The following is a 56,187-nucleotide window of genomic DNA, read 5'->3' on the forward strand; positions in this document are numbered from 1 at the left end:
GCTCTCTTTGGCGGGCAGCGTTTTTTTGCCGCCCTCTGACCAGCGGTCCATATGGAAGCTTCCGCCCCAGACCTGCCACGCCAAAGGTGCGCCGGCGCCGCGTCCCCGGGTGAACAGCTTGTTCACCCGCTGGGTGCGCTTGCTGACCACCCGGCCGTTGACGACAACTTCAACATTCACGTCGTAAATCCCATACGGCAGGCCGCGGGTATCAATCTCATGGTTGCCCATCGTGAAGTTCTGCACGCTCAGCAGGCGGCCGTCGCGCGACAGATGCACTTCGCCGGCGGCGGGCAGGAACGCGATAATCGGCGTCGCCGACTGGGAGTTATCAAAGACCGTCGAGCTGGCCTGGTTTCCCCAGGAGGCACCGTAAATTTTGCCTGCCGAAATAGCGGTCATCGGGCCGAGGGACTGCAGGTTCCACGTATCGAGCATTCCGCCCGCAAAGCGGTGACCGGCGAAGTCACGCTCGTACATCGCCTTATAGATCTCGCTGTCCTGATTGCTGGTTCCGGCGCCGTACAGCGAGCCGTCGAGCACCAGATGATGCTCGCGCAGGGAGGTAACATTGTTCATCGACAGATAGCTGGAGGTGCTGTTCCCCGCGTTGCGCATCTGGTTGTTATAGACGCCGAGGTTATAGTTCAGGGTGCTGCTGAGAGCGTTAACGCTGGACTGGCCGATATCTTCGCTGCGCGATCGCAGCACGGTACCCAGGGCCTCTTTTTTCACCACCAGCTGGAGCAGAAGCTGGCGCAGGCTGAGCTGCAGCTGCGCGTCGGCGGAGATCTTAATGCGCAGGTCGCTGTCGAAGGATTCGTTCGCCAGGGAGGCGAGCGTCTGCCGGGTTTGGGCGCTCACGGTCGCATTATTATCGCTCTCCTCCAGGCGGATCTGACGCACGCGCAGCACGCCGCCATCCAGCCAGATAAAGGCGCTGCCGAGGCGCTGATCGTCCCCGTTTCCCGCACTGCCTTCCAGATGAATAAAGAGCGGGATGCTCATCCCGTCCTGCAGGGCCTGGCTAAACGCCTGGGGAATAATTACGCCGCCGATTTGCGGTATCTGCTCCGGCGCCGCGCTGACGCTGAGCGGAACAGAAAAAATAACCATACCGTAGGCCAGGAGCGCTTTCAGCTCCGGGGAAATCCGTAGTCGCGGCATAACCTTATCCCGTCAGCACAATTGTTATTTTACGGGAACAAACTGCTCGCCCTGCCAGAGCGCGACCCGTCCTTTTTTATCGGCAACGTTGACGCGCGTGAATCGGCGCTCTTTACCGGGCATGAGGTAATAATTTTCTTTGCACTCTTTGCCATCCGCCGCCTTGAGGCATGGGCCGTAGGCGAGAATGCGCAGCGTGGCGTTTCCGCTGTTCACCAGCGTGCCGTTGGCGTACTGATAGCGGTAGTTCACCTTGCGGGGCGCCACGACCAAAATGGTGCCAATACGGGCGGATGCCGTCGCCACCGCGCTGCGGGCTGCGCCATTGCGCTGGGCGTCGCTTAGCGCCTGATCGAACCAGACGATGCGGTAATAGCGCTCCTTGTCATCCGTCGGGCCTTTGTAGAAAAAGCGAATAACATCGCTGCTTTTCGCCGGCAGCAGCAGGCTGGCAGGCGTGAGCAAAACTTCGTCCTGGCTCTCCATCGCAATGACGTTACCGCCATCGAGCGGCGAGGAGAGGCGCTCCATATGGATATTGATTAGGCGTCCACTGTCGGTGGTATTTTTTATCTCTTTGCTGAGCACGCTGCTGTCGCTGTTCATAAACGAGGAGATATCGCCCACGTCCAGCGCCCGGGCCGGCATAATTGCGCAGAAACAGAGGCCAATAGCCAGAATGTGGTTTTTCATGGGAATTCAATCCGTGAAAGAAAGCAGGGGGAAGCCCCCTGCTTTGTGCTACAGGGAAATCAGCTGGTCCAGGTCGCGTCGAACTGTACGCTGACGTCGCCGCTCCAGATCCCTTCCGGCAGCGTGCTGTAATCCGTTACAGCCGTGGTACCGTCGGTAGTGCCGCTAACGATAGAGAAGTTGAAACCATCCTGAGCGGTGGTACGGCCGGTCTGGTTGTAGCCGTTAGCCAGCGCGCTGAGGTTGCCGCCCAGCTTGCCGTTGGCGGTATCGATCATGGTGGTGTCCGCAGATTTCTCTACGGACTCGCCGTTGTAATCAACGCCAACGCTCAGCGTAGAGCCGGAGGTGTCCAGCTGAGTCAGGGTATTGGTGATCAGACGGGAAGTCAGTTTAAAGGCCGTTGCGGTGGCATCGCCTTCAATCGCAACATCAAACAGGCCTTTCTGCGAGTTAAAGCCTTTGATCCCTTCAGCGTACTGGAACGCCAGGCTGCCCAGCGGAGTAACAACCAGCTTGCTGGTGGTATCTTTTTTAGCGGTTGCTGACCAGGTCGCTACTGCCTGAGCCGTAACATCAGCGGCCTGAACAGCGCCAACACAGAGAGTAGTCATCAGAGCTGCTGCCAACATTTTCAATTTCATATTTATCACCTGATAAAGATAAGAGGCTTTTTATGGCCCGTACTGTTCCATAGTTCTTTATGGAATGATCGCCCTTAAGAACCCTGCGTCCTTAAAAACAAATACCTTAATAAATCGACAGGATGCGCTACCGCGGCAGATTAAATAAGCCGCAGGCCGTTCTTTGATGCTGGCAGAATAAAACGCATCAGGGCCAGCATCGTTATATTATTGTTGTTAAGCAAACCGACCTTATTGCTGGTATTGCTTTTATGCAAACTGACCGTCTTAATGCTTAAGCCGAGTGTTTGCGAAATGTCATTAATTAAATTACCGATAATCATTAATGACATTATTTTCTCTTCGCGCGGAGTCAGGCTTCGCTTTCTTATTTTATACTTTTTAAGCTTAAACATATTCTCTACCGCCTTGACGCTGGCATTGGCCGAGAGAAAATAAATATCATTAATGTCCGATACGTCGCTAACAAATTTTGCATCCGGGGCGACAATAACTTTCGCCAGGCTGTTAGACAGATAGTATCGGTAGAAACATAATATATGATCTAAATGTGCAAAATGGATAATTACATAGTCGTCAGCGCTCAGATCCGCACACTGCCTGCGGGCCAACTCGCTATCAAAACTGCCGGCACAACCGATATAACAGAAGTCATCGGCCATATGGCTCAGGCCTTGTATAAAGAAATAATTATCAGTTACAATCAGTACAGCCATAATAACCAGCCTCTGTTCCATTGGGCCACCGGTCCGGAAAAAACACCTCCACGATGCCTTCGCTACTGATTATGACGGGTTCGTAACAACAACCTGGCACACCCCTGTCATTCATTAACATTGTTATCGCAGGACAACCACATCCTTTTATTAACCTTGTTACGTCACGGCCGCAACATTTTGTACAGCAATAATAATCGTAGTGTTCATATTTTATTACTCATAAAGTTATGAAGCGTAAAGAAATCACATTTGTTGATTTTATGTAAAAACGTAACTCACTGAAATAAATGACATAAATACATAAAAATTAACAAATAAGAGATTTTTTATAACAAACATCTTATTGGATTAAGATAATTCTTAGTTATGAATGAATGCCGGGAGTAAGCTTTAATGCTAGTATCTCAATATCAAATCTTAGACAAATTCTATTAGCGGTAACTATTCTCACGATAAGAAACGATATATGGAAACTATTTACGTTATCGAGAACACGCTCAGGTTCAATCCTACGGCGCATACTCTGCATTCTATAGAAAGCAATGAGCGTATCACTCTGGCAATACCGGCAAGCCTTTGCTTTATTTTATTAATTAAAAACCAGGGCAGAATAGTCACCCAGGCAGAGCTGTTGCATAATGCCTGGGGAGAAAGAGGGATGAACGTTACGCCAAATACCCTACACCAAAACATCTCCCTGCTGCGTAAATCATTAAATCGCCTGCACGTTAACGGCAGCATAATTCAAACAATCCCGAAACGGGGATTTATGATTGCCGATGACACCACCATTTTTGCCCTGCATATTGAAAGCGACCCGGGGTCCGAAGACGATAGTGGAACGAACATTGAGGAAAATGTTAATAACCCGCATCAACCTCCGGCAGTAGAAAGTATCGCACCGCAGCAGCCAGATCCGGAACCACCTCGGGATAACCTATCGACGTCGCCGCCGGTGAACGAAGACCAGTTCGCCCCGCGGATATTTTCCGGCATCAGGTTCTCTGACAGTCAAAAAGGAACCTGTAGAGTTGCGGGTTTCGCCAGCCTGCTGGCGATTGTTCTGTTGATCTATGTTTATTATTTCCCGCAGACCAGCACACCTTTCTCCTCTTATACCGAGCTGGCCACTCCCGGTTCCTGCAAGCTTTTTCGTAATGATGATTTAAGATTTGATGAATTTTTTATTAACTTTATGCAGGAGAAGCACATCGGCTGTTCCGATGGCCAGGCGGTATATATTACCAACCACTATCCGTCGAGCAGAACGTCGCTGATCGTTTGTCGCTATCCGATCACATCAAGCAAAAAATCATTCTGTACCTCCTCCTACTACTTAAAATAAAAGATAATATCGGCATATAAAATGAAGAAAATAATAACTCTCATCATCATTATTCTTACGATCGGCGGTGCTGTATATTACACTCACTTCCGTGAAGAGGATGATAGTATTGACTGTACGTCGGCCTTTTCGATTATCAATGATGACGAAACATTCTCGTTTTCAGTGACATTCTTCACTAAAAATGGCAATGGTCTGATGACCTTTACCGGCAATTCCGGAAATGCCCAGGACAATATCAGCATTCGCAAATTTTTCTCCTACACTAAAAACAAGAGCGATATCTTTATTTTTAAAAATAATGATTCCAACATGCGAACCAGTTCACCGGCGTTCTCCGAAAAGTTCGATGATATTCTCCCGCCGTTCTTTACTGAAATGAGCAAAGAAGATAACTTTATTATTAAAATAATAAAAATAAAGCCTGGCGCGTGGGTATTTATGTCGACAAACACGCCCTATTTTGTCTGTGAAAACACCCGTTCTTAACAGCCACTAGCTTAGCATACAGCGTGGCGGTGATAGCTGCCGGGGCATCGCTTAATGACGCAGTGCGGCTGGTAGCAGCACCCCTCCGCGGTGGTTGCGCTAAAGTCATGAGGGCAGGATGGCCGCTCTCTCAGCGACTCCCACTGCGTATCGCTGTAGGTCGCAATATTGTAAACCTTAAAGAAATGATATTTATTATTTATCAGAACTTTAGATGAATACAGCTTCATTGATTCTCCGGGAATCAACAGAATATCCGCTTCATACCAGATGATAAACTTTAAAAAACGCAGTCCGCAGATACTGGAGAATGCGACGCCAGAATGCGGGCATATGATTGTATTAAGAACCGTCCATTTCATGTTTCATCCTTGTATCCCTGGCCAGCAATCATGACTTCAGAAATAGCAAATATTATAATTAACCGCAAGTCCGCAGCGCAATAATGTGATATGGGACAGCCATCGGCCACATCCGCCATAGCTATTTAGAAGTAATCGCCATAATATTTAATACGTAGATTTCGCCCCTGAAAATACATATTTATATGTAAAGTCTGAAAAGCATAAAATAGCCCTGCATAACTTTACAAAAAAATATCGCCGTGGAATTCAGATTAAACAACGACATAACGGCAAAATAGACTATTTTGCCGTCCATGCTCACGCTTACCCCTGGCGGGCCGCTCGCCGCCGGGGGTTATGGGAGTAGAAAGGCCTCGGCGCCCACTGCGTGAATGATAGCCATCAGAGCGTCATCTCTCTCGCGGCGGCGCGGCGGTAGTAGAAAGGTTCTTTGCCCCCGCTTACCAGGTTTTGCCGATATTAAACTGGAACTGCTCGGCCTTATCGCCATCGTACTTTTTAAAGGGCTCAGCCCAGGAGAAGACCAGCGGCCCCAGCGGCGACATCCACTGTACCGCAATCCCCGCCGACATTCGGATATGCAGCGGGTCGCTATAGTCCGGGATCCCCGCCGCCAGGGTTTGGGCGTTATTCTGCCACGAGGTGCTCCATACCGTGCCCGCATCAACAAAGAGCGAGGTCCGCAAACTGTCGGCATATTTGTCGCTAATAAACGGCGTAGGAATAATAAACTCGCTGTTCAGCACCGCCATCGCATTTCCTCCAACCGCGTCGGAAGAGCTCTCCAGCGGGCAGCCGCTATAGCTGCTTTCAGAACCATTACAGCGATAGTAGGCCGCCTTCGGGCCGATAGTATTTGAGGAGAAGCCGCGCACCGATGACGATCCCCCGGCGTAGAAATTATCGTAAAAGGGCACCGTGCTCCCCTGCAGGCCGCCGGCATAGCCCGCTTTGAGATGCTCCATCCATACCCAGCTTTGGCCTTCGTTTAGCGGCACATACTGGGTGCTATCAAGGGTGAGCTTGTAATAGCGGTTATCCGATCCCGGGACGGTCACTTTGCCGCTCAGGCTGCTTTTATTGCCGGAGCGGGGGAAAAATCCGCGATCGAGATCGTTATAGCTCCATCCGAGGCTGATAAAAAAATCGTTGGCGCTGTATTCCGCCCCGCTGTCGCCATCTTTGGTCACTACCTGCGGATAAATGCCCCGCGAGTTAAGGTAATTCCAGGTCGTGAGCTCCGGATCCATATTGGTCAGGCGGTTGTGGACATAATCAACGCCCAGATTCAGCGAGTTATTTTCGCTAATCGGGAAGCCGAGATTGCTGCCAAGGCCGTAGCTTTGCTGGTTGTAGCTGCCGGAGTCGGCATCGGAGGCGTCATAGCTGTTATAGAAAATCTTGCCGCCCAGACTCACGCCGTCGACGGTGAAATAGGGGTTAGTCGCGCCGAGCTCAACGTAGGACTGATAGCTATTGCGGGTACCGTTAAAGCTGACGCTGTTGCCGGTGCCCAGCCAGTTATCCTGGGTCACTCCCAGCTGGTAGCTGACGCCGCTATCGGTACCAAAGCCCAGGCCAACGTTAAATGAGCCGGTATTGCGCTCTTTCACCTTATAGACAACGTCAACCTGGTCCTGGCTGCCGGCAACCGGGGTTATCTCTTTATCAACGCTCTCGAAATAGCCCGTGCGGTCAAGACGCTCTTTTCCCTGCTGCACCTTTTCATCGTTGAGCCACGCGCCCTCCATTTGCCGCATTTCGCGGCGTAAAACGGCATCGCGCGAGGTATCGTTGCCGATAAAACGAATCTGGCGTACGGAGTAGCGGCGCCCGGCATCGACGCTAATACGCAGCGTGACGCTTTTCTGCCGATCGTCAATGTCGGCGTGCGTCGTCACCTGCGGCCAGGCATAGCCATATTTACCGAAGCGCTTTTTAATCGTATTTTCGACGGCGGTAATCTCGGCTCCGCTATACTCCCTGCCGGACAGCGGCTGGGCCAGCGCCTCAATTTCCTGGCCATGCGTAGCCATCTCACCCGTCACCACGGTGCGGCTGACCTTGTAGCGTTCTCCCTCTGTAAGGTCGATCGTCAGATAGAGCGATTTTTTATCCGGGGTAATACTGACCTGGCTGGAATTAATGGCAAAACGCGCATAGCCGCGATCGAGATAATAGCTGCGAAGCGTTTCAAGATCCGCCGCCATTTTTTGTTTTTGATATTTTTTATCACCGATAACGTTCCACCACGGAACCCGATCGCGGAGCTGAAGCTGGTCGAGAAGCGTTTCCTCGCTAAACGCTTTATTGCCAATAATATTAATCTGGGCAATGGTTGCCGACTTCCCTTCCTGAAAGACAAATTTTAAATCCACGCGGTTGCGCGGCAGCGGCGTCACCACCGCATGGACCGTGGCGCTATATTTCCCGACGCTATAATAGAAATCCTGCAACCCCTTTTCTATTTCGCTGAGGGAGTTACGATCCAGCGCGCTACCCGCATCAACGCCGCTGGCGGTGAGGTTCTCTTTCAACATCTCGTCCTTCACCGATTTATTGCCGGCGAAGCTGATACTGGCAATGGTCGGGCGCTCTTTAACCTGCACCACCAGCGCACGGCCATCGCGCAGGATCTGCACGCTCTCAAAGTTGCCGCTGGCGTACAGGCCGCGTATCGCGTCGCTGATATCGTCGTTCGAGACCTCTTCTCCCGGATGAACGGGCATGTTCAACAGTGCCGCTCCTACGGTAACGCGCTGCAGGCCCTCAAAGCGAATATCATCAATAGTGTACGAAGTCGCGGCATAAAGCGTTAAGGGTGAAATCAATAATCCGGCAATGATATTTGTTTTCTTTAGCATGGGCGTTTTATTTAAAAGAGATTTAGAAATAGCAGGAATCTGCTGGGATTAACCTAAGCGAGGCGCAGAATTGCACTTAATTATGGTGAAAAAATGGAGAAAAAATGGATCTTAAGGAACCGTAAATAAGAAATTTATCGACGGAACTCGAGCCTGTTTTTTCGGTCTGAGAGGGTCAGGAAGTAATATATAACGTACTTTTAATTAATTAAAAAAAACAAAAAGCCCCCTTTCGCATTGGTTGAAAGGGGGAAAGATCTTGTTAGGAATGATGCTCTCTGGGGTTGACCAGGAACACGCAAAAGTTAGCTTAAAATACCGCAGATAAAATGAAGAGATATTGAAAAAATTATGCAGAGAGACCATCACGCATGCGCAAAATATATCTGCAGGGATATTAATCCAGATTCTTCATATTTTCCTCAAAATGACAGGATATGGTCGCAGAGGCTTATGGGAGCATCATCGAAAGCCGATTGCGATATCTAAAAGTAAAGTAGTGGCGCCTTACCAGGGACGGTAAGGCATTTTCCCGCGGCGGCGCTGGACACCAGGGCCCGGCAGAGAGCCATGCCGGGCGGCAACCTGACCGTGACGTCACCCTCTGCCCGCGCCATAAAGCGACGGGCAGCATCGTTCTGGAACCGGCATGAATCAGCGTAAAAATGGGATCCAACAGGCCGTGCTGCACGAACTGGTGTGCTGGATAAAAAATAATCTTGAGAAAAAACTCACCGTCAATGCGCTAAGCGTTTTTTCCGGCTATTCAGAGTGGCACCTGTTTCGCCTCTTCCAGCAATACTTCCAGATGTCGCCAATGGAATTCATCAGGCGGCAGCGGATGCTGCTGTGCCGGGATTTGCTGCAGATAAAGCCGGCCTTTCGCATCGTCGATATCTGCATTATGGCCGGCTATGAAGACATCAGCGCATTTATCCGAACCTTTAAAAAATACTATTCGGTCACGCCCTCGCAGTTTCGTAAAATTTCGGCGGTATAAAGCCGCCGTACAGGCGCCTGGCCGACACGCTAACCCGGCAGGGTTGACTAAAATAAACGGATGTCCCTGCGGAGCGCCGCGCCATGAGCATCCTCTGTTTGCCGCGATTATTTATCGTCTGGTCTACCTGCCTCCTCGCGATGCTGTTAGTTGGCTCCGTTTATGCCGCTTCCGCTGAGAAAAAACCGCCGGCGCCCGGCGCGAGGAGACGCCGTTCAAGACGGGCACGTCCCTGCAGTGCAGTAAGGCGCTGAGGTACTAAAAAACCCCGCGAAGCGGGGTTTTCGTCAGCCGGGACGGCGCGTTCCACAACGCGCGCCCTTTACCCGATCAGAAGAAGTATTTGAAACGCACCCGCGCGCCGTAGCGCTCATCGGTATTGCCGGTTTTGGCTGCCGACGAATCCAGCCACGACGCGTAGGCCCCGAGGTAGATATTAAAGTTCGGCATATCCATGATATTCGGCAGCTGCCACGAGGTATGAATGGTGTGGATGTCATAGCGTCCCGGCGCCAGAATCGCGCAGTCGCCGTCGCACTCCGCGCTCACGCCGGACAGATTGAACTGGTCGATTTTGTTGTGCGCATAGATATAGCCGAGCTCCACGCGATGCCATAGCGCATTAATACCGGCGCTAAAGTCCTTTTCGTCCGCCGCATCCAGATAGGCGCTGCTCAGATTGACCACCGCCCCATCCTGCGGGTCGGCCTTCTGCGTATTCCAGCTGAGGGTCATACCATAGCCGGTACGGCTGGACTGATCGACCCAGCGGCCCTCCTGGTTCTGGTAACCGTAGGCGTTATTCACGAGGTTGCTCTCCAGCGCCGCCGCGACCGACCAGGCGCCGGAACGCCACGCCGCCACCGGACGGACGTAAACCGCATTTTTCCGATTATCCAGCGCATTGCCGTGGTAGCTCTGGTCAACAAACAGCGAGCTGCCGTCCTCCACCAGCGTATTGACCTCAAAATACCAGTTATCAAGGTTTTTGCTGAGCAGGAAGTTGCCGCCGCTGCTGCTGCGCCCGCGCCCTTCTTTCATCATGTAGATATAGCCGTAGCCGTCGCTGTACAGGTCGTTGGCCGTGTTGCCGGAATATTCAATAAACGTATCCTGATTAAGCGGGAACATATCGTAGGCTTCGAAGCGACCAATTTTAATTTTCCAGTCATCCTCCTGACCAAAGAAGAACGCCGCGTCATCAAGATTCATTTTGCCATTCATATCCGCCAGCGGCTGCACGCTAAACCCGGCGTATTTACCGTTAGCGCCTTTCCGCAATCCATCAAAGCCCAGAAGAATACGTCCGTTAATATCCCAGCGCTCTTTATCTCCCGGAGCCCAGTTTTTATTGGCGCTGGTTTTTATCGAGGTCAGGCTGCCGGTGCGGCTGGCGCCGTCCATATTAAACTCAACGTCACCGTAGAATTTGATATCGCCATAATCATTAAGCTGTAACGCGGGTTTAGCCGGCGCGGCGCTGGCGACCGCAGCGGGCGTATCCTGACGTTTTAACTCGTCGATCTCCGCCTCCGCGCTGGCCGCCCGCTGCTCGGTCGCCTTCAGCCGTTGTTCCATTTGTGCCAGACGCTCCTCAAGGGATAACGGCGCCTGCGCATTGACCACAGGGGTAAATAAAGACGTCAAAAAACAGCCGACCCAGAATTTATTCATCGGTAGAGCCTTTTATTATTTAATTAAATAGAGTTTATTTTTAGGGTTTATGAATAAAGCATGACGATGATGACAATAATAACCCGCCCATCGTCACGGACGGGTTATTAACAACAGCAGCAATATTATTCGCGCGACCGGACGGCGGCGCCAGTACCCCACGGCGATATAATCGCAGGGCTATTCGGGCCTGCCGGTCTATTTTCTCCTGAGGATCTATCTCCGCACAGGAATATCATCAATGATTCCCCGGACGGTATATTTTATCGGCGTAGCTAGTTTATCGGCAGCGGCTGCTTCAGATTGTCCTCACTATCGTTTTCCGGACGCGCAGCCTGTCGGCGCTCCGCCAGTAACGCGCAAATCTCCGCGTGCTTATCTTCCGTGAAGGTGTAGCGTGACATACAGCCCATACGAATCAGCGAGCCAACTGCGGGCAGCAGGCAGATACCGAAGAACAGCCCGTTCAGCACGCTCTCGCTCTGGCTGGCCGCCTGCGGCACGTAGCCTATCAGCGTCAGAAATACGCCGATTAATCCGCCGCCGACGGCCACCGACATTTTGCCGGTAAACGTTTGTCCGGAGAAGGTAATCGCCGCGCAGCGCTTGTTGGTGTGATATTCGGCGTATTCAATGGTATCGGCAATCATTGACGAGGTCAGAATATTGGACATCATCACAAACAGCGTGCTTAAACCCAGCAGAATAAAGAGCAGCATCGCGTGCTGATAGCCGGCAAACCACATCACCACGCGCACCAGGATATCCAGCCCGCAAAGGATCATAAACAGCTGTCGCTTCTGCATTCTGCGCGTCAGCATCGGGGCGACGAGGCACAGCACCGCGGCGACGATCCCCATAACACCGATCGCCATCTGCAGCCCGCCGTCGCCCATATTGTAGATAAAGAAATAGATATAAATCCCGCCGGCGACGTTGTGGAATATGCAGAAAAAGAACGACAGCAGGACAATAAATAGCGGCTTATTTTGCCGCAGATTATGGAAGGTATCGCGCATGGTGACCTTTTCCGGTCCGGCCTGCACGCGCTCTTTAATCTGGAAGAAACCGTTCAGCATCAGCGGCAGGCCGACCATCATCATCACCAGCGCCGCCATAAAATAGCCCTTATCGTTGCTGTACTGAGCAAAGAAGGCCGCAAGCTTGGGGAAGAAGATGTTGGCGCAGGCGATCCCGGCATTGACGCCGAGCATTGCCGCCGTCACCGCGCGGGTGCGCTGGCCGGAGTCGTTGGTCATCACCGAGGACATCGACCAGAACGGAATATCCGATATCGCGTACAGCGTGCCCCACAGTATATAGGTCACCCCGGCGTAGATAATCATGGTGGTCATATCAGCTTCGATTTTATAAAACGCCAGCAGCGTGACCCCGGTAATTAACAGCGGCGCAATCAGCAGGAAATGACGAAACTTACCAAAGCGGCTGTTAATGGTATCCATAATGCTGGCGAACAGCGGGTCGTGAACCGCATCCCACGCGCGCGCAATAAGGAAAATCGTACTCGCCGCCAGCGCCGAGATCCCCAGCACATCGGTATAAAAATAGTTAATAAACGAGCCCACTAAACCAAAACTAAAACACTGACCTAAACCATAGCCAAAATAAGACCACAACTCCCGAGACGGTATTTTCATTGTCGTTGCCATAGTGCGTACCCTAATCCCGGCGGCGAACCGCCGGATATATTATTATTATGCCCGTGACGGCTGGGCAATGTGACGAAGCCTGCGCATAAGCGCAATCTCTTTGCGGGAGAACGGGATCCCATTCTCTTCAAAGACGTCGTGGAACCACAGCCGGCAGTAATCGCCAGACTCCTTCATCACTACCGGCCACGGCAGCCACGTCTGGGTTTTACCGCGCACCAGGCCCCACTGGTAAGGTGCGACTTTCGCTATATACATCAGCGGCAGCTGCTCTTCGATGGTGCTGCCGACGTGGCGAGCCAGCCATTCGGTGCAAAAAAGCGGCCGCTCCAGCTGCTGGAGCTGCTGGATAATCGCCGTCATGCGGGCGGTATTGGTGTAGGCGTGATAGCTGATCACGTCCGAAAGCGCCAGCGCGGCCCGATCCAGCGGGTGCTGGTAGAATGTCTCTCCTTCAACTTCCTCCGGGAGGCGCCACGCGCAGACGGTAAGCGGCTGCGTCGGGTCCTCTTCCCTCGCCCAGCGGAAGGCGAGCTCCATCAGCTCCTGGGCGTAGGTTTCCAGCTTTTCGTCGTACAACACCTCAACCGTGCCGGTGGCAAAGATGCCGCGATTGCCCGGCTCGTTATAGAGATCCCAGAGCAGAACGCGCTTATCGTCGCGGAACTGGCGGATAACGTCGCGGATATAGCATTCGATCTGCGGCCAACAGTCGCGGTCGCAAACCTTGTCCCGTCCGGGGCTCGCCGCCGCCTGGCTGTTGTGCTTGCCGGGTACCGGCGGCTTTTGCGGCCCCAGATAGGGTTCATCGCCCGAAAAACCGCAGTCGTCCATCAGCGTCAGCATGGTGCTAAAGCCGCGGCTATCGGCAATCGTCAGGAAACGCTCGATGCGCGCCATCAGGCCATCGCGATCGGCCTCCCAGACGATAAACGGCAGGTTGATGCGCAGCGTGTTGTAGCCCGCCTCTGCCGCCCAGCCCAGTTCACGTTCGATGGTTGGCGCATCGAACGTCTCCTCCTGCCAGATATCGGTCCAGTTAACCGCCGTCGAAGGCAGATAGTTAAACCCGCAAAGCCAACCCTGCTGCTGATACCACGCCTGCGCCTGCTCTTTGCTCCACTGCTGTTTCATCACTGCTCCTTACCGCTGATAATAATTAGCTAATAAATATTAGTTTTGGCATAAATGAGCAAATAGCGGCATGCAGAAAAGAGATAATTCTCACAAACCTGGCGCGCTGACATCGATGAAACGTGATCGACTGCGCAGAAGACGCTGGCCGGATAAGAAGGCTGTTTCGCAAGACGGTGGGCAGAGGACGGGAAAGAGGCTGAACGAAAGATAAACGGTTAATCCATTGTTTATTAAACTAATTTATTTAAATCTGGCGTCAGGCGCGGCGGTCTGTTCAGTCCGGATATGAGAGCAGGAAGCAGAGGAAGAGGAAACGGGAAACGGGAAACGGAGAGCAGGAAGGCGACAGGCGGGCCACGCCAGGACAAAAAAAACCCTGCCGAAGCAGGGTTTATTATTCCGAGACTACCGTTCTCAATACGTACTGATTAGAACGGGATGTCGTCGTCGAAATCCATCGGCGGTTCATTAGAAGGTGCTGCCGGAGCCTGCTGCTGCGGACGAGACTGCGCGCCGCCGCTGAACTGGTTGCCACCCTGCGGCTGCTGCTGTGGCTGCTGAGGCTGACCCCAACCGCCCTGCTGCTGGCCGCCGCCTGCCGGAGCGCCGCCGCCCTGACGGCCACCCAGCATCTGCATGGTGCCGCCAACGTTGACCACGATCTCAGTGGTGTACTTCTCAGTACCGGACTGATCGGTCCATTTGCGGGTACGCAGCTGGCCTTCGATATAAACCTGCGAACCTTTACGCAGGTATTCGCCGGCCACTTCAGCCAGCTTGCCGAACAGCACTACGCGGTGCCATTCGGTCTGTTCTTTCATTTCGCCGGTCTGCTTATCGCGCCAGGATTCGGAAGTCGCCAGCGTGAAGTTGGCGACGGCGCCGCCACTTGGCATGTAGCGTACTTCCGGGTCCTGCCCCAGATTACCGACGAGAATCACCTTGTTTACGCCTCTGCTGGCCATGATCGAATCTCCTGAATACGTTTCTTAATAAGTGTAAACCGGTAATTCTAACACCACAAAGGCCCTTTTAGATAGCTGGGACGTCGATTCCAGTAAACATCTTATCGCTATACAATTTTTCACCATCAACCCCCGCTGCCATTCCAATACTGTATATTCAAACAGGTCGGATTGTGCCATAATTAGCCGTTTCCGCCGTTTGTTCTTCATACAAACCAGGCAATCCGTATATCTACCTACCGGGAAAGGTGAATGGATAAGATCGAAGTTCGGGGCGCCCGCACCCATAATCTCAAAAACATCAACCTCGTTATCCCCCGCGACAAGCTAATTGTCGTCACCGGGCTTTCAGGGTCAGGCAAATCCTCACTGGCTTTCGACACGCTGTATGCCGAAGGGCAGCGCCGCTACGTTGAATCGCTCTCCGCCTACGCGCGCCAGTTCCTGTCGCTGATGGAGAAGCCGGATGTCGACCATATCGAAGGGCTGTCGCCGGCGATTTCCATCGAGCAGAAATCAACGTCCCATAACCCCCGCTCTACGGTAGGCACCATTACCGAAATTCACGACTATCTGCGTCTGCTGTACGCCCGCGTCGGCGAACCGCGCTGCCCGGACCACAACGTCCCGCTGGCGGCGCAAACCGTCAGCCAGATGGTCGATAACGTGCTTTCCCAGCCGGAAGGCCAGCGCCTGATGCTGCTGGCGCCGATTATCAAAGAGCGTAAAGGCGAGCATACCAAGACCCTGGAAAACCTGGCGAGCCAGGGCTATATCCGCGCGAGGATCGACGGTGAAGTTTGCGATCTCTCCGATCCGCCAAAGCTTGAGCTGCAGAAGAAACACACCATTGAAGTGGTTATCGATCGCTTCAAGGTGCGTGACGATCTCGCCCAGCGGCTGGCCGAATCGTTTGAAACGGCGCTGGATCTCTCCGGCGGCACCGCCGTTGTTGCCAATATGGACGACCCGAAAGCGGATGAGCTGCTGTTCTCCGCCAACTTCGCCTGTCCGATTTGCGGCTACAGCATGCGCGAGCTGGAACCTCGCCTGTTCTCCTTCAACAACCCGGCCGGCGCCTGCCCCACCTGCGACGGCCTTGGCGTGCAGCAGTATTTCGATCCCGAACGCGTGATCCAAAACCCGGAGCTGTCGCTGGCGGGCGGGGCGATCCGCGGCTGGGATCGGCGTAACTTCTACTATTTCCAGATGCTGAAGTCGCTGGCCGAGCATTACCAGTTCGATATCGAAGCGCCCTGGGGCACCCTCAATGCCGACGTGCAGAAAGTCATTCTGTCCGGCTCCGGCAAAGAGAACATTGAATTCAAGTACATGAACGATCGCGGCGACACCTCCGTGCGCCGCCATCCGTTCGAAGGCGTTCTGCACAATATGGAACGCCGCTACAAAGAGACCGAATCCAGCGCGGTGCGCGAAGAGCTGGCGAAGTTTATCAGCAACCGCTCCTGTACCAGCTGTGATGGCACCCGTCTGCGCCGCGAAGCGCGCCACGTCTTCGTCGAAAATACGCCGCTGCCGACAATCTCCGATATGAGCATTGGCCATGCGATGGACTTCTTCACCAACCTGAAGCTCTCCGGGCAGCGGGCACAAATCGCTGAAAAGGTGCTGAAGGAGATCGGCGATCGCCTGAAGTTCCTCGTTAACGTCGGCCTGAACTACCTGACGCTCTCGCGTTCGGCAGAGACGCTGTCCGGCGGCGAAGCCCAGCGTATTCGTCTGGCCAGCCAGATCGGCGCCGGGCTGGTCGGCGTCATGTACGTGCTCGACGAGCCGTCCATCGGCCTGCATCAGCGCGACAACGAACGCCTGCTCGGAACGCTGGTTCACCTGCGTAACCTGGGCAATACGGTCATTGTCGTTGAGCATGATGAGGACGCGATTCGCGCCGCTGACCACGTGATCGATATCGGCCCCGGCGCTGGCGTACACGGCGGACAGGTGGTGGCCGAGGGCACGCTGCAGGATATTATGGCGGTGCCTGAATCCCTGACCGGGCAGTACATGAGCGGCAAGCGCAAGATTGCGGTGCCTGAGCAGCGCGTAGCCGCCGACCCGCAGAAGGTGCTGAAGCTGACCGGCGCGCGCGGTAACAACCTGAAGGACGTTACGCTGACGCTGCCGGTGGGCCTGTTTACCTGCATTACCGGCGTCTCCGGTTCCGGTAAATCAACGCTGATTAACGATACGCTGTTCCCGATAGCCCAGCGCCAGCTCAACGGCGCGACTATCGCCGAACCGGCGCCCTATCGCGACGTGCAGGGGCTGGAGCATTTCGATAAGGTTATCGATATCGACCAGAGCCCCATTGGCCGTACGCCGCGCTCTAACCCGGCAACCTATACCGGCGTGTTTACGCCGGTACGCGAACTGTTCGCCGGCGTGCCGGAATCACGTTCACGCGGCTACACGCCGGGGCGCTTTAGCTTTAACGTTCGCGGCGGCCGCTGCGAAGCCTGCCAGGGCGATGGCGTTATCAAGGTCGAGATGCACTTCCTGCCGGATATCTACGTGCCGTGCGACCAGTGCAAGGGCAAGCGCTATAACCGCGAAACGCTGGAGATTAAGTACAAAGGTAAGACTATCCATGAAGTGCTGGATATGACTATCGAAGAGGCGCGCGAGTTCTTTGACGCCGTCCCTGCGCTGGCGCGTAAGCTGCAAACCCTGATGGACGTAGGCCTGACCTATATCCGCCTGGGCCAGTCGGCGACCACGCTCTCCGGCGGCGAGGCTCAGCGCGTGAAGCTGGCGCGCGAGCTGTCGAAGCGCGGAACCGGCCAGACGCTGTATATTCTCGATGAGCCGACCACCGGTCTGCACTTCGCCGATATCCAGCAGCTGCTGGACGTTCTGCATCAGCTGCGCGATCAGGGCAACACCATCGTGGTTATTGAGCACAACCTGGACGTCATCAAAACCGCGGACTGGATTGTGGACCTCGGCCCGGAAGGCGGCAGCGGCGGCGGGGAAATTCTCGTCTCCGGGACCCCAGAGACGGTTGCCGAGTGCGAAGCCTCGCACACCGCGCATTTCCTCAAGCCGCTGCTGGGCTAATCACTGTGAAAGCTGCTGTCGGGTCGGCTCCGACAGCAGCCTAATCGCCTGCTGATAAGAGGCGTCGACCAGGTAGTAAATCTGCGAATCGGGTAGCGAACCGTCAAGGAATACCGTACTCCAGTGGGCCTTGTTCAAGTGCCGGCTAGGGCGCACGTCTACGTGCTGCTCCCGCAGAAGCTCGGCAAGTTCCGGGCTGGCCTTCAGCGACACCGCGGGGCGCTTATCCTCCACCTCCTTGACCATCGCAAACAGCACGTCCGACACTTTAATCTGCGTCGCCTTCCAGTCGCTGTGTACGCTTTGCTCCGCGCCAGGCTTGGCCATGCAGTAGAGCAATAACTCCGAAATTGTCATCTAATATTCCCCCATGAGCGTCCCGACGCGATGGCGCGAACCGCCGTGAATGCGATATTCCGCGAGCCGCATCGCGGCCCGGCTGTCGATGTCAGATAAGCGATTCATGCTGCGAATGAATCTTTCTAAGTGTGCAGCAATAAGCGAAAAGGTAAAACCTTCCGGAGCGGATTTTGTACAAAAAAACGGCAGCCCACCGGCTGCCGCTGTTGCTGGCTGCTATTTCGCCCGCAGGCTATCAGTAATCGGAGTTCACAATAACCTCTTCTCCCTGGGCCCCGGCCATCGGTAAAGGCTTGTAGGAGGAGTTGGAGGCGCGCAGAATGCGAATGCCTCGCGCGCCCGCTTCACGGGCGGCGCCAATATCGTTATCCGAGTCGCCGTAGAAGACCTTGATGTTTTTCTCCTGCAGCCACTGGGTTTTCGTGTTCTGTCCCGGCTTATCGCCGGCAAAAATGACCGGGTTCATGTTTGCTGCGGGGATCAGGAAATCATCCTGCAGGGTTTTCGAGACCGTTTCGGTTTTGGTCTGACTGCGGCCGGTCACAAAATAGATGCTATCGCCGCGCTTAACGTGCATCGCAATCAGCTGACGCGCGACCTCTTTCGGCATGCTGAAATCATCCCAGCCGTTGTTCATTTTTTCCCAAAACTCGGGGTTTTTCAGGTAAGCATCGCTGCCGGGAGAGAATGTTTTCTGACCGCGCCAGAATCCAGGGCTGGAAAACAGCACGGTATCGTCAATATCAAAGCCCACCGCAATCGGCTGGCGCCCCAGCAGGCTATTTTCAATCTGCGCCACCGAGACCCAGTGAATCGGCGCCTGTTCAGCGAGCTTAGCGACGTTGGTTCCCGTCGAGAGGGGCTGCGGCGTCGAGGCGCGGGCAACGACGGCGCTATTAAGCGTGAACAGCAGGCAGACGGCCCCGAAGGCCAGGGTGATTTTGCGCATATTTATCCCTATAAACGTCATCATTCAAACGGCCTCTTTGACGGCTACGGTTAGCCGAACGCTCCCTGGGGCTGAGACGCATTTTGCATGATTGCGAGTGTAAATAACCGAATCATTATAATTTTCAATAATGTGGGTGCTTATAAATTCACCATGACCTTAACCCCGGCATCCGGCGATGAAAAGAGGTTTCTGCTCGAATGTCATAGAAAAAGAGAATGATCACACTTCAGGAAGGGAATTGCCCTCTCCTTTATACGTCGGAAAGGGCCAGATATTGCCGGGGGGTTATATCACTGCAGAAAATGCCTGCGCGACGCGCTGAACGTTGCCCGAGTTAAGGCCCGCCATGCACATTCTTCCGCTGGAAATCAGATAGACGCCAAACTCTTCACGCAGGCGATCGACCTGAGCGGCGCTCAATCCCGTGTAGCTAAACATACCGCGCTGCTTGAGCAGGTAGTCAAAGTTAACGCCGGGGACCGCCTCTTTCAGGACGTTCACCAGCTCCTGACGCATCGCCAGAATGCGGGTGCGCATCTCTTCGACTTCCGCCAGCCATGAGGCCTTCAGCTCCACGTCGTTCAGCACGGTGGCAACCACCTGCGCCCCGAAGTTCGGCGGGCTGGAGTAGTTACGGCGTACGGTCGCCTTCAGCTGGCCGAGCACGCGTCCCGCCGTTTCGCTATCTTCGCAAACCACCGACAGGCCGCCGACGCGCTCGCCGTACAGGGAGAAGATTTTCGAGAAGGAGTTGCTGACCAGCATCGGCATGCCGGCGCTGGCAATCGTGCGGATTGCCCAGGCGTCATCTTCCATGCCCGCGCCATAACCCTGGTAGGCGATGTCGAGGAAAGGGATCAGGCTGCGCGCTTTCAGCACTTTTGCCACTTCATCCCACTGATCATGGCTCAGATCGGCGCCGGTTGGGTTATGGCAGCACGGATGCAGCAGCACGATATCGCCTTCAGGCAGGGTGCGCAGCGTCTCGAGCAGCGCCTCAAAGCGCACGCCGTTGGTCTCATTATCAAACCAGGGGTAAGTACTTACTTCGAAGCCAGCCCCTTCAAAGATGGCGATGTGGTTTTCCCAGGTCGGATCGCTGACCCATACGCGCGCCTGCGGGAAGTAGCGCTTGAGGAAATCCGCCCCCACCTTCAGCGCGCCGGAACCGCCCAGCGTCTGAATGGAAGCCACGCGCTGCTGCTGCAGTACCGGGTGATCGGCGCCAAACAGCAGCGGCGCAATGGCGCTACGGTAGGCATTCAGACCTTCCATCGGCAGATACAGCGAGGCGCCGTGCGGCTGCGCGTTAAGGCGCGCTTCCGCTTCCGCCACCGCCTTCAGCTGCGGGATAATTCCGTCTTCGTTATAGTACAAACCGATGCTGAGGTTTACTTTGTCACTGCGAGGATCTTCTTTGAAACGCTCCATTAAGGAGAGAATGGGGTCGCCAGCGTAGGCGTCAACTTTCTGAAACACGCGATGTTTCTCCAGGTTTACAAAAGGCAGGTCATAACACAATAAACCGGAAGCCGTGGCAGGTCGAGAGGATGTTAGCGGATTGCCGATGACGATCGCCCGCCAGGGCGCCGGCGGGGCTTTTCCCGGCCGCAGCGCTGGCGCCGTAGCCGGGCTGTTGGGTAGCGCCCTGACCCCGGCAGCCGTGATGCAGCCGGGGAATATTGCGGTAAATCGGGGCTAATCGACGTACTTCATCGAAACGCGTGAAGTCAGGCGCGTGATAAGTTCGTAAGCACTTACTTTCGTAATTTCTGCAATCCGTTCAACGGGTAAACCTTCTCCCCACAGCACCACCGGATCGCCGGACCTCTCCTGCGCCTCGGGGCCGAGGTCGACGCAGATCATATCCATCGCCACGCGACCGACAATCGGCACTTCCCGACCGTTAACCAGCACCGGCGTACCGGACGGCGCGGCGCGCGGATAGCCATCGCCGTAGCCCATCGCCACTACCCCGAGACGGGTATGGCGTTCGCTAATCCAGGTCCCGCCGTAGCCCACCGGCTCGCCCGCTTTATGCTCGCGAACGGCAATCAGGCTCGAGGTCAGCGACATCACCGGCTGGCAGCCAAAGTCGGCGCCGGTGGATTGATTCTCTAACGGCGACACGCCGTAGAGAATAATGCCCGGACGCACCCAGTCAAAATGCGACTGCGGCCACAGCAAAATCCCGCCGGAGGCGGCGATAGAGCGCAGGCCAGGCTTGCCATCGGTAAAGGTGGTGAAGATATCCAGCTGCCGCTCGGTGGCCCCGCACTCCGGCTCATCCGCGCGGGCAAAGTGGCTGACGACGTTCACCGGCTGGCGGACGTTTTTACAGCGGCTCAGGCGCTGATAGAAAGCCTCCGCCTCTTCCGGCAGCACGCCCAGCCGGTGCATGCCGGTATCGAGCTTCATCCAGACGCTGACCGGTTCGCTCAGCTCGGCGCTTTCCAGCGCGGCCAGCTGTTCGGGGCTATGCACCGCCGTTTGCAGGCGCTCGGCGGCAATCACCGGCAGATCGCTGGCCTCAAAAAAGCCTTCCAGCAGCAGGATCGGCTGCGTGATGCCGCCCGCCCGCAGGCGCAGGGCTTCTTCAAGCCGGGCGACGCCAAAGGCGTCGGCATCAGGGAGCGTTCGCGCGGTCTCGATAAGACCGTGTCCGTAAGCGTTCGCTTTCACGACTGCAACCAGCTTGCTGGCAGGCGCCAGTTCACGCAGACGTTGCAGGTTGTGTCGCAGAGCGCGGCGGTTAATGACTACAGTTGCCGCTTGCATTTAAGTTCCTTAATAAAAGAGTCGCCGGTATCCATCGTGCAGCGGGAAGGCGACAGGTCCGGGCGCCCCGGGGGCTTAACAGGCTAAGTGACCGAGGCGGGCGGGCGAGTCAACGTACCAGCGGCGTGAAGGACCTGGGAGATTTACTCATCATCATACTGAGGGCCGGCATAATTATCGAAGCGCGACCATTGCCCGTTAAACGTCAGACGTACCGTACCAATGGGGCCGTTACGCTGCTTACCAATAATAATTTCGGCGATGCCTTTCAGGTCGCTGTTCTCGTGATAAACCTCATCACGATAGATAAACATGATTAAGTCGGCATCCTGTTCAATAGAGCCTGATTCACGGAGATCGGAGTTTACCGGGCGCTTATCGGCGCGCTGCTCCAGGGAGCGGTTAAGCTGCGACAGGGCCACCACCGGCACCTGCAGCTCTTTGGCCAGCGCCTTCAGCGAGCGGGAGATTTCGGCGATCTCCAAGGTACGGTTATCGGAGAGCGACGGCACGCGCATCAGCTGCAGGTAGTCGATCATAATCAGGCCAATGCCGCCGTGCTCGCGGGCGATACGGCGGGCGCGGGAGCGCACTTCCGTCGGCGTCAGGCCGGAGGAGTCATCGATATAGATATTGCGTTTTTCCAGCAGAATGCCCATGGTGCCCGAAATTCGCGCCCAGTCTTCGTCATCCAGCTGGCCGGTACGGATACGCGTCTGGTCGACGCGCGACAGCGAGGCCAGGGTACGCATCATAATCTGCTCAGAGGGCATCTCGAGGCTGAAAATCAGCACCGGCTTATCCTGCAGCATCGCCGCATTTTCGACGATGTTCATCGCAAACGTCGTTTTACCCATCGACGGACGCGCCGCGACGATGATCAAATCCGATGGCTGCAGACCCGCGGTCTTTTTATTCAGGTCGTCATAGCCGGTATTCACGCCGGTGACGCCGTCGTGTGGCTGCTGGAACAGCTGCTCGATACGCGCAACGGTCGCATCCAGCACTTCGGCGATATTTCTCGGACCTTCGTCTTTATTCGCGCGGCTCTCGGCGATCTTAAAGACCCGGGACTCCGCCAGATCGAGCAGGTCTTCGCTGGTGCGACCCTGGGGGTCGAAGCCCGCTTCGGCAATTTCGTTCGCCACCGAGATCATTTCGCGAACAACGGCTCGCTCGCGCACGATGTCGGCATAAGCGCTGATGTTCGCCGCGCTTGGCGTATTTTTGGAGAGTTCAGCCAGATAGGCGAAACCGCCTACGCTGTCCAGCTGCCCCTGGCGCTCAAGCGATTCCGCGAGCGTAATAAGGTCAATCGGGCTGCCGGTTTCCTGCAGGCGGGCCATTTCAATAAAGATATGACGGTGCGGACGCGTGTAAAAGTCTTCTGCAACAACGCGCTCGGCGACGTCGTCCCAGCGCTCGTTGTCCAGCATTAAACCGCCCAACACCGACTGTTCCGCTTCAATCGAGTGCGGCGGTACTTTCAACCCGGCGACCTGCGGATCGCGAACTCGGGGTTCAGTCTGGGGTTTGTTGAAGGGTTTATTTCCTGCCATATTGAATGGAATTCCCGGAATAGAAATTGGCTCGAAAGGTTACCACATAGTTCAGGAGGAAGCATGGCAACACGTATTGAATTTCACAAGCACGGTGGCCCCGAAGTTCTGCAGGTGGTGGAGTTTGTGGCAGAGGATCCGGCAGAGCACGAGATACAGGTAGAGAACAAAGCTATTGGTATCAACTACATCGATACCTATATTCGCAGCGGCCTCTATCCGCCCCCTTCGCTTCCGAGCGGATTAGGTACCGAAGCCGCCGGCGTGGTGACAAAGGTCGGGCGCGGCGTCACCCATATTAAAGCCGGCGATCGCGTCGTCTACGCCCAGTCGGCGCTGGGCGCCTACAGCTCGGTGCATAACGTCCCCGCCGATAAGGCCGCGATTTTGCCTGCGGCCATCTCCTTCGAGCAGGCGGCGGCCTCCTTCCTTAAGGGACTGACGGTCTATTATCTGCTGCGTAAAACCTACGAAATCAAAGCCGGTGAGACGTTCCTGTTCCACGCCGCGGCCGGTGGCGTCGGGCTGATAGCCTGCCAGTGGGCGAAGGCGCTGGGCGCCAGGCTCATCGGCACCGTCGGCAGCGCGCAAAAGGCGCAGCGCGCGAAGCAGGCCGGAGCCTGGGAGACGATCAACTATCGTGAAGAGAATATCGCCGAGCGGCTAAAAGAGATTACCGAGGGTAAGAAGGTGCACGTGGTCTATGATTCCGTGGGCAAAGACACCTGGGAGGCCTCGCTTGACTGTCTGCAGCGGCGAGGGCTGATGGTCAGCTTCGGCAACTCCTCCGGCCCGGTTACCGGCGTTAATCTGGGGATCCTCAACCAGAAAGGTTCGCTGTACGTGACCCGCCCTTCTCTGCAGGGCTATATCACCAACCGCGAAGAGCTGGTAGAAGCCAGTAACGAGCTCTTTTCGCTGATCGCCAGCGGGGTGATAAACGTCGACGTTGCCGAGAGTCAAAAATATCCGCTGGCCGACGCCCGACGCGCGCACGAGGTGCTCGAAAGCCGCGCCACCGAAGGCTCAAGCCTGCTGCTGCCGTAACGGGTAAATCGAGGCAAGGTTAACGCAGCCAACGCTTATGTAGTTCGAAGTATGACGGGAAACCTCCCTAAATAATTCGGGCTACAGGAAGGCGGCAAGATAGCGAATCCCCGGGAGCTTACTCCGGTAAGTGACCGGGGTGAGTTAACGCAGCCAACGCACCTGTAGTCTGAAGTATGACGGGAGGGGGAAAAGTTTAGGGCTTCCAAATGGAAGCCCTTACTTTTTTTAGTTCGGCTGTATGTAGGGTACAGCGCGATGAATTCGTTAACGCGCTAATAGTGACAGATTTAATAAGCAAAACCTACGCCGTTTTATGCAAAATTCCTCAGGTTGTGACCTACCACTCACTCCCTTAATAACGCCAGCGGTTGTTGCTACGGTAGCGGGTGATTTTAGGCTTATTTATCGCCCGAATCACCCATACCACCGCAACGGCCAACAGCAGCCACGGCAGCAGTTTAATCATCATCGCAAACAGGCCGCCGACGAACATCAGCGCCGTCGCCGCAACAATCGCGGCAATAATGCCCAGCAGCGACACGCCGGTCACCAGCAGCATCACAAAAAAACCAATAATAAATAGCAGTTCCAGCATCGTCTTCTCTCCCCCGGCAATAGCCTTCTGTACTCAGGCATTACAAGAAGCGTGCCAATTATAATTTATTGAATTTAAAGCAAAACGCCCTGAAGTTAACTTCAGGGCGTGGCGTATTTGACTAAATTTTAGCGAAACGTTAACGCTTATCGGCTACCAGCTTCAGCGCGTGTTCCAGGACGTTAATATCCGCCCCGGCCTTGTGCGCGTTTTCACTCAGGTAGCGACGCCACTGGCGGGCGCCGGGGATCCCCTGGAACAGGCCCAGCATATGGCGGGTTACATGGCCAAGGTAGGTCCCGTTGCTCAGCTCACGCTCAATATACGGATACATGGCTCGCACCACGGCAACCGGGTCAGCATCCGCGCCACTGGCGGCAAAAATCTCCCGGTCAACCGCGGTCAGCATGCCTGGGTTCTGGTACGCCTCGCGCCCCACCATCACGCCGTCCATATGCTCAAGGTGCAGCTTCGCCTCTTCCAGCGACCTGATCCCACCGTTGATCGCCATCGTCAGATGCGGAAAATCACGCTTTAGCTGATAGACGCGCGGGTAGTCCAGAGGCGGGATCTCGCGGTTCTCTTTCGGGCTCAGGCCGGAAAGCCAGGCTTTGCGGGCGTGGATGATGAACATATCGCATTCGCCTTTCCCGGATACGGTATCAATGAAATCACACAGGAACGCATAGCTATCCTGGTCATCAATGCCAATGCGCGTTTTTACCGTTACCGGAATCGAGACCACGTCGCGCATCGCCTTAATGCAGTCGGCAACCAGCTGCGCATTGCCCATCAGGCAGGCGCCGAACATCCCGTTCTGCACGCGGTCAGACGGGCAGCCGACGTTGAGGTTGATCTCATCGTAGCCGCGCGCTTGCGCCAGCTTCGCACACTGCGCCAGCGCAGCCGGATCGCTACCGCCCAGCTGTAGCGCAACGGGATGCTCCTCTTCGCTGTAGGCCAGATAGTCCCCTTTACCGTGAATAATCGCCCCGGTGGTCACCATTTCGGTATACAGCAGCGTATGGCGCGACAGCTGGCGCAGGAAGTAGCGGCAGTGCCTGTCGGTCCAGTCGAGCATCGGTGCGATGGAAAAACGGTGGGCAGCAAAAGCGGTCGAAGTTGATTCTGGCATCATGGCGAATAAACAGGCATCCGGGTAAAAAGGGGCGCTACTATAGCACAAAGATAAACCACAGGCGCATAGCGCCAATGGTCATATCCTGGGGTGGAAAAAACGCTATTTCCTGCGCGGCTTGCCGTCGTGAGGGCCGAAGAACTGCGGCGGATGGTCAACCCAGCGATCCTGGCGCGTCGCGGCGTAGCTGGGGTTAAGCGGATAGTAGATCCGGTTAAATTTTTTATTCGCTTCGCCGACCACCAGCAGGCACACCTCCTCCTCGGTGTTGTTCAGGAAGGTATGGCATACCCCGGTACCGGCGGGAAAACCAACGCTATCCCCGGGCTCCAGCTTCCACAGATAGCCGTTTATCCACACTTCCGGATACCCTTCCAGCACGTAGATAAACTCTTCTTCATCGCTTTCCGCATGCGGATAAGAAGTGCGACGCCCCGGCAGCAGACGTTCATGATGGATCCCCAGCCGGTTTAGCCGTAAACCTCGGGCCAGCGGCGCGCCGATGGAAAAGAGCTCGTTGCTGTCAGGGTAGGTGGCATCATCCGGCCCCTCCAGCTCGCGCCAATGTCGAATGCAATCAGGTCGTTTCATCGTTTTCTCCCGAAAATGAGATGCATCAGGTATAGCACAAACCGTGGGTTCTCGGCGTTTTGCCTGGATCGTGATAAAGTAACAACTTCATCGTTACACAACCAGAGGATGCTCATGGATAAGTCCACTTCGCAAGACATGTTAGCGCATGCTGAAAAGCTCTGCGCGCAGCGGGGCGTGCGCCTGACTCCGCAGCGCCTGGAAGTGTTGCGCCTGATGAGTTTGCAGCAGGGGGCGATCAGCGCCTACGATTTGCTCGATCTGCTGCGCGGTAAAGAGCCGCAGGCCAAGCCGCCAACGGTCTACCGGGCGCTGGAGTTTCTGCTCGAGCAGGGTTTCGTGCACAAGGTGGAATCAACCAACAGCTACGTGCTGTGCCATCTGTTCGATCAGCCAACCCATAGCTCAGCGATGTTTATCTGCGATCGCTGCGGCGTGGTGAAAGAAGAGTGTGCGGAAGGCGTAGAGGACATCATGCATACGCTGGCGGCAAAAATGGGCTTCGCCCTGCGCCATAACGTGATTGAAGCGCACGGGCTGTGCGCGGGCTGCGTCGAAGTAGAAGCCTGCAACACGCCGGGGCACTGCCACCACGACCATACCATTCAGATTAAAAAGAAAGCCCGCTGAGGCGTTAGCCGCAGCGGGAATCAGGGGATTTTCGTACATCCTTGTACCCTTCGGGCAGGCAATAACAATGCTTTAAAACAAAGGGTTAACGCTTTATGTCCGATCGCTACCAGCGATAGTCATTTTTGGTTTCCCAGTCAGACACTTCTTTCTCTGCCTGATCTTTCGCGTAGCCGTAACGCTCCTGGATTCTACCGACCAGCTGGTCGCGCTTGCCCTCGATGACGGTCATATCATCGTCGGTAAGCTTGCCCCATTGCTCTTTGGCCTTACCTTTTAACTGTTTCCAGTTACCGCCGATTTCGTCTTTATTCATAATTCAGTCCTCATCGTTCGGTGAGTGAACAGCCCGCTGTGTGCCGGACGTATGATTAACTATAGATGAGAATTCTGGGTTAATTTTATTATTCGGAATCTTTAACCATCTTTACGACAAAACGCGTTATGAAAACCAGGTTCCGCGCTGCCAGTGCCGCCGCCAGATCAGCGCCAGCGACAGGCCCCGCAGCGCCAGGAACACCGCCAGCGCCAACCACAGGCCGTGGTTACCGAGCACCGGTAGCGTCAGCAGAGTTAAGGCAAAGCCCACGGCGGCTACCGCCATGCTGTTACGCATTTCGCTGCCGCGCGTCGCGCCGATAAACATCCCGTCCAGCAGATAGCACCAGACGCCGATCGTCGGCAGAATCATCTGCCACCACAGATAGCGGTCGGCGAGCTGCTGGAGCGAGGGTATCGAGGTCAGCAGAGCGATAATCTGCTCGCCCGCCACGCTGTAGACCAGCGCAAACGCCAGCGCGACCATGCCGGACTGTCGACAGGCCGCCCGCCATACCTCCAGCAGCTTGCTGCCGTCGCGCGCGCCGTAAGCCTGCCCGGAGTGGGCCTCCACGGCGTAGGCAAAGCCATCCAGCGCGTAGGCGGTGAAGGTTAGCATGGTCATCAGAATGGCGTTCACCGCCACGATATCGCCTCCCAGACGCGCGCCGCAAACGGTCACCGCGCCAAAGCAGAGCTGCAGCAGCAGCGAACGCAGCATGATGTCGCGGTTGAGGGCCAGCAGCCGCCGGATGTCGCCGCGCCAGGCGCCCTTAAGCATAGCGAACGACACGCCGCGCAGCTTCAGCACGCGTTTCGCCATCAGCAGGCCAATGATAAAGGTGGCGTATTCGGCGCTCACCGTCGCCAGCGCCGCGCCCTGCACGTTCATATGCAGACCCATCACCAGCCACAGATCGAGGACAATATTCAGCAGGTTGCCGACAATCAGCAGGATCACCGGCGCGCGGGCATACTGGACGCCCAGCAGCCAGCCCAGCAGCACCAGGTTAGCTAACGATGCCGGAGCGCTCAGCCAGCGGATCTCGAGGAATCGCCGGGCCTGCTCCAGCACCGCTTCGCTGCCGCCGACGATATGCAGCGCGAGGTTAATCAGCGGAATACGAAACATAACGATCAGCAGACCGGCGGCCAGCGCCAGACCAAGCGGCTGCACCAGCGCGCGCGCCAGGCGAACGGGATCCTTTGCGCCAAACGCCTGCGCCGTCAGGCCGGTGGTACTCATTCGCAGAAAGAGCAGCAGCATGAACAGGAAGCTGGTAGCCGTCGCCCCGACCGCCACGCCGCCGAGGTAAACCGGGCTATCAAGATGGCCGATGACCGCCGTATCCACCAGCCCCAGCAGCGGGACGGTGATATTGGAGAAAATCATCGGTAGCGCCAGGCGCCACAGGGCCTTATCAGCAGCATTAAAAAGCATGGGGGAGAGCCTGAGCGAAGAGAGATAGCGCAGCATCATGCATCAGACGATGCTGCGTTAGAGAAGGCGCTTACAGCCACTCGCCGTTACGGATGACGCCGACGGCCAGACCTTCAATGGTAAAGCTTTGCTCGCGTAGGTTCACCACGATCGGTGAAAACTCGCTGTTTTCCGGCAGAAGTTCGACGACGTTACCCTGCCTTTTAAGGCGTTTAACCGTCACTTCTTCATCGATGCGTGCGACCACAACCTGCCCGTTGCGCACGTCCTGCGTTTTGTGTACCGCCAGCAGATCGCCGTCCAGAATACCAATGTCTTTCATCGACATACCGCTGACGCGCAGCAGGAAGTCGGCGCTCGGCTTGAACATTGCCGGGTCGACCTGGAAGTGGCCTTCGATGTGCTGCTGCGCCAGCAGCGGCTCACCGGCAGCGACGCGGCCAATCAGCGGCAGGCCGGGCTCTTCTTCAGTCAGCAGACGAATACCGCGGGAGGCACCGGAAACGATCTCGATTGCGCCTTTACGCGCCAGCGCTTTCAGATGTTCTTCCGCCGCGTTTGGGGAACGGAACCCCAAGCGCTGAGCAATTTCCGCACGCGTCGGCGGCATGCCCGTCTGGCTGATATGATCCCTGATGAGATCAAACACCTCTTGCTGCCTGGTCGTTAACGCTTTCATTCCGCCCCCTGGGTGTATATACAGTTATGCTGTGAGTATATACAGCTAACGGTGATTTTGGAATCAAATTTCACACATAAATCAGGAGATTCTTTTGATTTGATGCCCGCCGGAGCCGGTTAACGCAGAGGGGATAGTGGTGAGGCGCTGCGGCTCCACGCGGGACAAAAAAACGCGTGGAGGGAGGCTCGCCGGCCGCCGGCCCGTGGACGCGAAACCGGGGCGGTGGACGGCAAAGCAAATAGCCTGATGCTACTGACGCCTAGCGATAGTGCGACCACAGCAGCGTAACCCAGACGATCAGCGCGATGGCGATCGCCAGAAATACCGCCGCAGAGCCCATATCCTTCGCCCGTCCAGAAAGCTCATGGTGCTCGGAGCCAATTCGGTCCACCACCGCCTCAATCGCGCTATTAAGAATTTCGACTATCATCACTAACAGGACCGAGCCTATCAGCAGCACGCGCGTAACGGCGTCAACATCCAACCAGCAGGCGATCGCAATGGCAATAACGGTGGCGATACCTTCCTGACGAAAGGCGGCCTCATTTATCCATGCCGCACGAAAACCTTTCCAGGAATACCCTGCCGCTTTAATGATTCGGGTTAACCCGGTGGTATTATTGGCCATCAAAAGAACCTTTTTATGTAAATGACGTCAATGAGTGTACGCGTTTGCCGCGTGGCGACGGAAATTTTGCGTACTTTCTGTTATTCTTGCCGCGCATTTGCATGATTAACCAGAGGCTTCACATCGTTTATGTCCGGCTGGCAACGAATTTACTATAAATTACTTAATTTACCATTACGGCTGCTGGTAAAAAGCAAGTCTATTCCCGCAGAGCCTGCGCAGGAATTAGGACTGGATACCTCGCGTCCGATTATGTACGTTCTGCCCTATAACTCGAAGGCAGACCTGCTGACGCTGCGCGCGCAGTGCCTGGAGCATGATTTAGCCGATCCGCTCGAGCCGCTCGAAATCGATGGCACCCTGCTGCCCCGCTACGTCTTTATCCACGGCGGCCCGCGCGTATTTACCTACTACACGCCGAAAGAAGAGTCCATCAAGCTGTTCCACGACTACCTGGATCTGCACCGCAACCACCCTGACCTCGATGTGCAAATGGTGCCGGTGTCGGTGATGTTTGGCCGTGCGCCCGGGCGCGAAAAGGGCGAGCTCAATCCGCCACTGCGCATGCTTAATGGTATTCAGAAATTCTTCGCCGTGCTGTGGCTGGGCCGCGACAGCTTCGTGCGCTTCTCGCCGCCGGTGTCGCTACGCCGAATGGCGTCCGAGCACGGGACCGACAAAACCATCGCCCAGAAGCTGGCCCGCGTGGCGCGTATGCACTTCGCCCGCCAGCGCCTGGCCGCCGTCGGCCCGCGCCTGCCCGCCCGTCAGGATCTGTTCAACAAGCTGCTGGCGTCAAAAGCCATCGCCCGCGCGGTGGAAGACGAAGCCCGCAGCAAGAAAATCTCCCACGAGAAGGCGCAGCAAAACGCCATCGCGCTGATGGAAGAGATCGCCGCCAACTTCTCCTACGAGATGATTCGCCTGACCGACCGCGTGCTGGGCTTTACCTGGAACCGTCTGTATCAGGGCATTAACGTTCACAACGCCGAGCGCGTGCGGCAGCTGGCGCACGAAGGGCACGAGATCGTCTACGTTCCGTGCCACCGTAGCCATATGGACTACCTGCTGCTCTCTTACGTGCTCTACCATCAGGGGCTGGTGCCGCCGCATATCGCCGCCGGCATCAACCTCAACTTCTGGCCGGCAGGGCCGATTTTCCGCCGCGGCGGCGCGTTCTTTATTCGCCGTACGTTTAAGGGCAACAAGCTCTACTCAACGGTATTCCGCGAATATCTTGGCGAGCTGTTCAGCCGCGGCTATTCGGTGGAGTACTTCGTCGAGGGCGGACGCTCCCGTACCGGACGCCTGCTGGACCCGAAAACCGGCACCCTGTCGATGACTATTCAGGCGATGCTGCGCGGCGGTACCCGGCCAATCACGCTGGTTCCTATCTACATCGGCTACGAGCACGTGATGGAAGTCGGAACCTACGCCAAAGAGCTGCGCGGCGCGACGAAAGAGAAAGAGAGCCTGCCGCAGATGCTGCGCGGCCTGAGCAAGCTGCGTAACCTCGGCCAGGGGTACGTTAACTTCGGCGAACCGCTGCCGCTGATGACTTATCTCAACCAGCACGTGCCGGAGTGGCGCGAATCTATCGATCCTATCGAAGCCATTCGTCCGTCCTGGCTGACGCCGACGGTAAACAGCATCGCCGCCGATCTGATGGTCCGCATCAACAATGCCGGCGCGGCAAACGCCATGAACCTGTGCTGTACCGCGCTGCTGGCATCGCGCCAGCGTTCGCTGACCCGCGAGCAGCTGACCCAGCAGCTGGAGTGCTACCTCGATCTGCTGCGTAACGTGCCCTACTCTCCGGACGCGACCACGCCGCCGGCTTCCGCCAGCGAGCTAATTGACCACGCGCTGAAGATGAATAAGTTCGAGGTCGAGAAGGACACCATCGGCGACATCATTATTCTGCCGCGCGAGCAGGCGGTGCTGATGACCTACTACCGCAACAACATCGCTCATATGCTGATGATGCCTTCGCTGCTGGCGGCGATTGTGACCCAGCATCGGCGGATCACCCGCGCGGAGGTGCTGCGTCACGTCGAGATGTTCTATCCGCTGCTGAAGGCCGAGCTGTTCCTGCGCTGGGAAAAAGAGGAGCTGGCGAGCGTTATCGATGCGCTGACCGCTGAGATGCAGCGCCAGGGCCTGCTGGTACTGAGCGATGATGAGATAAGCATCAACCCGTCGCACTCCCGCCTGCTGCAGCTGCTGGCCGCCGGCGCGCGCGAAACGCTCCAGCGCTACGCCATCACCTTCTGGCTGCTGAGCGCGAATCCTTCGATTAACCGCAGTTCGCTGGAAAAAGAGAGTCGCACGATGGCCCAGCGCCTGTCGGTTCTGCACGGGATCAACGCGCCGGAGTTCTTCGATAAGGCGGTATTCAGTACTCTGGTACTGACGCTGCGCGACGAAGGCTACATTAGCGATACCGGCGACGCCGAGCCGGAAGAGACGCTGAAGGTTTACCAGATGCTGGCGAACCTGATTACGTCGGATGTGCGTCTGACGATTGAAAGCGCCGCGCAGGATGAAGCGTAGCGCCTGAGACCTTCCCCGGCCTGCGCATCGCTGGCCGGGGAGTCATAACGAAGAGTGGGGAAACTACGCCATGTAGCCCATCGCCAGGCCGAGGAACAGCACCAGCCCAACGTAGTTATTGTTTAAAAACGCTTTGAAGCAGTCGTCGCGTTCACGACGGAAAATCAGCTTCTGCTGCCAGAAAAACAGCCCCGCCGCGATAAACAGCGACCAGTAATATTCCCAGCCCAGGCCGTTCAGCCAGCCTACCGCTCCCATCAGCGCCAGCACCGCGATCTGCAGCATGCCGATAATCAGACGATCGTTTTCACCAAACAAAATCGCCGTTGATTTGATGCCGATTTTAAGGTCATCGTCCCGGTCCACCATCGCATACTGGGTATCGTAGGCCACCGCCCACAGAATGTTGGCAAGGAACATCAGCCAGCAGCTCAGCGGCAGCGATTCGCTCACCGCGGAAAAGGCCATCGGAATCGACCAGCCAAACGCCGCGCCGAGCACCACCTGCGGCAGATGGGTGTAGCGCTTCATAAATGGATAGACCCACGCCAGCGCCAGCGCCGCCACCGACAGCAGAATGGTCATGGTGTTGAGGGTCAGCACCAGCAGGAACGAGAGCAGCACCAGCACGATAAACAGCACCCGGGCCTCTTTCTCCGTCACGTCGCCGCTGGGCAGCGGACGGCGCGCGGTACGTTTAACGTGACCGTCAAATTTACGGTCGGCATAGTCATTGACCACGCAGCCGGCGGCGCGCATCAGCCACACCCCGGCGACAAAGACGGCCAGAATCCACAGCGGCGGGATACCCGGCGTCGCCACCCATAGCGCCCACAGCGTCGGCCACAGCAGCAGCAGCGCGCCGATCGGTTTGTCAGTACGCATCAGGCGATGAAACGCCAACAGCTTATTCTGCGTCAGACTCCACTCCATTTTCTCTTCCTCTTAATACAGCGGCGATGCCGGCAGAAACAGTTCTGTCAGCAGCAGCGGTTTACCGCTCAGCCGAAGGCGGGAACGACGCCCCCAGAGCTCCGCATAGCGCCCAATTTCAATAAAATCACGGGTTAACGTCGAAGACGTGAACAAATAGCGGCCCAGCGGCGTCTGTCCAAGCTGCTGCAGCGCCAGTTCGGGACCGCTCAGCGTCGATTCCGGAACGACGGTGCGCCCGGCCAGCCAGGGTTCGTTATCGGCGCAGAGAATAATTTCCCGCAGCCAGTAACGCGCTTCATCCGGCAGCAGCGCTTCTTCGCCGACCAGCGCCTCGCGCCCGACGAACGCTTCGTTGACCAGCATAACGCTAACCTTTTTCCCCTGCTGCTCAAAGCGTTTGGTCATTGAGTCTTCCAGCAGCAGCCAGTCGCGCAGCGAGGGCTCCAGCGGGGGCATAGCGGCAAAATAGCGCAGCGCACGCAGTTGCGTAAGCGCAGGATGTGACATGCCTGATTCTCCGATACATAACGTGAAGGCATTGTATCGCAGAATAGGCCGATCGGGGCGGGCAAACATCAAGATACGATCTTCCGCGCAACAGCCATGCAACAGAAGCCGCGCGCGAGAAAAAAAGGTGCGTCCAGGCGGACGCACCTAAAGGCTGTGCCTAAACATCAGCATTGTGGGGAGACGATCACCCCTTGCCTTTTACACTGCTGATAAAGGTGGAACGGGCAGATTTCGAGCCGAGGCGCTCGGCTTCGTTCATCAATTTGAGGGCTTTGTCGATATCTCCTTTCGCAACCGCCTGCTTGATGCCGTTGTTAAAGTAGGTTTCCGTATCGTCCAGCATCGGCTCGCTCTTCGCCGCCGGCGCGGCGACCGGAGCCACGGCCGGAGCGGCGGCCGGCGCGCTGTATACCGGCGCGGCCGTATTGCCGACGGTGACCGGACCCGGTCCGGAGGAGCCAAACAGCGGGCCAACCAGCACGCTGGAGCCGGAAGAGGTTTTCACCTTCAGACCCAGGGTACCTTCGGTGGTATGTTTAGCAATCGGGTCCGGAATATCCGGTACCGCGTTACCCGTACCTTTGGCGTAGGCCTTCGCCGGATCGATTAATTTGGTGGTCTGCTGCAGATCCTGCGGCGTGGTAAAGACCAGGACGTAAATCTTTTGCTGGCCCAGCGCCGGCGTCAGACGCATCACCCCTTCGAGGCGATCCGAGCTCATTACGCCCGGCTCGAGGTAGGTAAAGTAGCTGCTGGGGAAGTAGGCAGATGGCGTCATGTTCTGGTCAAGGATCAGCACGTTCGGTGCAAAAACGCTGGTTTGCTTGTTCACTTCACTGGTCAGCGTAATGGTCAGCTCACCGATGTTCGCCGGGACGCTATAGGCGGCGACCGGCCCGGTGATGCCGGGAATATTCAGCGACTGTCCTGCCGTCGCGAGGTTGGTGACCTGAGATTTTGACTGATCGACCGGCGTCCAGGTTAACTGCTGCAGCGCGGAGACGGGGATCGTCGGTGCGGCAGAGGTGTTCTGCGGCACAAAGTTCACATCGGCAAAACTGACTGCGGGTACGCTGGCCAACAGGCCGGCGGACAGGCAGAGGGCAACGAGACTTTTATTCATTTTCATTGTTATCACCTCAATTCCGATGGCCGAGCGGTAGCCAGGCAATAGCTCGCAGGGCCTAAGATAGAGAGGGGCTTGCGCCCCTCTTTTGGTCATGACAGGTCAGGCAGGATTACCACCAGATTTCCATCTGGGCACCGAAGGTCCACTCGTCGTTATCGCCACGGCTGAAGGTCTTCGCAGAGGTGTCGTTATACGCCACGCCGGAGGTGTAGCCAGTACCGGAGTCGCCGTTCGCATAGCCCCATTTCTCATCCCACTTGGCGTAGGTTGCGAATACGCGGATTGCCGGACGCGACCAGATGCTGTCGCCAGCCTGCCACTGCTGTGCCAGGGTAATTTTGTACTGGTTGTTGTTGTCGCCGGTTTTCTGCGATTCTACGTTGTCGTAGCCAACTTCCAGCAGGGTGCTCATGATCGGCGTCCATTTGTACATTGGACGTACGCCGACGGTCCACCATTTGGTGCCGTTGTTGTTGTCGAGGTTGATATCCTGGTACATACCGACGTACATCAGATCCCAGCTATCGCCCAGCGAGATCGCACCGTGGTCAAGCACGCGCCACAGGGAGCCGTCGTTGTTAATGCTGCCGCCCTGCGGAAGGCCTTTACCGTTGGAGGTCATCGCGTCGGTTGCGTACTGCAGCACGAACTTGTTGTAGCCCTTCAGCATGCTCTGGGTGTGTTCAGCGGTCAGCATCCAGCCGTCTTTAGAGGCGTCCGGCTGCAGGTAGTAGTTATCCGGAACGTTGGTGTGACCGTAGTCGACGCCGAGCTCCAGGGTACCGCCTGGGTTGATTTCCATCTGCGCTAAACGCACGTCGAAGACGTCGTTCGGCACGATGTTGTCATAAATACGGTTGCCCAGCGCATCGCGGTCAGCGAAGGTGGCGGAACCGCCGGACTCAGAAGAACGGGTTGCCGCCAGAGACAGCTTACCGAAGCCCAGATCGATGTTTTCGATACCCGCACCAGGACCTGAAATATCCCAGTAGTAGAAGTCGATCATGTGAACGTCATGACGCTGGTAGAAACGCTTACCGGCCCAGATGGTGGAACCTGGCAGCCAGTCGATCAGGTTTTTACCCTGCACGTTGGCTTCACGGAATGCCGGGCTGGTTGATTCCCAGTCATTCTGCTGCGATACGGAGTAGGCGACGTTGGTATCGAAGTAGAAGCTCTTATCACCTTCTTTCCATACTTCCTGGCCCAGTTTTAATTCCGCATAGGTTTCACATTCGTTACCAAGACGGTATTTACTTTGAGCACCGGTTGCCTGGAAGCACTGCTGTTCACCGCCGCTGCCGGTCCAGCCGATGCCGGAACGAGCATAGCCGTGGAAATCGACGGCCATCGCCTGAGCAGACATAACGCCTGCCGCGACGGCGACCGCCAGTGGAAGTTTGCGCAGAGTAATCATCATTCTATCTCCTGAGATCATTGCTTTTCTTTGAACACTTCGCCCGTCGTTCTGCCTGCTGCAGCGCTAAGGGGTTCGCGTTTTTTTTTAATGGGAAGCCTTACACGCCCGGCTCTTGATGCAACCGACGACACGCCGTGCCATCCTCACGGAATAAATGGCAACGTTCCGGTGGCAAACCGATAGCGAATGTGGCTCCCTCTTTTACCAACACCACGTCGTTCTGGCGGTAGACCAGGTTCTGACGGATGGCTGGGATCTGGATATGAATTTGCGTTTCGTGACCAAGCTGCTCAACCACCTGCACTTCCCCTTCGAGGGTCACGTCGGCGATATCGCTGGGCAGTAGATGTTCCGGGCGGATGCCTAAGGACATGTTGGCGCCAACCTGAACGCGGGCGCTGTCCACCGGCAACCAAATTTGCTGGCGGTTTGGCAGCTCTACCTGAACCTGCTCAATGGCGGTTGCGGTGACTTTTACCGGCAGGAAGTTCATCTTTGGCGAGCCAATAAAGCCCGCAACAAAGCGATCGGCCGGGTAGTGATACAGCTCAAGCGGTTTCCCTACCTGCGCGACGCGACCTGCATCCAGCACCACAATCTTGTCGGCCAGGGTCATCGCTTCAACCTGATCGTGGGTCACGTAAATCATCGTGCGTCCCAGCCGCTTGTGCAGGCGGGAGATTTCGATACGCATCTGCACGCGCAGCGCGGCATCGAGGTTTGAGAGCGGTTCATCCAGCAGGAAGACGCGAGGCTCCGCCACCAGGGTACGACCGATGGCCACGCGCTGACGCTGGCCGCCGGAAAGAGCCTTTGGCTTACGCTCAAGCAGGTGCGCCAGCTGCAGCACTTCCGCCACCTGAGTGACGCGCTGGTTGATCACATCTTTTTTGGCGCCGGCCAGCTTCAGGCCGAAAGACATATTTTCCGCGACGGAGAGATGAGGGTAGAGCGCGTAAGACTGGAAGACCATGCCGATGCCGCGTTCTGCGGGTGGGATGTCGTTCATCCGGGTTTCGCCGATAAACAAATCACCGCTGGTTATGGTTTCCAGCCCGGCGATCATACGCAGCAGGGTAGATTTGCCGCAGCCCGATGGCCCGACAAACACCACGAACTCCCCTTCCTGGATGTCGAGATTGATATCTTTCGATACCACCACGTCTCCCCAGGCTTTCGTTATATTTCGCAGCTGTACGCTCGCCATGCCCATCTCCCTTCGTTACAACCTGTCACTTAAAGACACATTCAAGATGGGCTGACTATGCGGCATTCATTAACCTGGTAAATCCTCCACCCCCGGCTTTTTTATGGGGGAGGAGACGGGAGGATGAGAGATTGCCTCTCACTGCGGGGGACGGCGCGCCAAAGTCAATTTCGTGACACGGGTTGCAAAAATAGCCGCCTTTTTATGTGCTCCACGCCCCAATACCGGCATTTCTGCAAGCCAGATCACACAAACCACGGGTGGGGCGTAGACATGGGGAGGATGGAAAGGGGTTGTTAAAAAAGGAAACTCATCACCGTTAAGCCACCTAAGTGTATCCACGAGCACATCACCAAAAAGGACTGGTATATGAAAATCAAAACCGGCGCCCGCATCCTCGCGCTGTCAGCACTGACCACGATGATGTTTTCCGCCTCTGCCCTCGCCAAAATTGAAGAAGGTAAGCTGGTAATCTGGATTAACGGCGACAAGGGCTATAACGGCCTCGCTGAAGTGGGCAAAAAGTTTGAAAAAGACACCGGGATTAAGGTCTCCATCGAGCACCCGGATAAGCTGGAAGAGAAATTCCCGCAGGTAGCGGCAACCGGCGATGGCCCGGATATTATCTTCTGGGCGCACGACCGCTTCGGCGGCTACGCGCAGTCCGGCCTGCTGGCCGAGATCTCCCCGGACAAAGCTTTCCAGGACAAACTCTATCCGTTCACCTGGGACGCGGTACGCTATAACGGCAAGCTGATCGCTTACCCAATCGCGGTGGAAGCGCTGTCGCTGATTTACAACAAAGACCTGGTTCCGAATCCGCCGAAAACCTGGGAAGAGATCCCGGCGCTGGATAAAACGCTGAAGGCGAAAGGTAAGAGCGCGCTGATGTTCAACCTGCAGGAACCGTACTTCACCTGGCCGCTGATCGCCGCCGACGGTGGCTACGCGTTCAAGCTTGAAAACGGCAAATATGATGTGAAAGACGTCGGCGTGGACAGCGCTGGCGCGAAAGCGGGTCTGACCTTCCTGGTCGATCTGATCAAGAACAAACACATGAATGCTGATACCGATTACTCCATCGCTGAAGCGGCGTTCAACAAGGGCGATACCGCGATGACCATCAACGGTCCGTGGGCGTGGGCCAACATCGATAAGAGCAAAATCAACTACGGCGTAACGCTGCTGCCAACCTTCAAAGGTCAAGCGTCTAAACCGTTCGTTGGCGTTCTGAGCGCCGGTATCAACGCCGCCAGCCCGAACAAAGAGCTGGCGAAAGAGTTCCTCGAAAACTACCTGCTGACCGATCAGGGTCTGGATGAAGTGAACAAGGATAAACCGCTGGGCGCCGTGGCGCTGAAATCCTTCCAGGAGAAACTGGAAAAAGATCCGCGTATCGCCGCCACCATGGCGAACGCCCAGAAAGGCGAAATCATGCCGAACGTTCCGCAGATGTCCGCCTTCTGGTATGCCGTACGCACCGCGGTTATCAACGCAGCTAGCGGTCGTCAGACCGTCGATGCCGCGCTGAAAGACGCACAGGCTCGTATCACTAAGTAACCTGCTAGTCCCCTCCCCCTTCTCGGGAGCGGGTCAGGATCCCGGCCGGCAGCCGCCGTCCGATCCGGGCCCTCTCTCCTGAGGGGAGAGGGAGAACAAAATACGTTGTAGAGGATGATCCCCATGGATGTCGTTAAAAAGAAACACTGGTGGCAAAGCCCGCAGCTGACATGGTCTGTGATTGGCTTGCTGTGCCTGCTGGTGGGTTACCTTGTTGTTTTGATGTACGCCCAGGGGGAGTACCTGTTTGCCATCCTGACGCTGATTTTAAGCTCGGCTGGCCTGTATATCTTTTCCAACCGCAAGGCCTATGCCTGGCGCTATGTCTATCCGGGTCTCGCCGGGATGGGGCTGTTCGTCCTGTTTCCGCTGATCTGCACCATTGCTATCGCCTTCACCAACTACAGCAGCACCAACCAGCTGACCTTCGAGCGCGCTCAGGAAGTGCTGATGGACCGCTCCTTCCAGGCCGGCAAAGCCTACAACTTCTCGCTGTACCCGGCGGGAGATGAGTGGAAGCTGACGCTGACCGACGGCGACAGCGGCAAAAATTACGTTTCCGACGCCTTTAAGCTCGGCGGCGAGCAGAAGCTGGCCCTGAAAGAGGCCGATGCGCAGCCGGAAGGCGAGCGCGCCAACCTGCGCGCGATCACCCAGAACCGTACCGCGCTGAACCAGCTGACCGCCGTGCTGCCTGACGACAGCAAGGTCATCATGAGCTCGCTGCGTCAGTTCTCCGGCACCCAGCCGCTGTATACGCTGGCGGCCGACGGCGAGCTGACCAACAACCAGAGCGGCGTCAAATACCGGCCGAATAATAAAGTCGGCTTCTATCAGTCCATCAACGCCGACGGCAGCTGGAGCAGCGAGAAGCTCAGCCCGGGCTACACCGTGAGCATTGGCTGGGATAACTTCACCCGCGTCTTTACCGATGAAGGGATCCAGAAGCCGTTCTTCGCCATCTTCGTCTGGACGGTGGTCTTCTCGGTACTGACCGTGATTCTGACCGTCGCGGTGGGCATGATCCTCGCCTGCCTCGTGCAGTGGGAGTCCCTGAAAGGGAAAGCGATTTACCGCGTCCTGCTGATTCTGCCCTACGCCGTACCGTCGTTTATCTCGATTCTGATTTTCAAAGGGCTGTTCAACCAGAGCTTCGGTGAGATCAACATGATGCTCAGCGCGCTGTTCGGCATCAAGCCGGCTTGGTTTAGCGACCCGACCACCGCGCGTTCGATGATCGTTATCGTCAACACCTGGCTGGGCTACCCGTACATGATGATTCTGTGCATGGGCCTGCTGAAAGCCATTCCTGACGACCTGTACGAAGCGTCGGCAATGGACGGCGCCGGTCCGTTCCAGAACTTCTTTAAAATTACGCTGCCGCTGCTGATCAAGCCGCTTACGCCGCTGATGATCGCCAGCTTCGCCTTTAACTTTAACAACTTCGTGCTGATTCAGCTGTTAACCAACGGCGGTCCGGATCGCCTCGGCACCACCACGCCGGCCGGCTATACCGACCTGCTGGTGAGCTACACCTACCGCATCGCCTTCGAAGGCGGCGGCGGTCAGGACTTCGGCCTCGCGGCGGCTATCGCTACGCTGATCTTCCTGCTGGTGGGCGTGCTGGCGATTGTTAACCTGAAAGCTACACGAATGAAATTCGACTAACTGGAATGGCCAGGCGTCATTGACGCAGCCAGTTTGGTCCCGGCCAGCGCGCAAGAACCGGAGCGTACGCGTAGTACGTGAGGATTATGAGCACTGCCCGGGTTCAAAATGGCAAGTGAGATAGCCTGGAGCGGTATCAAGGGGAATAAAAATATTATGGCTATGGTACAACCCAAATCTCAGAAGCTGCGTCTGCTCACCACGCACCTCCTGCTGCTCATTTTTATCGCGGCGATTATGTTCCCGCTGCTGATGGTTATCGCCATCTCCCTGCGCGAAGGTAACTTCGCCACCGGCAGCCTGATCCCGGATCAGATCTCCTGGGAACACTGGCGTCTGGCGCTCGGCTTTAGCGTTGAGCATGCGGACGGCCGCGTCACCCCGCCGCCGTTCCCGGTTCTGTTGTGGCTGTGGAACTCGGTGAAGGTTGCCGGGATCACCGCCATCGGTATCGTGGCGCTCTCCACTACCTGCGCCTACGCTTTCGCCCGCATGCGCTTCCCGGGCAAGGCTACCCTGTTGAAAGGGATGCTGATTTTCCAGATGTTCCCGGCGGTGCTGTCGCTGGTTGCCCTGTACGCCCTGTTTGACCGCCTCGGCCAGTATCTGCCGTTTGTCGGCCTCAACACCCACGGCGGCGTTATCTTCGCCTATATGGGCGGCATCGCGCTGCACGTCTGGACCATTAAAGGCTACTTCGAAACCATCGACGGTTCGCTGGAAGAAGCGGCCGCGCTGGACGGCGCGACGCCGTGGCAGGCCTTCCGTCTGGTTCTGCTGCCGCTGTCGGTGCCGATTCTGGCGGTGGTCTTTATTCTGTCGTTTATCGCCGCAATTACCGAAGTCCCGGTTGCGTCCCTGCTGCTGCGCGATGTGAACAGCTATACCCTGGCGGTTGGCATGCAGCAGTACCTCAACCCGCAGAACTACCTGTGGGGCGACTTTGCCGCGGCGGCGGTGCTCTCAGCTATCCCGATTACCGTGGTCTTCCTGCTGGCGCAGCGCTGGCTGGTGAACGGCCTGACGGCGGGCGGCGTGAAAGGTTAAGTTTCATTGTTATACCCGCCCCAAATTTCAGAGGAGGGACGGTGGCTTAGTTGCTGTACACGAACCCCAACCGGGTACGGCAACTACCGCCCTCAGCTGAAAAAGTAAGGCAAATGCCACTGCTATCCTCAACTGGACCCTACATAAATTAAATTTGTGACTGTTGGTCAGCGGCCCTGGAGGCCGCTTTTTTTTATTCGCGCTTCAGACGGTTGGAGTTACACAGCCACAGCGTAATCACCAGCAGCAGGATCGCCGCGGAGTAGATCAGCACCGCCATCGGCGAGTCGTGGTCGACGATAATCAGGCGCACAATCGCGGTAATACCGATGTAGACGAAATAGCGCAGCGGGAAGTGAAAGCCCGACTCAAAGTACTTCACAATCAGCGCGATAAACTCGAAATAGAGAAAATAGACCACCAGCCCTTCTACCAGCTTGTACTTGCTCACCGGCTCCGGGGTAAACAGCACGTGCGCCAGATGGAAGGTCTCCTTGCCGAGAAAGACCACCAGAATCACGCCCAGGCACAGCAGCGCCAGATTCAGAACGGCCTGCATGGCCTTCGCAACAAAATTCACCAGCGGACGATAGACCGACGGCATATTCATACCTCTTATATTCATTGTTCCTGGCGATCTGTATAACGCAAAAACGTGATCCAGATCGATATTATTCGTTAACTTTTTGCGTCCGTTGCGCCAAATGTAACAATCACTTGCCACACTGGCGGGTTAAAAAGGAGACAGCCATGCTGACAATACGTACGGCGCTGCGGGAGGACGCAACCCTGCTCGGTGAAATGGGCTACGCCAGCTATCGCCACCACTTCACCCACCTCTGGCACAGCGCCAGCGAGCTGGAGCACTTTCTCCAGCAGGAGTACGCCACCGAAGCCCTGCAGCGCAGCCTGGCCGAGGCAAACTGCCGCTGGCTGATTGCCGAAGCGCAGCGCCCGGTAGGATTCGCCAAATACGCGCATCGCCAGCAGATTGAGCCCGATGGCCCGCAGGGCACGCTGCTGCATAAGCTCTATCTGCTGCCCGGTGAAACGGGGCATCGCTACGGCGAACGGCTTTTTAGCGCCGTCGAAGCGCGGGCCAAAGCCGAGGGCGAACGCTGGCTGTGGCTGGAGGTGCTGGCCGCCAATAGCGGCGCCCGGCGCTTCTATGAGCGCCAGGGCATGCGACATCTTAAAGACACCGTCTTTCGCTCCGCTACCCAGCAGAGCACCATTCATATTCTGGCTAAACGAATCGGAGAGGAATGATGCACACTCTGCGTGATACCGGCGTTCGCAACGTCGAAAGCGGTGAAAATGTGGTGATCTACCAGCCCGCTAACCTGTACGACTGTCGCCTCGGCGATAACGTCTTCGTCGGCCCTTTCGTCGAGATTCAGGGCAATACGTCGGTTGGCGCGGACACCAAAATCCAGTCCCATACCTTTATCTGCGAGTACGTGACCCTCGGCGAGCGCTGTTTTATCGGCCACGGGGTGATGTTTGCCAACGATATGTTTCGCGACGGTAAGCCCAACGCCGATCGCGAGAGCTGGGGAAGAATCGTGGTGGGCAACGACGTCTCTATCGGCAGCGGGGCCACCATTTTGGCGGTCAGCATCTGCGACGGCGCGGTGATTGGCGCGGGCAGCGTGGTCACCCGGTCGATTAGCGAGAAAGGCGTGTGGGCGGGGAACCCGGCGAAACTATTGCGCCGTCTGCCATAAAAAATGCCGGCCCTGAGGCCGGCATTGAAGCGGATTAACGCTGATTACGCGCGCCAGGATTTATAGCGGTTAATCAGACCGTTGGTCGAGCTATCGTGGCTGCTGACATCCGCGCCATCTTTCAGCTCCGGCAGAATGCGGTTAGCCAGCTGTTTACCCAGCTCAACGCCCCACTGGTCGAAGGTGAAGATGTTGAGGATCGCGCCCTGGGTGAAGATCTTATGTTCATACAGCGCAATCAGCGCGCCGAGGCTGAACGGGGTGATTTCACGCAGCAGGATCGAGTTAGTCGGGCGGTTACCTTCGAAGACTTTGAACGGCACCACGTGATCCAGGGTTGCCGGATCTTTACCCTGATCGCGATACTCCTGCTCAACCACGTCGCGAGATTTGCCGAACGCCAGCGCTTCGGTCTGCGCGAAGAAGTTGGACAGCAGCTTCGGATGGTGGTCAGAGAGCGGGTTGTGCGTTACCGCAGGCGCGATGAAATCGCACGGCACCATTTTGGTTCCCTGGTGGATCAGCTGGTAGAACGCATGCTGGCCGTTGGTACCCGGCTCGCCCCAGATAATCGGGCCAGTCTGGTAGTCTACGGCGTTACCGCTGCGGTCAACGTATTTGCCGTTAGATTCCATGTTGCCCTGCTGGAAGTAGGCAGCAAAGCGGTGCATATACTGGTCGTACGGCAGAATTGCTTCGGTTTCTGCGCCGAAGAAGTTGTTGTACCAGATCCCGATCAGCGCCAGCAGCACCGGCAGGTTTTGCTCCGCCGGCGTGGTGGAGAAGTGTTTATCCATCGCGTGCGCGCCGGACAGCAGCTCAACGAAATTGTCAAAACCAACGGAGAGGATGATCGACAGGCCGATCGCTGACCACAGAGAGTAGCGGCCGCCAACCCAATCCCAGAATTCAAACATGTTGGCGGTGTCGATACCAAACTCGCCCACCGCTTTGCCGTTGGTGGAGAGCGCCGCGAAGTGTTTCGCCACGTGTTTGTCATCGCCAGCCGTTGCCAGGAACCAGTCGCGTGCGCTGTGGGCGTTGGTCATCGTTTCCTGGGTGGTAAAGGTTTTTGATGCCACCAGGAACAGCGTCGTTTCCGGGTTCACGCCTTTCAGCACTTCCGCAATGTGGGTGCCGTCGACGTTGGAAACAAAGTGCATATTGAGGTGGTTTTTGTACGGACGCAGCGCTTCGGTGACCATAAACGGACCGAGGTCGGAGCCGCCGATACCGATGTTAACCACGTCGGTAATCGCCTTGCCGGTATAGCCTTTCCAGCTGCCGGAGATGATGGCTTCAGAGAAGGTTTTCATCTTCTCCAGCACCGCGTTGACTTCCGGCATCACATCTTTGCCGTCAACGATGATTGGGGTATTGCTCCGGTTGCGCAGCGCGACGTGCAGCACGGCACGGTCTTCGGTACGGTTGATTTTCTCGCCGGAGAACATCGATTTGATGGCGCCTGCCAGATCGGTCTCTTTGGCCAGATCCTGCAGTTTCGCCAGCGTCTCTTCGGTAATGCGGTTTTTGGAGAAATCCACCAGCATCAGATCGTCGAAGGTTGCGGAAAACTTAGTAAAACGATCGCTATCGTTAGCGAAAAGCTCGCTGATAGTGACGTCTTTCATTTCATCAAAGTGTTTCTGTAGCGCCTGCCAGGCAGATGTCTGCGTTGGGTTGATGTTTTTCATGAGCAATACTCTTCTGATTTGAGAATTGTGACTGCGGTCGATTGTAGCGCCGGAGGCAAAAAATTGTGATGATTTTTGTGTTATGCCGTTGACGCGCGTCAGGAACAGGGTCAGATCAGGGTAAAAAACCACTACCAGTATAGACATAAACGCGGGCAAAACGTCCCGCGACAGCGCGCGCGGGGATCCGGCCACGGGCGGCGGCCCGCCGGAGTGCGGCCGGGCTCATCATAAGGCTTTTTGCTGTTAATCGCCCGCGCATGAAAAATCCGCATAACCGCAGCGTTGACATACCCCCTCCGAAGCCTTTATATAGCTGCACTGCCTGCGTATTACCAGGTATGTATTGCTCGCGCATTTCACGCTACAGCGAAAGGGTATTGCAGGGGGTATCGTGACCAGCACCCCAGGCAAAGTGAAAGACGTCGGTAATTGCCAGAAGAGGTGCGTTGCCCAGGTAACCGTATTGGAGGAACCAGTCCGGGGAAAATACGTGAGGGGGAGCAACGCCGAGGTGAAAGAGCGTCTGGTACGTTCATCACCGGCCACAGGGGCTGAATCCCCTGGGTTGTCACCAGAAACGTTCGCAGTCGGGCGTTTCATACTCAGGAACTGACGCAAAGGTCGGGGAACGGGTCTACAAGGTGGAGCACTTCTGGGTGACATCGTAGCTGTTTATCCCTCTGCGCCCACCCTGTTTTTCGCTCTTCCCTTGTGCCATGGCTGAATAATTTGGCCTGGCTTATTAAGACATTTTATGACTGTTAGGCTGGTCCAGCCCAAACCCAATCAGGAATCGTTTTAATAAGTCAGGCCCCCCTGACACGAGGTTGTTATGACAGATTTAGTTGTAGCCAAATTCGGCGGCACCAGCGTTGCCGATTTCGATGCCATGAACCGCAGCGTTGACGTTGCGCTGATTGATGAAAATACCCGTGTAGTGGTGCTGTCTGCCTCTGCGGGTGTAACCAATCTTCTGGTTGCGTTAGCCGACGGGCTGGAGCCCACCGAGCGTTTCGATAAGCTTGAGGCGCTACGCCAGATTCAGTTCAATATTCTCGAACGCCTGCGCTATCCCAACGTGATTCGTGAAGAGATCGAGCGTCTGCTGGAGAACATCACCACCCTGGCGGAAGCCGCGGCGCTGGCAAGCTCGACGGCGCTGACCGATGAGCTGGTCAGCCACGGCGAACTGATGTCTACCCTGCTGTTTGTCGAAATCCTGCGCGAGCGCGGCATTGCCGCCCAGTGGTTTGACGTGCGTAAAGTGATGCGCACCAGCGATCGCTTCGGCCGCGCCGAGCCCGATATCGCCGCCCTGGCTGAGCTAACCCAGCTGCAGCTGACGCCGCGCCTTACCGAAGGTCTGGTCGTTACCCAGGGCTTTATCGGTAGCGAAGCCAAAGGCCGCACCACCACCCTCGGCCGCGGAGGCAGTGATTACACCGCCGCCCTGCTGGGTGAAGCCCTTAACGCCAGCCGCGTCGATATCTGGACCGACGTCCCGGGCATCTACACCACCGACCCGCGCGTTGCCCCGGCGGCAAAACGGATCGACGTTATCGCCTTTGCCGAAGCAGCCGAAATGGCGACGTTTGGCGCCAAGGTGCTGCACCCGGCGACGCTGCTTCCCGCGGTACGTAGCGATATTCCGGTCTTCGTGGGCTCCAGCAAAGAGCCGAAAGCCGGCGGCACCCTGGTGTGTAATAAAACCGAACACCCGCCGCTGTTCCGCGCGCTGGCGCTGCGCCGCCGCCAGACCCTGCTGACCCTGCACAGCCTGAATATGCTGCACTCCCGCGGCTTCCTCGCCGAAGTGTTCGGTATTCTGGCGCGCCATAATATCTCCGTGGATCTGATCACCACCTCAGAAGTCAGCATTGCCCTGACCATGGATACCACCGGCTCAACCTCCGCCACCGATACCCTGCTCACCCAGGCGCTGCTCACCGAGCTCTCCTCCCTGTGCCGCGTAGAGGTGGAGCAGGATCTGGCGCTGGTCGCCCTGATCGGCAACGATCTTTCGCGCGCCTGCGGCGTCGGCAAAGAGGTCTTCGGCGTGCTGGAGCCGTTCAACATTCGCATGATCTGCTACGGTGCATCCAGCCATAACCTCTGCTTCCTGGTGCCGGGCGCCGATGCTGAGAAGGTCGTGCAGAAGCTGCATCATAATTTGTTTGAATAATATTCCTCCACGCGATAAATATTACCTATAGCCGGGCTCGAACCCGGCTTTTTTATAACTATATCAACACAACCTACTCGCCATCGTTCGGGCAGCGGGCGCACAGCCGGCCTGGAAGATGACGAGCCAATGGCAAGGAAAACAACATGCTCGCTATGCTGACACGGCTGTTCCCGCTCTGGGCGCTGCTGCTCTCCGTTCTGGCCTATTACACGCCGGCCACCTTTACCCCCATCGGCCCCTGGGTCACCACCCTGCTGATGCTCATCATGTTCGGGATGGGCGTCCACCTGAAGCTGGACGACTTTAAGCGCGTGCTGTCGCGCCCGGCGCCGGTTGCGGCGGGGATTTTTCTGCACTACCTGGTGATGCCGCTCGCCGCCTGGGCGCTGGCGCTGCTGTTCCGCATGCCGCCGGAGCTGTCGGCCGGGATGGTGCTGGTGGGCAGCGTTGCCAGCGGAACGGCGTCTAACGTGATGATCTACCTGGCGAAAGGCGATGTGGCGCTCTCGGTCACCATCTCTTCCGTCTCCACGCTGGTTGGCGTGGTGGCAACGCCGCTGCTGACGCGCCTGTACGTCGATGCGCATATTCAGGTCGACGTGGCGGGTATGCTGCTCAGCATCCTGCAAATCGTGGTTATCCCGATTGCGCTGGGGCTGATTATTCACCACCTGCTGCCGAAGGTGGTCAGGGCGGTCGAGCCGTTCCTGCCCGCGTTTTCCATGCTCTGCATTCTGGCGATCATCAGCGCCGTCGTCGCCGGCTCCGCTTCGCACATCGCCTCCGTAGGCCTGGTGGTGATTGTCGCGGTGATCCTGCATAACGCCATCGGGCTGCTCGGCGGCTACTGGGGCGGGCGTCTGTTTGGCTTTGATGAGTCGACCTGCCGCACGCTGGCCATTGAGGTGGGGATGCAAAACTCAGGACTGGCGGCGGCGCTGGGGAAAATCTACTTCGGTCCTCTTGCCGCCCTGCCCGGCGCGCTGTTCTCGGTCTGGCACAACCTTTCCGGGTCGCTGCTGGCCGGCTACTGGTCCGCTAAGCCTACCGGGAAGAAAGAGAAGTAACGCCCTGCCTTCACCGCCCGGACAGGCCGCTCTCCGCGCCTGTCCGGGCGTTTTCCCGTCCTCACGGTATCCAGACTGTCAGTCAACCCGGTATTGCCGTACACTGAATTATCGGCTGACTGAGGGTTCTACTATGGCACTTCCCCGCATTACGCAACAAGATATGACCGAACGCGAGCAGCGCGAGCTGAAAACGCTGCTTGACCGGGCGAGAATCGCGCACGGCCGTCTGCTGACTAACGCAGAAACCAACGCCGTAAAAAAAGAGTACATTGATAAGCTGATGATGCTGCGCGAAGCTGAGGCAAAAAAGGCCCGCCAGTTAAAGAAAAAGCAGGCCTATAAACCCGACAGCGACGCGTCATTCTCCTGGTCGGCGAGCACGCCGACGCGCGGCAGGCGCTAACGCCCCTTCTTTTTACGTCCCGGCTGGTTAAAACGTTTGCCGTTTGCCGCCGGGCGTCCTTTCTCGCTGCTCTTTTCCACGTTCACCACCGGGCGCTTGATGCCCGCCGTTTTCGGCTTCGCTTTCGCCTTCGGTTTGGCCTCAGAGGAGGAGTTCTCAATCAACTTAAACAGCGCAACCAGCTCATCATCCGTCAGGTCGCGCCACTCGCCGAGGGGTAATCCCGACAGGCCGATATTCATAATTCGCGTGCGCTCAAGCTTCATGACCTCGTAGCCAAAGTGTTCGCACATCCGGCGAATCTGCCGGTTAAGCCCCTGAACCAGGGTAATGCGGAAGACGAACGGCGCTTCTTTTCTCACCTTGCACTTCTTCGTCACCGTGCCGAGAATCGGTACGCCCGCCCCCAGTCCGCGCACGAACTCGTCGGTCACCGGCTTATCGACGGTCACCAGGTACTCTTTTTCGTGGTCGTTACCGGCACGCAGGATTTTATTCACCAGATCGCCATGGTTGGTCAGGAAGATCAGCCCCTGAGAGTCCTTATCCAGTCGGCCGATCGGGAAAACGCGCTTGCTGTGGTTCACAAAATCGACGATGTTGTCTCGCTCGCTGTCCTCGGTGGTGCTGACGATCCCCACCGGTTTATTCAGCGCGATAAACACCAGATCTTCCGCCTCACGCGGCTCAATCAGCTGGCCGTTAACCTTCACGACATCGCCCGGGGCAACCTGATCGCCAATGGTCGCACGCTTGCCGTTGATGAAAACGTTGCCTTGTTCAATGTAGCGATCCGCCTCGCGACGCGAGCAAATGCCGCTTTCACTGATGTATTTATTGAGTCGGGTTGATGAGTCGGGCAGCATAACGTCTCCTAAAAACACTTCATCCTTCAAGTTGTCTCCGTATTGGCCACGCTCACGCATCCCGACCGCATAGATTGCTATGCTGCCGACGCTCGCTCTCCTGCCGCCTCGATAAAACTTGAATGCTTTTATGTGTAAAACGAGAAATATACCTCAGCCGGCGGGCAATCGAAAATAATCGCGCGCCGGCACCCGGACGCTAAGTGTGATCTGCCGCGTCTTTCGACACAAAAGTGTCCAGCGAAACCCTCTGCAACTTTGTCCGGCGAAAATAAACAGAATCAAGCGATTAGATAATCTGGCACAAAGGTGCCGTCAGCCGGCGGGCTGACAATCAAATGTGCAATATAAACGCCCGGCATAGCGCAATGAAATGGGGGAAAATTGCTTTGTAGTCGGCCGCTGATGGGGTTATATCAGATCAAGGCAGCAACAACGTGATTTGCACAAATGTGCAGGAGCCCGCAGATGACCAGCGAAAATAGCGACGATATCCGCTTAATCGTGAAAATTGCCCAGCTCTACTACGAGCAGGACATGACCCAGGCGCAGATCGCCCGCGAGCTGGGTATTTACCGCACCACGATCAGCCGTCTGCTAAAACGCGGCCGCGAGCAGGGTATCGTCACTATCGCCATCAACTATGACTACAACGAAAACCTGTGGCTGGAGCAGCAGCTGAAGCAAAAATTTGCCCTCAAGGAAGCGGTGGTGGCTTCCTGCAGCTCGGCGCAGGAGGAGGACCAGCTCAATACCATCGGTCAGCACGGCGCTCAGCTGGTCGATCGGCTGCTGGAGCCCGGCGATATCATCGGCTTTTCCTGGGGACGCGCGGTGCGGGCGCTGGTCGAAACCCTGCCGCAGGCCAGCCAGTCGCGCCAGGCGATCTGCGTGCCGATTATCGGCGGCCCCTCCGGTAAGCTGGAGAGCCGCTACCACGTCAATACCCTGACCTATAGCGCGGCGGCGAAGCTGAAGGCCGAGTCGCACCTCGCCGACTTCCCGGCGCTGCTGGAAAATACCCTGATCCGCAACGGCATCATGCAGTCCAGGCACTTTCAGACCATCTCATCCTACTGGGACAATCTGGATGTTGCGCTGGTCGGGATCGGCTCACCGGCAATCCGCGACGGCGCGAACTGGCACGCATTTTACGGCAGCGAAGAGAGCGACGATCTCAACGCCCGCCACGTCGCCGGCGATATTTGCTCGCGCTTTTACGATATTAACGGCGGGATCGTTGAAACTAATATGAACGAAAAAACGCTCTCTATTGATATCGCCAGGCTCAAGCACGCGCGCTATTCGGTGGGCATCGCCATCGGCGAAGAAAAATATAGCGGGATCCTCGGCGCCCTGAACGGTGGATATATTAATTGTCTGGTGACTAACCGAGAAACGGCTGAGCTATTGCTGAAATAAAATAAGAATATCCATTCCCGCAGCTCGCGCTGCGCGGACTCCCTTTATCTAAAAAACGAGAAGACGATAATGAAAACATGGCTAAACCTCAAAGATAAAATAATTATTGTCACCGGCGGCGCCTCCGGAATCGGCCTGGCCATCGTCGATGAATTAATTGAGCAAGGCGCTAACGTGCAAATGACGGATATTCACGGCGGCGACAAATATCGTAACGGTGAGAACTATAGGTTCTGGCCCACCGATATTTCCCGCGCCGACGAGGTGAACCACAGCGTCGAGCAAATTATTCAGCGCTGCGGACGTATTGACGGCCTGGTGAATAACGCCGGGGTTAATTTCCCCCGCCTGTTAGTGGATGAAAAGGCGCCCGCCGGCCGCTATGAGCTGAACGAAGCGGCCTTTGAGAAAATGGTCAACATTAACCAAAAAGGCGTCTTTTTAATGTCCCAGGCGGTCGCCCGGCAGATGGTGAAGCAGCGCGAAGGGGCGATCGTTAACGTTTCGTCAGAAAGCGGGCTGGAAGGCTCGGAGGGCCAGAGCTGCTATGCGGCCACCAAGGCGGCGCTGAATAGCTTCACCCGCTCATGGTCGAAGGAGCTGGGCAAACACGGTATCCGCGTGGTGGGCGTCGCGCCGGGCATTCTGGAAAAAACCGGACTGCGCACGCCGGAGTATGAAGAAGCGCTGGCCTGGACCCGCGGCATCAGCGTTGAACAGCTGCGCGAGGGCTATAGCAAAAACGCCATTCCCATCGGCCGCTCCGGGCGCCTGAGCGAGGTTGCAGACTACGTTTGCTACCTGCTGTCAGAGCGCGCGAGCTATATAACCGGAGTAACCACTAACATCGCTGGCGGTAAAACCCGCGGTTAAGGAGATCCTATGGTCAACGCTATTTTTTGCGCTCACGGCCAGCTTGCCTGCGCCATGCTGGACTCCGTTCGTATGGTCTATGGCGACGTCAACGTCAGCGCCGTGGAGTTTGTCCCGGGAGAAAATGCCGGCGACATCGCCGCTAAGCTGGAAGAGTTAGTAAGCACTCACAGCAATGATGAGTGGCTGATTGCCGTCGATTTACAGTGCGGCAGCCCGTGGAATGCCGCCGCAGGGCTGGCGATGAAAAATCCGCTGCTGCGGGTGATCAGCGGCCTCTCTTTGCCGCTGGCGCTGGAACTGGTGGATAACCAGCAGGCCATGACCGCCGACGCCCTGTGCGACCATTTGACCGCGATTGCCAGCCAGTGCTGCGTGGTCTGGCGGCTCCCGCAAACCGTTGAGGAGGATTTCTGATGAACATTACGCTCGCCCGCATCGATGACCGGCTTATCCATGGCCAGGTGACCACCGTCTGGTCCAAAGTGGCCAACGCTCAGCGCATTATTATCTGCAACGACGATGTTTATAACGACGAAGTGCGCCGGACCCTGCTTCGCCAGGCCGCACCGCCGGGGATGAAGGTCAACGTCGTGAATATCGAAAAAGCGGTTGCCGTTTATCATAATCCACAATATCAAAATGAATCCGTTTTTTATTTATTTACCAATCCACAAGATGTTTTAACGATGGTGCAGCAGGGGGTCAAAATAGCCACGCTAAATATCGGCGGCATGGCCTGGCGACCGGGCAAGAAACAGCTCACCAAAGCCGTTTCATTAGATCAAACGGATATTGATGCATTTCGCCAGCTGGACCAGCTCGGCGTTATTCTGGACTTACGCGTGGTGGCCTCCGATCCATCCATTAATATTCTCGACAAGCTCGCTCAGCAGTCCGTTACAGAATAAAAAACGCCTGTTTACTGCCCGTCCGTGGCGCAGGCATTGCGGCGAAAATAAATAAATCACCGTCAGCATAAATAACCACGTGACTGGTATATGTGCCGTAACCGGCAGGGTTCCCTACACTTTAAAGGTTATAATTATGGAAATTAGTACCCTACAAATAATAGCCATATTTATTTTTTCCTGTATTGCCGGAATGGGCAGCGTGCTGGATGAATTCCAGACCCACCGCCCGTTAATCGCCTGTACGGTGATTGGTCTGATTCTCGGTGATTTAAAAATCGGAATTATGCTCGGCGGCACGCTGGAGCTGATTGCCCTCGGCTGGATGAACGTCGGCGCGGCGCAGTCTCCGGATTCAGCCCTGGCCAGCATCATTTCGGCCATTTTAGTCATCGTCGGCCAGCAAAGCATCGCCACCGGTATCGCCATCGCTCTGCCGGTTGCCGCAGCCGGACAGGTGCTGACCGTCTTTGCCCGCACCATCACGGTGGTCTTCCAGCACGCGGCGGATAAAGCCGCCGAAGAGGCCCGCTTTCGCACCATCGATCTGCTGCACGTCTCGGCGCTCGGCGTTCAGGCACTGCGCGTCGCCATCCCGGCGCTGGTGGTGTCGCTGTTCGTCAGCGCCGATATGGTCAGCAGCATGCTGAATGCGATCCCGGAATTCGTGACCCGCGGCCTGCAAATTGCCGGCGGTTTCATCGTCGTGGTCGGCTACGCCATGGTCCTGCGCATGATGGGCGTGAAATATCTGATGCCCTTCTTTTTCCTTGGTTTTCTTGCCGGCGGTTACCTCAACTTTAGCCTGCTGGCCTTCGGCGGCGTGGGGGTCATCATCGCGCTGATCTATATCCAGCTCAATCCGCAGTGGCGCAAGCCTGAACCCCAGGCTAGCGCCGCCTCTTCCACCGCCCTTGACCAACTTGACGACTAATGGAGCCGACCATGGAACAGAAAAAACTCACGCAAGGCGACCTGGTTAGCATGTTTCTGCGCTCCAACCTGCAGCAGGCCTCTTTTAACTTCGAACGTATTCATGGCCTGGGATTTTGCTACGACATGATCCCGGCGATCAAACGCCTCTACCCGCTGAAGGAGGATCAGGTTGCGGCCCTCAAGCGCCACCTGGTGTTCTTCAATACCACCCCCGCGGTTTGCGGCCCGGTGCTGGGCGTCACCGCCGCGATGGAAGAGGCGCGCGCCAACGGCGCGGCGATTGACGACGGCGCGATTAACGGCATCAAGGTCGGGCTGATGGGACCGCTGGCGGGGGTCGGCGACCCGCTGGTCTGGGGAACCCTGCGCCCGATTACCGCCGCGCTCGGCGCCTCGCTGGCGCTCTCCGGAAATATTCTTGGCCCGCTGCTGTTCTTCTTTATTTTCAACGCGGTACGTCTGGCCATGAAGTGGTACGGGCTGCAGCTTGGCTTTCGCAAAGGGGTCAATATCGTCAGCGATATGGGCGGCAACCTGCTGCAAAAGCTCACCGAAGGCGCCTCAATCCTCGGCCTGTTTGTGATGGGCGTGCTGGTGACGAAGTGGACCACCATCAACGTACCGCTGGTGGTCTCCCAAACTCCGGGCGCTGACGGCGCCACCGTCACCATGACCGTGCAGAACATCCTCGACCAGCTTTGCCCTGGCCTGCTGGCCCTGGGGCTGACGCTGCTGATGGTGCGCCTGCTCAATAAGAAGGTGAACCCGGTCTGGCTCATTTTCGCCCTGTTCGGCCTCGGGATTATCGGTAACGCGCTGGGCTTCCTGTCCTGATCTTTCGCCCCGGCGCTACCGTCGGGGCGGCTTCAATAAACTAACCCCGCAAGAGTAAGGGGATGAGGTGGTAAACATGAAAACTACGGCTCTACGTCTGTATGGCAAACGCGATCTGCGCCTGGAAACTTTCGAACTCCCGCCGATGGGGGATGATGAAATTCTCGCCCGGGTGGTCACCGACAGCCTGTGCCTCTCCTCATGGAAAGAGGCCAATCAGGGCGAAGATCACAAAAAGGTCCCGGACGACGTTGCGCTCAATCCGATCGTCATCGGGCATGAGTTTTGCGGCGAAATCCTCGCGGTCGGCAAAAAGTGGCAGCACAAATTCCACCCCGGCCAGCGCTACGTGATTCAGGCCAACCTGCAGCTGCCGGATCGCCCGGATTGTCCCGGCTACTCCTTCCAGTGGATCGGCGGCGAAGCCACCCACGTGGTGATCCCCGACGAGGTGATGACCCAGGACTGCCTGCTCCCCTGGGAGGGCGATACCTGGTTTGAAGGCTCGCTGGTTGAGCCGCTCTCCTGCGTTATTGGCGCCTTCAACGCCAACTATCACCTGCAGGAAGGCACCTATAACCATACGATGGGCATCCGGCCGCAGGGGCGCACCCTGATCCTCGGCGGCACCGGCCCGATGGGCCTGCTGGCCATTGACTATGCCCTGCACGGCCCGATCAACCCCTCTCTGCTGGTGGTCA

53 protein-coding genes and 1 riboswitch (1 of these 54 only partly in view) are annotated in these 56,187 nt (G+C 56.5%); of the genes, 23 read left to right on the forward strand and 30 right to left on the reverse strand.

Translation table 11 applies throughout. The annotated features are described in order from the left end of the window. The 4 genes from PFH44_RS03850 to PFH44_RS03865 form a co-directional block, all read right to left on the reverse strand. A partial coding sequence (locus PFH44_RS03850; protein ID WP_283824340.1) for a TcfC E-set like domain-containing protein occupies positions 1 to 1,167 on the reverse strand: 1,167 nt, incomplete at its 3' end. Between the two features lie 24 nt (positions 1,168 to 1,191). Continuing rightward, positions 1,192 to 1,860 (reverse strand): EcpB family pilus assembly chaperone, encoded by a 669-nt coding sequence (locus tag PFH44_RS03855; RefSeq protein WP_041143617.1) that lies wholly within the window; start codon positions 1,858 to 1,860, stop codon positions 1,192 to 1,194. Between the two features lie 59 nt (positions 1,861 to 1,919). After that, entirely contained in the window at positions 1,920 to 2,504 is a 585-nt protein-coding gene (gene ecpA, locus PFH44_RS03860) for a common pilus major fimbrillin subunit EcpA (RefSeq protein WP_045853440.1), read from the reverse strand. Between the two features lie 140 nt (positions 2,505 to 2,644). Continuing rightward, complete coding sequence (locus PFH44_RS03865) at positions 2,645 to 3,220, reverse strand: helix-turn-helix domain-containing protein (RefSeq protein WP_283824341.1); 576 nt, start codon at positions 3,218 to 3,220, stop codon at positions 2,645 to 2,647. Between the two features lie 469 nt (positions 3,221 to 3,689). On the opposite strand from PFH44_RS03865, the gene PFH44_RS03870 reads away from it, so the two are divergent. Together PFH44_RS03870 and PFH44_RS03875 are read left to right on the forward strand one after the other, a co-directional pair. Next, a complete protein-coding gene (locus tag PFH44_RS03870; protein WP_283824342.1) occupies positions 3,690 to 4,568 on the forward strand; it encodes a winged helix-turn-helix domain-containing protein in 879 nt (292 codons plus the stop codon). A 21-nt stretch (positions 4,569 to 4,589) separates the two neighbouring features. Further along, positions 4,590 to 5,057, forward strand: coding sequence for a hypothetical protein (locus PFH44_RS03875; RefSeq protein ID WP_283824343.1), 468 nt, complete (start codon positions 4,590 to 4,592; stop codon positions 5,055 to 5,057). A gap of 11 nt (positions 5,058 to 5,068) precedes the next feature. On the opposite strand, the gene iraM is transcribed toward PFH44_RS03875, so the two are convergent. Together iraM and bamA are read right to left on the reverse strand one after the other, a co-directional pair. After that, entirely contained in the window at positions 5,069 to 5,419 is a 351-nt protein-coding gene (gene iraM / locus PFH44_RS03880) for an anti-adapter protein IraM (RefSeq protein ID WP_045853443.1), read from the reverse strand. Positions 5,420 to 5,862: 443 nt separating this feature from the next. Beyond that, on the reverse strand, positions 5,863 to 8,286 hold the full coding sequence (gene bamA, locus PFH44_RS03885) for an outer membrane protein assembly factor BamA (protein WP_283824344.1): 2,424 nt from the start codon (positions 8,284 to 8,286) through the stop codon (positions 5,863 to 5,865). 649 nt (positions 8,287 to 8,935) lie between these two features. On the opposite strand from bamA, the gene PFH44_RS03890 reads away from it, so the two are divergent. Then, positions 8,936 to 9,286 (forward strand): helix-turn-helix transcriptional regulator, encoded by a 351-nt coding sequence (locus PFH44_RS03890; protein WP_283824345.1) that lies wholly within the window; start codon positions 8,936 to 8,938, stop codon positions 9,284 to 9,286. A gap of 330 nt (positions 9,287 to 9,616) precedes the next feature. Here PFH44_RS03890 and PFH44_RS03895 read toward each other — a convergent pair whose 3' ends face one another. From PFH44_RS03895 to ssb1, 4 genes are all read right to left on the reverse strand, one after another. After that, on the reverse strand, positions 9,617 to 10,960 hold the full coding sequence (locus PFH44_RS03895; RefSeq protein ID WP_283824346.1) for a carbohydrate porin: 1,344 nt from the start codon (positions 10,958 to 10,960) through the stop codon (positions 9,617 to 9,619). A 275-nt stretch (positions 10,961 to 11,235) separates the two neighbouring features. Next, positions 11,236 to 12,630: an MFS transporter gene (locus PFH44_RS03900; protein ID WP_045853447.1), complete on the reverse strand. Its 1,395-nt coding sequence runs from the start codon at positions 12,628 to 12,630 to the stop codon at positions 11,236 to 11,238. Between the two features lie 45 nt (positions 12,631 to 12,675). Beyond that, positions 12,676 to 13,764: a cellulase family glycosylhydrolase gene (locus PFH44_RS03905; RefSeq protein ID WP_283824347.1), complete on the reverse strand. Its 1,089-nt coding sequence runs from the start codon at positions 13,762 to 13,764 to the stop codon at positions 12,676 to 12,678. Between the two features lie 431 nt (positions 13,765 to 14,195). Further along, the gene (gene ssb1 / locus PFH44_RS03910; RefSeq protein WP_123709998.1) at positions 14,196 to 14,732 is read right to left on the reverse strand and encodes a single-stranded DNA-binding protein SSB1; all 537 of its coding nucleotides are present in this window, start codon (positions 14,730 to 14,732) and stop codon (positions 14,196 to 14,198) included. A 252-nt stretch (positions 14,733 to 14,984) separates the two neighbouring features. Between ssb1 and uvrA the strand changes: the two genes are divergently transcribed. Next, positions 14,985 to 17,810, forward strand: a complete 2,826-nt coding sequence (gene uvrA, locus PFH44_RS03915; protein WP_283824348.1) for an excinuclease ABC subunit UvrA — start codon at positions 14,985 to 14,987, stop codon at positions 17,808 to 17,810. Here uvrA and PFH44_RS03920 read toward each other — a convergent pair whose 3' ends face one another. The 3 genes from PFH44_RS03920 to tyrB form a co-directional block, all read right to left on the reverse strand. Next, the gene (locus PFH44_RS03920) at positions 17,811 to 18,167 is read right to left on the reverse strand and encodes an MmcQ/YjbR family DNA-binding protein (RefSeq protein WP_045853451.1); all 357 of its coding nucleotides are present in this window, start codon (positions 18,165 to 18,167) and stop codon (positions 17,811 to 17,813) included. It abuts the gene before it with no gap. 238 nt (positions 18,168 to 18,405) lie between these two features. Next, positions 18,406 to 19,119, reverse strand: a complete 714-nt coding sequence (aphA, locus tag PFH44_RS03925; protein ID WP_283824349.1) for an acid phosphatase AphA — start codon at positions 19,117 to 19,119, stop codon at positions 18,406 to 18,408. Between the two features lie 288 nt (positions 19,120 to 19,407). Then, entirely contained in the window at positions 19,408 to 20,601 is a 1,194-nt protein-coding gene (gene tyrB, locus PFH44_RS03930) for an aromatic amino acid transaminase (RefSeq protein ID WP_283824350.1), read from the reverse strand. A gap of 88 nt (positions 20,602 to 20,689) precedes the next feature. Here tyrB and PFH44_RS03935 point away from each other — a divergent pair, with 88 nt between their 5' ends. Further along, positions 20,690 to 20,824 carry a hypothetical protein gene (locus PFH44_RS03935; protein ID WP_283824351.1) on the forward strand — a complete coding sequence of 45 codons (135 nt, stop codon included), beginning with the start codon at positions 20,690 to 20,692 and terminating at the stop codon, positions 20,822 to 20,824. Here the strand turns inward: PFH44_RS03935 and alr are convergent. Both alr and dnaB read right to left on the reverse strand, forming a co-directional pair. Further along, a complete protein-coding gene (alr, locus tag PFH44_RS03940) occupies positions 20,821 to 21,900 on the reverse strand; it encodes an alanine racemase (RefSeq protein WP_133601248.1) in 1,080 nt (359 codons plus the stop codon). The genes PFH44_RS03935 and alr overlap by 4 nt on opposite strands. 143 nt (positions 21,901 to 22,043) lie before the next feature. Further along, entirely contained in the window at positions 22,044 to 23,459 is a 1,416-nt protein-coding gene (gene dnaB, locus PFH44_RS03945; protein WP_045853454.1) for a replicative DNA helicase, read from the reverse strand. A 63-nt stretch (positions 23,460 to 23,522) separates the two neighbouring features. Here dnaB and PFH44_RS03950 point away from each other — a divergent pair, with 63 nt between their 5' ends. After that, positions 23,523 to 24,506, forward strand: a complete 984-nt coding sequence (locus PFH44_RS03950) for a quinone oxidoreductase (RefSeq protein ID WP_283824352.1) — start codon at positions 23,523 to 23,525, stop codon at positions 24,504 to 24,506. A 355-nt stretch (positions 24,507 to 24,861) separates the two neighbouring features. On the opposite strand, the gene pspG is transcribed toward PFH44_RS03950, so the two are convergent. The 3 genes from pspG to PFH44_RS03965 all read right to left on the reverse strand — a co-directional run bounded on the left by pspG (position 24,862) and on the right by PFH44_RS03965 (position 26,833). Then, positions 24,862 to 25,104 carry an envelope stress response protein PspG gene (gene pspG, locus PFH44_RS03955; RefSeq protein ID WP_041143599.1) on the reverse strand — a complete coding sequence of 81 codons (243 nt, stop codon included), beginning with the start codon at positions 25,102 to 25,104 and terminating at the stop codon, positions 24,862 to 24,864. Positions 25,105 to 25,243: 139 nt separating this feature from the next. After that, entirely contained in the window at positions 25,244 to 26,242 is a 999-nt protein-coding gene (gene dusA / locus PFH44_RS03960; protein WP_115193785.1) for a tRNA dihydrouridine(20/20a) synthase DusA, read from the reverse strand. Positions 26,243 to 26,344: 102 nt separating this feature from the next. Then, on the reverse strand, positions 26,345 to 26,833 hold the full coding sequence (locus PFH44_RS03965; RefSeq protein ID WP_045853456.1) for a cupin domain-containing protein: 489 nt from the start codon (positions 26,831 to 26,833) through the stop codon (positions 26,345 to 26,347). 114 nt (positions 26,834 to 26,947) lie between these two features. On the opposite strand from PFH44_RS03965, the gene zur reads away from it, so the two are divergent. Then, on the forward strand, positions 26,948 to 27,463 hold the full coding sequence (zur, locus tag PFH44_RS03970) for a zinc uptake transcriptional repressor Zur (protein ID WP_045853457.1): 516 nt from the start codon (positions 26,948 to 26,950) through the stop codon (positions 27,461 to 27,463). Positions 27,464 to 27,569: 106 nt separating this feature from the next. On the opposite strand, the gene PFH44_RS03975 is transcribed toward zur, so the two are convergent. From PFH44_RS03975 to PFH44_RS03990, 4 genes are all read right to left on the reverse strand, one after another. Beyond that, a complete protein-coding gene (locus PFH44_RS03975) occupies positions 27,570 to 27,779 on the reverse strand; it encodes a CsbD family protein (RefSeq protein WP_041143596.1) in 210 nt (69 codons plus the stop codon). A 126-nt stretch (positions 27,780 to 27,905) separates the two neighbouring features. Beyond that, the gene (gene dinF / locus PFH44_RS03980) at positions 27,906 to 29,222 is read right to left on the reverse strand and encodes an MATE family efflux transporter DinF (RefSeq protein WP_283824353.1); all 1,317 of its coding nucleotides are present in this window, start codon (positions 29,220 to 29,222) and stop codon (positions 27,906 to 27,908) included. Between the two features lie 70 nt (positions 29,223 to 29,292). Beyond that, positions 29,293 to 29,901, reverse strand: coding sequence for a transcriptional repressor LexA (gene lexA / locus PFH44_RS03985; RefSeq protein WP_283824354.1), 609 nt, complete (start codon positions 29,899 to 29,901; stop codon positions 29,293 to 29,295). Between the two features lie 262 nt (positions 29,902 to 30,163). Continuing rightward, positions 30,164 to 30,532 carry a diacylglycerol kinase gene (locus PFH44_RS03990; RefSeq protein WP_135185338.1) on the reverse strand — a complete coding sequence of 123 codons (369 nt, stop codon included), beginning with the start codon at positions 30,530 to 30,532 and terminating at the stop codon, positions 30,164 to 30,166. Between the two features lie 129 nt (positions 30,533 to 30,661). On the opposite strand from PFH44_RS03990, the gene plsB reads away from it, so the two are divergent. Next, positions 30,662 to 33,085, forward strand: coding sequence for a glycerol-3-phosphate 1-O-acyltransferase PlsB (gene plsB / locus PFH44_RS03995; RefSeq protein WP_283824355.1), 2,424 nt, complete (start codon positions 30,662 to 30,664; stop codon positions 33,083 to 33,085). 63 nt (positions 33,086 to 33,148) lie between these two features. On the opposite strand, the gene ubiA is transcribed toward plsB, so the two are convergent. The 5 genes from ubiA to malK form a co-directional block, all read right to left on the reverse strand. Continuing rightward, positions 33,149 to 34,018, reverse strand: a complete 870-nt coding sequence (ubiA, locus tag PFH44_RS04000; protein WP_283824356.1) for a 4-hydroxybenzoate octaprenyltransferase — start codon at positions 34,016 to 34,018, stop codon at positions 33,149 to 33,151. Between the two features lie 12 nt (positions 34,019 to 34,030). Further along, positions 34,031 to 34,528, reverse strand: coding sequence for a chorismate lyase (ubiC, locus tag PFH44_RS04005; RefSeq protein ID WP_045853463.1), 498 nt, complete (start codon positions 34,526 to 34,528; stop codon positions 34,031 to 34,033). Between the two features lie 187 nt (positions 34,529 to 34,715). Beyond that, positions 34,716 to 35,660 (reverse strand): maltose operon protein MalM, encoded by a 945-nt coding sequence (gene malM / locus PFH44_RS04010; RefSeq protein ID WP_283824357.1) that lies wholly within the window; start codon positions 35,658 to 35,660, stop codon positions 34,716 to 34,718. Positions 35,661 to 35,769: 109 nt separating this feature from the next. After that, positions 35,770 to 37,080, reverse strand: coding sequence for a maltoporin (locus PFH44_RS04015; RefSeq protein ID WP_283824358.1), 1,311 nt, complete (start codon positions 37,078 to 37,080; stop codon positions 35,770 to 35,772). A gap of 97 nt (positions 37,081 to 37,177) precedes the next feature. Then, the gene (gene malK, locus PFH44_RS04020) at positions 37,178 to 38,287 is read right to left on the reverse strand and encodes a maltose/maltodextrin ABC transporter ATP-binding protein MalK (protein ID WP_041143587.1); all 1,110 of its coding nucleotides are present in this window, start codon (positions 38,285 to 38,287) and stop codon (positions 37,178 to 37,180) included. A gap of 369 nt (positions 38,288 to 38,656) precedes the next feature. Here malK and malE point away from each other — a divergent pair, with 369 nt between their 5' ends. From malE to malG, 3 genes are all read left to right on the forward strand, one after another. Further along, positions 38,657 to 39,847, forward strand: a complete 1,191-nt coding sequence (malE, locus tag PFH44_RS04025) for a maltose/maltodextrin ABC transporter substrate-binding protein MalE (RefSeq protein WP_045853466.1) — start codon at positions 38,657 to 38,659, stop codon at positions 39,845 to 39,847. Between the two features lie 123 nt (positions 39,848 to 39,970). Beyond that, complete coding sequence (gene malF, locus PFH44_RS04030; protein ID WP_283824359.1) at positions 39,971 to 41,515, forward strand: maltose ABC transporter permease MalF; 1,545 nt, start codon at positions 39,971 to 39,973, stop codon at positions 41,513 to 41,515. 156 nt (positions 41,516 to 41,671) lie between these two features. After that, positions 41,672 to 42,562 carry a maltose ABC transporter permease MalG gene (gene malG / locus PFH44_RS04035; protein WP_045853513.1) on the forward strand — a complete coding sequence of 297 codons (891 nt, stop codon included), beginning with the start codon at positions 41,672 to 41,674 and terminating at the stop codon, positions 42,560 to 42,562. Between the two features lie 193 nt (positions 42,563 to 42,755). Here malG and psiE read toward each other — a convergent pair whose 3' ends face one another. Beyond that, complete coding sequence (gene psiE / locus PFH44_RS04040; protein ID WP_283824369.1) at positions 42,756 to 43,166, reverse strand: phosphate-starvation-inducible protein PsiE; 411 nt, start codon at positions 43,164 to 43,166, stop codon at positions 42,756 to 42,758. Between the two features lie 146 nt (positions 43,167 to 43,312). On the opposite strand from psiE, the gene PFH44_RS04045 reads away from it, so the two are divergent. Both PFH44_RS04045 and PFH44_RS04050 read left to right on the forward strand, forming a co-directional pair. Then, positions 43,313 to 43,831: a GNAT family N-acetyltransferase gene (locus tag PFH44_RS04045; protein ID WP_283824360.1), complete on the forward strand. Its 519-nt coding sequence runs from the start codon at positions 43,313 to 43,315 to the stop codon at positions 43,829 to 43,831. After that, positions 43,831 to 44,289 (forward strand): acyltransferase, encoded by a 459-nt coding sequence (locus tag PFH44_RS04050; protein WP_283824361.1) that lies wholly within the window; start codon positions 43,831 to 43,833, stop codon positions 44,287 to 44,289. The genes PFH44_RS04045 and PFH44_RS04050 overlap by 1 nt, the downstream gene beginning before the upstream one ends. A 44-nt stretch (positions 44,290 to 44,333) precedes the next feature. Here PFH44_RS04050 and pgi read toward each other — a convergent pair whose 3' ends face one another. Then, positions 44,334 to 45,983 (reverse strand): glucose-6-phosphate isomerase, encoded by a 1,650-nt coding sequence (pgi, locus tag PFH44_RS04055; protein ID WP_045853470.1) that lies wholly within the window; start codon positions 45,981 to 45,983, stop codon positions 44,334 to 44,336. A gap of 431 nt (positions 45,984 to 46,414) precedes the next feature. Further along, positions 46,415 to 46,646, forward strand: a riboswitch (Lysine riboswitch). Positions 46,647 to 46,818: 172 nt separating this feature from the next. Between pgi and lysC the strand changes: the two genes are divergently transcribed. The 3 genes from lysC to PFH44_RS04070 all read left to right on the forward strand — a co-directional run bounded on the left by lysC (position 46,819) and on the right by PFH44_RS04070 (position 49,644). Then, positions 46,819 to 48,168, forward strand: a complete 1,350-nt coding sequence (gene lysC / locus PFH44_RS04060; RefSeq protein WP_045853471.1) for a lysine-sensitive aspartokinase 3 — start codon at positions 46,819 to 46,821, stop codon at positions 48,166 to 48,168. Between the two features lie 146 nt (positions 48,169 to 48,314). Next, positions 48,315 to 49,238: a ketopantoate/pantoate/pantothenate transporter PanS gene (gene panS / locus PFH44_RS04065; protein ID WP_283824362.1), complete on the forward strand. Its 924-nt coding sequence runs from the start codon at positions 48,315 to 48,317 to the stop codon at positions 49,236 to 49,238. Between the two features lie 133 nt (positions 49,239 to 49,371). Then, the gene (locus PFH44_RS04070; RefSeq protein WP_283824363.1) at positions 49,372 to 49,644 is read left to right on the forward strand and encodes a YjbD family protein; all 273 of its coding nucleotides are present in this window, start codon (positions 49,372 to 49,374) and stop codon (positions 49,642 to 49,644) included. On the opposite strand, the gene rluF is transcribed toward PFH44_RS04070, so the two are convergent. Continuing rightward, positions 49,641 to 50,510 carry a 23S rRNA pseudouridine(2604) synthase RluF gene (rluF, locus tag PFH44_RS04075; protein WP_041143577.1) on the reverse strand — a complete coding sequence of 290 codons (870 nt, stop codon included), beginning with the start codon at positions 50,508 to 50,510 and terminating at the stop codon, positions 49,641 to 49,643. The genes PFH44_RS04070 and rluF overlap by 4 nt on opposite strands. A gap of 468 nt (positions 50,511 to 50,978) precedes the next feature. Here rluF and PFH44_RS04080 point away from each other — a divergent pair, with 468 nt between their 5' ends. The 7 genes from PFH44_RS04080 to sorE form a co-directional block, all read left to right on the forward strand. Further along, positions 50,979 to 51,932: a sugar-binding transcriptional regulator gene (locus PFH44_RS04080; protein WP_045853474.1), complete on the forward strand. Its 954-nt coding sequence runs from the start codon at positions 50,979 to 50,981 to the stop codon at positions 51,930 to 51,932. A gap of 69 nt (positions 51,933 to 52,001) precedes the next feature. Next, positions 52,002 to 52,805 (forward strand): SDR family oxidoreductase, encoded by an 804-nt coding sequence (locus tag PFH44_RS04085; protein ID WP_045853475.1) that lies wholly within the window; start codon positions 52,002 to 52,004, stop codon positions 52,803 to 52,805. Between the two features lie 9 nt (positions 52,806 to 52,814). Then, complete coding sequence (locus PFH44_RS04090; protein WP_045853476.1) at positions 52,815 to 53,222, forward strand: mannose/fructose/sorbose PTS transporter subunit IIA; 408 nt, start codon at positions 52,815 to 52,817, stop codon at positions 53,220 to 53,222. Then, the gene (locus tag PFH44_RS04095; protein WP_045853477.1) at positions 53,222 to 53,716 is read left to right on the forward strand and encodes a PTS sugar transporter subunit IIB; all 495 of its coding nucleotides are present in this window, start codon (positions 53,222 to 53,224) and stop codon (positions 53,714 to 53,716) included. The genes PFH44_RS04090 and PFH44_RS04095 overlap by 1 nt, the downstream gene beginning before the upstream one ends. 136 nt (positions 53,717 to 53,852) lie before the next feature. Next, on the forward strand, positions 53,853 to 54,650 hold the full coding sequence (locus tag PFH44_RS04100; protein WP_283824364.1) for a PTS mannose/fructose/sorbose transporter subunit IIC: 798 nt from the start codon (positions 53,853 to 53,855) through the stop codon (positions 54,648 to 54,650). Positions 54,651 to 54,661: 11 nt separating this feature from the next. Then, positions 54,662 to 55,486, forward strand: coding sequence for a PTS system mannose/fructose/sorbose family transporter subunit IID (locus PFH44_RS04105; protein ID WP_041143571.1), 825 nt, complete (start codon positions 54,662 to 54,664; stop codon positions 55,484 to 55,486). 76 nt (positions 55,487 to 55,562) lie between these two features. Beyond that, on the forward strand, positions 55,563 to 56,187 hold the 5' portion of the coding sequence (sorE, locus tag PFH44_RS04110; RefSeq protein ID WP_283824365.1) for an L-sorbose 1-phosphate reductase. 605 nt of this gene lie beyond the right edge of the window; 625 of the gene's 1,230 nt are visible here — the first part of the coding sequence; the start codon lies at positions 55,563 to 55,565; the stop codon falls past the right edge of the window.

Source organism: Klebsiella sp. Ech2A (genome assembly GCF_030078455.1).
Taxonomy (GTDB): domain Bacteria; phylum Pseudomonadota; class Gammaproteobacteria; order Enterobacterales; family Enterobacteriaceae; genus Klebsiella; species Klebsiella terrigena.

Excerpts from the sequence above, each read along its gene's own strand:
- PFH44_RS03855 (WP_041143617.1), bottom strand. The coding sequence starts at position 1,860 with ATGAAAAACCACATTCTGGCTATTGGCCTCTGTTTCTGCGCAATTATG.
- ecpA (WP_045853440.1), bottom strand. The coding sequence starts at position 2,504 with ATGAAATTGAAAATGTTGGCAGCAGCTCTGATGACTACTCTCTGTGTT.
- PFH44_RS03865 (WP_283824341.1), bottom strand. The coding sequence starts at position 3,220 with ATGGCTGTACTGATTGTAACTGATAATTATTTCTTTATACAAGGCCTG.
- PFH44_RS03870 (WP_283824342.1), top strand. The coding sequence starts at position 3,690 with ATGGAAACTATTTACGTTATCGAGAACACGCTCAGGTTCAATCCTACG.
- PFH44_RS03875 (WP_283824343.1), top strand. The coding sequence starts at position 4,590 with ATGAAGAAAATAATAACTCTCATCATCATTATTCTTACGATCGGCGGT.
- iraM (WP_045853443.1), bottom strand. The coding sequence starts at position 5,419 with ATGAAATGGACGGTTCTTAATACAATCATATGCCCGCATTCTGGCGTC.
- bamA (WP_283824344.1), bottom strand. The coding sequence starts at position 8,286 with ATGCTAAAGAAAACAAATATCATTGCCGGATTATTGATTTCACCCTTA.
- PFH44_RS03890 (WP_283824345.1), top strand. The coding sequence starts at position 8,936 with ATGAATCAGCGTAAAAATGGGATCCAACAGGCCGTGCTGCACGAACTG.
- PFH44_RS03895 (WP_283824346.1), bottom strand. The coding sequence starts at position 10,960 with ATGAATAAATTCTGGGTCGGCTGTTTTTTGACGTCTTTATTTACCCCT.
- PFH44_RS03900 (WP_045853447.1), bottom strand. The coding sequence starts at position 12,630 with ATGGCAACGACAATGAAAATACCGTCTCGGGAGTTGTGGTCTTATTTT.
- PFH44_RS03905 (WP_283824347.1), bottom strand. The coding sequence starts at position 13,764 with ATGAAACAGCAGTGGAGCAAAGAGCAGGCGCAGGCGTGGTATCAGCAG.
- ssb1 (WP_123709998.1), bottom strand. The coding sequence starts at position 14,732 with ATGGCCAGCAGAGGCGTAAACAAGGTGATTCTCGTCGGTAATCTGGGG.
- uvrA (WP_283824348.1), top strand. The coding sequence starts at position 14,985 with ATGGATAAGATCGAAGTTCGGGGCGCCCGCACCCATAATCTCAAAAAC.
- PFH44_RS03920 (WP_045853451.1), bottom strand. The coding sequence starts at position 18,167 with ATGACAATTTCGGAGTTATTGCTCTACTGCATGGCCAAGCCTGGCGCG.
- aphA (WP_283824349.1), bottom strand. The coding sequence starts at position 19,119 with ATGCGCAAAATCACCCTGGCCTTCGGGGCCGTCTGCCTGCTGTTCACG.
- PFH44_RS03935 (WP_283824351.1), top strand. The coding sequence starts at position 20,690 with ATGACGATCGCCCGCCAGGGCGCCGGCGGGGCTTTTCCCGGCCGCAGC.
- alr (WP_133601248.1), bottom strand. The coding sequence starts at position 21,900 with ATGCAAGCGGCAACTGTAGTCATTAACCGCCGCGCTCTGCGACACAAC.
- dnaB (WP_045853454.1), bottom strand. The coding sequence starts at position 23,459 with ATGGCAGGAAATAAACCCTTCAACAAACCCCAGACTGAACCCCGAGTT.
- PFH44_RS03950 (WP_283824352.1), top strand. The coding sequence starts at position 23,523 with ATGGCAACACGTATTGAATTTCACAAGCACGGTGGCCCCGAAGTTCTG.
- pspG (WP_041143599.1), bottom strand. The coding sequence starts at position 25,104 with ATGCTGGAACTGCTATTTATTATTGGTTTTTTTGTGATGCTGCTGGTG.
- dusA (WP_115193785.1), bottom strand. The coding sequence starts at position 26,242 with ATGATGCCAGAATCAACTTCGACCGCTTTTGCTGCCCACCGTTTTTCC.
- PFH44_RS03965 (WP_045853456.1), bottom strand. The coding sequence starts at position 26,833 with ATGAAACGACCTGATTGCATTCGACATTGGCGCGAGCTGGAGGGGCCG.
- zur (WP_045853457.1), top strand. The coding sequence starts at position 26,948 with ATGGATAAGTCCACTTCGCAAGACATGTTAGCGCATGCTGAAAAGCTC.
- PFH44_RS03975 (WP_041143596.1), bottom strand. The coding sequence starts at position 27,779 with ATGAATAAAGACGAAATCGGCGGTAACTGGAAACAGTTAAAAGGTAAG.
- dinF (WP_283824353.1), bottom strand. The coding sequence starts at position 29,222 with ATGCTTTTTAATGCTGCTGATAAGGCCCTGTGGCGCCTGGCGCTACCG.
- lexA (WP_283824354.1), bottom strand. The coding sequence starts at position 29,901 with ATGAAAGCGTTAACGACCAGGCAGCAAGAGGTGTTTGATCTCATCAGG.
- PFH44_RS03990 (WP_135185338.1), bottom strand. The coding sequence starts at position 30,532 with ATGGCCAATAATACCACCGGGTTAACCCGAATCATTAAAGCGGCAGGG.
- plsB (WP_283824355.1), top strand. The coding sequence starts at position 30,662 with ATGTCCGGCTGGCAACGAATTTACTATAAATTACTTAATTTACCATTA.
- ubiA (WP_283824356.1), bottom strand. The coding sequence starts at position 34,018 with ATGGAGTGGAGTCTGACGCAGAATAAGCTGTTGGCGTTTCATCGCCTG.
- ubiC (WP_045853463.1), bottom strand. The coding sequence starts at position 34,528 with ATGTCACATCCTGCGCTTACGCAACTGCGTGCGCTGCGCTATTTTGCC.
- malM (WP_283824357.1), bottom strand. The coding sequence starts at position 35,660 with ATGAAAATGAATAAAAGTCTCGTTGCCCTCTGCCTGTCCGCCGGCCTG.
- PFH44_RS04015 (WP_283824358.1), bottom strand. The coding sequence starts at position 37,080 with ATGATGATTACTCTGCGCAAACTTCCACTGGCGGTCGCCGTCGCGGCA.
- malK (WP_041143587.1), bottom strand. The coding sequence starts at position 38,287 with ATGGCGAGCGTACAGCTGCGAAATATAACGAAAGCCTGGGGAGACGTG.
- malE (WP_045853466.1), top strand. The coding sequence starts at position 38,657 with ATGAAAATCAAAACCGGCGCCCGCATCCTCGCGCTGTCAGCACTGACC.
- malF (WP_283824359.1), top strand. The coding sequence starts at position 39,971 with ATGGATGTCGTTAAAAAGAAACACTGGTGGCAAAGCCCGCAGCTGACA.
- malG (WP_045853513.1), top strand. The coding sequence starts at position 41,672 with ATGGCTATGGTACAACCCAAATCTCAGAAGCTGCGTCTGCTCACCACG.
- psiE (WP_283824369.1), bottom strand. The coding sequence starts at position 43,166 with ATGCCGTCGGTCTATCGTCCGCTGGTGAATTTTGTTGCGAAGGCCATG.
- PFH44_RS04045 (WP_283824360.1), top strand. The coding sequence starts at position 43,313 with ATGCTGACAATACGTACGGCGCTGCGGGAGGACGCAACCCTGCTCGGT.
- PFH44_RS04050 (WP_283824361.1), top strand. The coding sequence starts at position 43,831 with ATGCACACTCTGCGTGATACCGGCGTTCGCAACGTCGAAAGCGGTGAA.
- pgi (WP_045853470.1), bottom strand. The coding sequence starts at position 45,983 with ATGAAAAACATCAACCCAACGCAGACATCTGCCTGGCAGGCGCTACAG.
- lysC (WP_045853471.1), top strand. The coding sequence starts at position 46,819 with ATGACAGATTTAGTTGTAGCCAAATTCGGCGGCACCAGCGTTGCCGAT.
- panS (WP_283824362.1), top strand. The coding sequence starts at position 48,315 with ATGCTCGCTATGCTGACACGGCTGTTCCCGCTCTGGGCGCTGCTGCTC.
- PFH44_RS04070 (WP_283824363.1), top strand. The coding sequence starts at position 49,372 with ATGGCACTTCCCCGCATTACGCAACAAGATATGACCGAACGCGAGCAG.
- rluF (WP_041143577.1), bottom strand. The coding sequence starts at position 50,510 with ATGCTGCCCGACTCATCAACCCGACTCAATAAATACATCAGTGAAAGC.
- PFH44_RS04080 (WP_045853474.1), top strand. The coding sequence starts at position 50,979 with ATGACCAGCGAAAATAGCGACGATATCCGCTTAATCGTGAAAATTGCC.
- PFH44_RS04085 (WP_045853475.1), top strand. The coding sequence starts at position 52,002 with ATGAAAACATGGCTAAACCTCAAAGATAAAATAATTATTGTCACCGGC.
- PFH44_RS04090 (WP_045853476.1), top strand. The coding sequence starts at position 52,815 with ATGGTCAACGCTATTTTTTGCGCTCACGGCCAGCTTGCCTGCGCCATG.
- PFH44_RS04095 (WP_045853477.1), top strand. The coding sequence starts at position 53,222 with ATGAACATTACGCTCGCCCGCATCGATGACCGGCTTATCCATGGCCAG.
- PFH44_RS04100 (WP_283824364.1), top strand. The coding sequence starts at position 53,853 with ATGGAAATTAGTACCCTACAAATAATAGCCATATTTATTTTTTCCTGT.
- PFH44_RS04105 (WP_041143571.1), top strand. The coding sequence starts at position 54,662 with ATGGAACAGAAAAAACTCACGCAAGGCGACCTGGTTAGCATGTTTCTG.